Annotated in this window: 53 protein-coding genes, 1 pseudogene and 1 riboswitch (1 of these 55 cut by a window edge); of the genes and pseudogenes, 38 read left to right on the top strand and 16 right to left on the bottom strand. The window is 63.2% G+C overall.

The genetic code is table 11. The annotated features are described in order from the left end of the window. On the top strand, window positions 1-1,446 hold the 3' portion of the coding sequence (locus tag U0042_RS18530) for a flagellar hook-length control protein FliK (protein WP_114815089.1). 240 nt of this gene lie to the left of the window's left edge; only the last 1,446 of its 1,686 coding nucleotides appear in the window; the start codon falls outside the window, past its left edge; its stop codon occupies window positions 1,444-1,446. Next, window positions 1,446-1,883: an EscU/YscU/HrcU family type III secretion system export apparatus switch protein gene (locus U0042_RS18525; protein WP_114815090.1), complete on the top strand. Its 438-nt coding sequence runs from the start codon at window positions 1,446-1,448 to the stop codon at window positions 1,881-1,883. The genes U0042_RS18530 and U0042_RS18525 overlap by 1 nt, the downstream gene beginning before the upstream one ends. An 89-nt stretch (window positions 1,884-1,972) precedes the next feature. Here U0042_RS18525 and U0042_RS18520 read toward each other — a convergent pair whose 3' ends face one another. Further along, a complete protein-coding gene (locus U0042_RS18520) occupies window positions 1,973-3,391 on the bottom strand; it encodes a coniferyl aldehyde dehydrogenase (protein WP_114815091.1) in 1,419 nt (472 codons plus the stop codon). 140 nt (window positions 3,392-3,531) lie between these two features. Further along, window positions 3,532-5,229 carry an isovaleryl-CoA dehydrogenase gene (locus U0042_RS18515; protein ID WP_114815092.1) on the bottom strand — a complete coding sequence of 566 codons (1,698 nt, stop codon included), beginning with the start codon at window positions 5,227-5,229 and terminating at the stop codon, window positions 3,532-3,534. Window positions 5,230-5,679: 450 nt separating this feature from the next. On the opposite strand from U0042_RS18515, the gene U0042_RS18510 reads away from it, so the two are divergent. Further along, entirely contained in the window at window positions 5,680-7,308 is a 1,629-nt protein-coding gene (locus U0042_RS18510) for a GMC family oxidoreductase (protein ID WP_114815093.1), read from the top strand. 63 nt (window positions 7,309-7,371) lie between these two features. Here U0042_RS18510 and U0042_RS18505 read toward each other — a convergent pair whose 3' ends face one another. Then, a complete protein-coding gene (locus U0042_RS18505; protein ID WP_114815094.1) occupies window positions 7,372-8,316 on the bottom strand; it encodes a LysR family transcriptional regulator in 945 nt (314 codons plus the stop codon). Between the two features lie 113 nt (window positions 8,317-8,429). Here U0042_RS18505 and U0042_RS18500 point away from each other — a divergent pair, with 113 nt between their 5' ends. From U0042_RS18500 to U0042_RS18450, 11 genes are all read left to right on the top strand, one after another. Then, on the top strand, window positions 8,430-8,888 hold the full coding sequence (locus tag U0042_RS18500) for a CidA/LrgA family protein (protein ID WP_114815095.1): 459 nt from the start codon (window positions 8,430-8,432) through the stop codon (window positions 8,886-8,888). Window positions 8,889-8,932: 44 nt separating this feature from the next. Continuing rightward, window positions 8,933-9,667 (top strand): LrgB family protein, encoded by a 735-nt coding sequence (locus U0042_RS18495; RefSeq protein ID WP_114815096.1) that lies wholly within the window; start codon window positions 8,933-8,935, stop codon window positions 9,665-9,667. Between the two features lie 82 nt (window positions 9,668-9,749). Then, window positions 9,750-9,897, top strand: a riboswitch (S-adenosyl-L-homocysteine riboswitch). 32 nt (window positions 9,898-9,929) lie between these two features. Beyond that, on the top strand, window positions 9,930-11,351 hold the full coding sequence (ahcY, locus tag U0042_RS18490; protein WP_114815097.1) for an adenosylhomocysteinase: 1,422 nt from the start codon (window positions 9,930-9,932) through the stop codon (window positions 11,349-11,351). Between the two features lie 145 nt (window positions 11,352-11,496). Continuing rightward, window positions 11,497-11,850 carry a phage holin family protein gene (locus tag U0042_RS18485; RefSeq protein ID WP_017772098.1) on the top strand — a complete coding sequence of 118 codons (354 nt, stop codon included), beginning with the start codon at window positions 11,497-11,499 and terminating at the stop codon, window positions 11,848-11,850. Window positions 11,851-11,865: 15 nt separating this feature from the next. Next, on the top strand, window positions 11,866-12,696 hold the full coding sequence (gene metF / locus U0042_RS18480; protein WP_114815098.1) for a methylenetetrahydrofolate reductase [NAD(P)H]: 831 nt from the start codon (window positions 11,866-11,868) through the stop codon (window positions 12,694-12,696). A 186-nt stretch (window positions 12,697-12,882) separates the two neighbouring features. Next, window positions 12,883-14,514: an ABC transporter substrate-binding protein gene (locus U0042_RS18475; protein ID WP_114815099.1), complete on the top strand. Its 1,632-nt coding sequence runs from the start codon at window positions 12,883-12,885 to the stop codon at window positions 14,512-14,514. A gap of 131 nt (window positions 14,515-14,645) precedes the next feature. Then, the gene (locus tag U0042_RS18470; protein WP_114815100.1) at window positions 14,646-15,656 is read left to right on the top strand and encodes an ABC transporter permease subunit; all 1,011 of its coding nucleotides are present in this window, start codon (window positions 14,646-14,648) and stop codon (window positions 15,654-15,656) included. Window positions 15,657-15,732: 76 nt separating this feature from the next. Continuing rightward, the gene (locus tag U0042_RS18465) at window positions 15,733-16,650 is read left to right on the top strand and encodes an ABC transporter permease subunit (RefSeq protein ID WP_114815101.1); all 918 of its coding nucleotides are present in this window, start codon (window positions 15,733-15,735) and stop codon (window positions 16,648-16,650) included. Window position 16,651: 1 nt separating this feature from the next. Continuing rightward, a complete protein-coding gene (locus tag U0042_RS18460) occupies window positions 16,652-17,689 on the top strand; it encodes an ABC transporter ATP-binding protein (RefSeq protein ID WP_114815102.1) in 1,038 nt (345 codons plus the stop codon). Next, window positions 17,686-18,711 carry a peptide ABC transporter ATP-binding protein gene (locus tag U0042_RS18455; RefSeq protein ID WP_114815103.1) on the top strand — a complete coding sequence of 342 codons (1,026 nt, stop codon included), beginning with the start codon at window positions 17,686-17,688 and terminating at the stop codon, window positions 18,709-18,711. The genes U0042_RS18460 and U0042_RS18455 overlap by 4 nt, the downstream gene beginning before the upstream one ends. Further along, the gene (locus U0042_RS18450) at window positions 18,704-20,068 is read left to right on the top strand and encodes a TraB/GumN family protein (RefSeq protein WP_419150441.1); all 1,365 of its coding nucleotides are present in this window, start codon (window positions 18,704-18,706) and stop codon (window positions 20,066-20,068) included. The genes U0042_RS18455 and U0042_RS18450 overlap by 8 nt, the downstream gene beginning before the upstream one ends. Before the next feature lie 102 nt (window positions 20,069-20,170). Here the strand turns inward: U0042_RS18450 and U0042_RS18445 are convergent, their stop codons facing one another. From U0042_RS18445 to pxpB, 5 genes are all read right to left on the bottom strand, one after another. Then, complete coding sequence (locus U0042_RS18445; protein ID WP_114815104.1) at window positions 20,171-21,124, bottom strand: DUF979 domain-containing protein; 954 nt, start codon at window positions 21,122-21,124, stop codon at window positions 20,171-20,173. Further along, window positions 21,121-21,882: a DUF969 domain-containing protein gene (locus tag U0042_RS18440; RefSeq protein ID WP_114815117.1), complete on the bottom strand. Its 762-nt coding sequence runs from the start codon at window positions 21,880-21,882 to the stop codon at window positions 21,121-21,123. Before U0042_RS18440 ends, U0042_RS18445 begins: the two co-directional genes overlap by 4 nt. A 373-nt stretch (window positions 21,883-22,255) precedes the next feature. Continuing rightward, a complete protein-coding gene (gene pxpA, locus U0042_RS18435; protein ID WP_114815105.1) occupies window positions 22,256-23,008 on the bottom strand; it encodes a 5-oxoprolinase subunit PxpA in 753 nt (250 codons plus the stop codon). 46 nt (window positions 23,009-23,054) lie between these two features. Further along, window positions 23,055-24,104, bottom strand: a complete 1,050-nt coding sequence (locus tag U0042_RS18430) for a biotin-dependent carboxyltransferase family protein (RefSeq protein WP_114815106.1) — start codon at window positions 24,102-24,104, stop codon at window positions 23,055-23,057. Next, a complete protein-coding gene (gene pxpB, locus U0042_RS18425; RefSeq protein WP_114815107.1) occupies window positions 24,101-24,754 on the bottom strand; it encodes a 5-oxoprolinase subunit PxpB in 654 nt (217 codons plus the stop codon). The genes U0042_RS18430 and pxpB overlap by 4 nt, the downstream gene beginning before the upstream one ends. 260 nt (window positions 24,755-25,014) lie before the next feature. On the opposite strand from pxpB, the gene U0042_RS18420 reads away from it, so the two are divergent. Further along, on the top strand, window positions 25,015-25,527 hold the full coding sequence (locus U0042_RS18420; protein ID WP_114815108.1) for a winged helix DNA-binding protein: 513 nt from the start codon (window positions 25,015-25,017) through the stop codon (window positions 25,525-25,527). Window positions 25,528-25,574: 47 nt separating this feature from the next. On the opposite strand, the gene U0042_RS18415 is transcribed toward U0042_RS18420, so the two are convergent. Beyond that, a complete protein-coding gene (locus U0042_RS18415; protein ID WP_198665437.1) occupies window positions 25,575-26,195 on the bottom strand; it encodes a 5-formyltetrahydrofolate cyclo-ligase in 621 nt (206 codons plus the stop codon). A 20-nt stretch (window positions 26,196-26,215) separates the two neighbouring features. Between U0042_RS18415 and U0042_RS18410 the strand changes: the two genes are divergently transcribed. The 4 genes from U0042_RS18410 (at window position 26,216) to U0042_RS18395 (ending at window position 31,228) form a co-directional block, all read left to right on the top strand. Continuing rightward, on the top strand, window positions 26,216-28,183 hold the full coding sequence (locus tag U0042_RS18410) for a lytic transglycosylase domain-containing protein (RefSeq protein ID WP_114815109.1): 1,968 nt from the start codon (window positions 26,216-26,218) through the stop codon (window positions 28,181-28,183). A 134-nt stretch (window positions 28,184-28,317) separates the two neighbouring features. After that, window positions 28,318-29,274 (top strand): complex I NDUFA9 subunit family protein, encoded by a 957-nt coding sequence (locus U0042_RS18405; protein WP_114815110.1) that lies wholly within the window; start codon window positions 28,318-28,320, stop codon window positions 29,272-29,274. 62 nt (window positions 29,275-29,336) lie between these two features. Further along, window positions 29,337-29,978, top strand: a complete 642-nt coding sequence (locus U0042_RS18400) for a glutathione S-transferase family protein (RefSeq protein WP_114815111.1) — start codon at window positions 29,337-29,339, stop codon at window positions 29,976-29,978. Next, on the top strand, window positions 29,975-31,228 hold the full coding sequence (locus tag U0042_RS18395; protein WP_114815112.1) for a multifunctional CCA addition/repair protein: 1,254 nt from the start codon (window positions 29,975-29,977) through the stop codon (window positions 31,226-31,228). The genes U0042_RS18400 and U0042_RS18395 overlap by 4 nt, the downstream gene beginning before the upstream one ends. A gap of 105 nt (window positions 31,229-31,333) precedes the next feature. Here U0042_RS18395 and U0042_RS18390 read toward each other — a convergent pair whose 3' ends face one another. The 3 genes from U0042_RS18390 to U0042_RS18380 all read right to left on the bottom strand — a co-directional run bounded on the left by U0042_RS18390 (window position 31,334) and on the right by U0042_RS18380 (window position 33,319). Further along, a complete protein-coding gene (locus tag U0042_RS18390; RefSeq protein WP_017772079.1) occupies window positions 31,334-31,528 on the bottom strand; it encodes a DUF2905 domain-containing protein in 195 nt (64 codons plus the stop codon). A 29-nt stretch (window positions 31,529-31,557) separates the two neighbouring features. Further along, entirely contained in the window at window positions 31,558-32,844 is a 1,287-nt protein-coding gene (locus U0042_RS18385; RefSeq protein ID WP_114815113.1) for a class I SAM-dependent methyltransferase, read from the bottom strand. Between the two features lie 238 nt (window positions 32,845-33,082). Beyond that, the gene (locus U0042_RS18380) at window positions 33,083-33,319 is read right to left on the bottom strand and encodes a hypothetical protein (RefSeq protein WP_157977917.1); all 237 of its coding nucleotides are present in this window, start codon (window positions 33,317-33,319) and stop codon (window positions 33,083-33,085) included. Between U0042_RS18380 and U0042_RS18375 the strand changes: the two genes are divergently transcribed. Both U0042_RS18375 and U0042_RS18370 read left to right on the top strand, forming a co-directional pair. Further along, a complete protein-coding gene (locus U0042_RS18375; RefSeq protein WP_327204987.1) occupies window positions 33,318-33,827 on the top strand; it encodes a hypothetical protein in 510 nt (169 codons plus the stop codon). The genes U0042_RS18380 and U0042_RS18375 overlap by 2 nt on opposite strands. Window positions 33,828-33,949: 122 nt before the next feature. Beyond that, a complete protein-coding gene (locus U0042_RS18370) occupies window positions 33,950-34,282 on the top strand; it encodes a hypothetical protein (RefSeq protein WP_114815493.1) in 333 nt (110 codons plus the stop codon). A gap of 493 nt (window positions 34,283-34,775) precedes the next feature. Here the strand turns inward: U0042_RS18370 and U0042_RS18365 are convergent, their stop codons facing one another. Next, complete coding sequence (locus U0042_RS18365; RefSeq protein WP_114815492.1) at window positions 34,776-35,054, bottom strand: helix-turn-helix domain-containing protein; 279 nt, start codon at window positions 35,052-35,054, stop codon at window positions 34,776-34,778. Window positions 35,055-35,170: 116 nt separating this feature from the next. Here U0042_RS18365 and U0042_RS18360 point away from each other — a divergent pair, with 116 nt between their 5' ends. From U0042_RS18360 to U0042_RS18325, 8 genes are all read left to right on the top strand, one after another. Further along, complete coding sequence (locus U0042_RS18360; protein WP_157977956.1) at window positions 35,171-35,611, top strand: hypothetical protein; 441 nt, start codon at window positions 35,171-35,173, stop codon at window positions 35,609-35,611. Window positions 35,612-35,621: 10 nt separating this feature from the next. Next, window positions 35,622-36,107 carry a hypothetical protein gene (locus U0042_RS18355; RefSeq protein ID WP_114815490.1) on the top strand — a complete coding sequence of 162 codons (486 nt, stop codon included), beginning with the start codon at window positions 35,622-35,624 and terminating at the stop codon, window positions 36,105-36,107. 328 nt (window positions 36,108-36,435) lie between these two features. Continuing rightward, window positions 36,436-36,813 (top strand): DUF2628 domain-containing protein, encoded by a 378-nt coding sequence (locus U0042_RS18350; RefSeq protein WP_157977955.1) that lies wholly within the window; start codon window positions 36,436-36,438, stop codon window positions 36,811-36,813. Window positions 36,814-37,106: 293 nt separating this feature from the next. After that, window positions 37,107-37,475 (top strand): VOC family protein, encoded by a 369-nt coding sequence (locus U0042_RS18345; RefSeq protein WP_114815488.1) that lies wholly within the window; start codon window positions 37,107-37,109, stop codon window positions 37,473-37,475. A gap of 345 nt (window positions 37,476-37,820) precedes the next feature. Beyond that, window positions 37,821-38,219, top strand: a complete 399-nt coding sequence (locus U0042_RS18340) for a hypothetical protein (protein ID WP_157977954.1) — start codon at window positions 37,821-37,823, stop codon at window positions 38,217-38,219. After that, a complete protein-coding gene (locus tag U0042_RS18335) occupies window positions 38,216-38,791 on the top strand; it encodes a recombinase family protein (RefSeq protein ID WP_114815486.1) in 576 nt (191 codons plus the stop codon). The genes U0042_RS18340 and U0042_RS18335 overlap by 4 nt, the downstream gene beginning before the upstream one ends. 174 nt (window positions 38,792-38,965) lie before the next feature. Then, complete coding sequence (locus U0042_RS18330) at window positions 38,966-39,424, top strand: very short patch repair endonuclease (protein WP_114815485.1); 459 nt, start codon at window positions 38,966-38,968, stop codon at window positions 39,422-39,424. A 100-nt stretch (window positions 39,425-39,524) separates the two neighbouring features. Continuing rightward, complete coding sequence (locus U0042_RS18325) at window positions 39,525-40,895, top strand: DNA cytosine methyltransferase (protein ID WP_114815484.1); 1,371 nt, start codon at window positions 39,525-39,527, stop codon at window positions 40,893-40,895. Here U0042_RS18325 and U0042_RS18320 read toward each other — a convergent pair. Beyond that, a complete protein-coding gene (locus U0042_RS18320) occupies window positions 40,833-41,633 on the bottom strand; it encodes a hypothetical protein (protein ID WP_157977953.1) in 801 nt (266 codons plus the stop codon). The two genes, U0042_RS18325 and U0042_RS18320, sit on opposite strands and share 63 nt — an antisense overlap. 474 nt (window positions 41,634-42,107) lie before the next feature. Between U0042_RS18320 and U0042_RS18315 the strand changes: the two genes are divergently transcribed. From U0042_RS18315 to U0042_RS18305, 3 genes are all read left to right on the top strand, one after another. Then, entirely contained in the window at window positions 42,108-42,878 is a 771-nt protein-coding gene (locus U0042_RS18315; protein WP_327204986.1) for a hypothetical protein, read from the top strand. Beyond that, window positions 42,814-43,976, top strand: a protein-coding gene (locus U0042_RS18310; protein ID WP_327204982.1) for an IS3 family transposase whose coding sequence is annotated in 2 segments (ribosomal slippage) — window positions 42,814-43,069 and window positions 43,069-43,976 — 1,164 coding nt in all. Because the reading frame shifts where the segments join, the coding sequence is not laid out codon by codon here. The genes U0042_RS18315 and U0042_RS18310 overlap by 65 nt, the downstream gene beginning before the upstream one ends. After that, on the top strand, window positions 43,973-46,303 hold the full coding sequence (locus U0042_RS18305; RefSeq protein ID WP_114815476.1) for an NACHT domain-containing protein: 2,331 nt from the start codon (window positions 43,973-43,975) through the stop codon (window positions 46,301-46,303). Before U0042_RS18310 ends, U0042_RS18305 begins: the two co-directional genes overlap by 4 nt. A gap of 37 nt (window positions 46,304-46,340) precedes the next feature. Here the strand turns inward: U0042_RS18305 and U0042_RS18300 are convergent. Continuing rightward, window positions 46,341-46,921: pseudogene (locus tag U0042_RS18300) on the bottom strand (transposase). 318 nt (window positions 46,922-47,239) lie between these two features. Between U0042_RS18300 and U0042_RS18295 the strand changes: the two are divergent. The 3 genes from U0042_RS18295 to U0042_RS18285 all read left to right on the top strand — a co-directional run bounded on the left by U0042_RS18295 (window position 47,240) and on the right by U0042_RS18285 (window position 50,465). Then, window positions 47,240-48,307: a hypothetical protein gene (locus U0042_RS18295; protein WP_157977952.1), complete on the top strand. Its 1,068-nt coding sequence runs from the start codon at window positions 47,240-47,242 to the stop codon at window positions 48,305-48,307. Window positions 48,308-48,370: 63 nt separating this feature from the next. Then, on the top strand, window positions 48,371-49,105 hold the full coding sequence (locus U0042_RS18290) for a hypothetical protein (RefSeq protein WP_157977951.1): 735 nt from the start codon (window positions 48,371-48,373) through the stop codon (window positions 49,103-49,105). Between the two features lie 103 nt (window positions 49,106-49,208). Next, the gene (locus tag U0042_RS18285) at window positions 49,209-50,465 is read left to right on the top strand and encodes a hypothetical protein (RefSeq protein WP_157977950.1); all 1,257 of its coding nucleotides are present in this window, start codon (window positions 49,209-49,211) and stop codon (window positions 50,463-50,465) included. Between the two features lie 242 nt (window positions 50,466-50,707). Here U0042_RS18285 and U0042_RS18280 read toward each other — a convergent pair whose 3' ends face one another. Then, complete coding sequence (locus U0042_RS18280) at window positions 50,708-52,771, bottom strand: hypothetical protein (protein ID WP_157977949.1); 2,064 nt, start codon at window positions 52,769-52,771, stop codon at window positions 50,708-50,710. Between the two features lie 950 nt (window positions 52,772-53,721). Between U0042_RS18280 and U0042_RS18275 the strand changes: the two genes are divergently transcribed. The 3 genes from U0042_RS18275 to istB all read left to right on the top strand — a co-directional run bounded on the left by U0042_RS18275 (window position 53,722) and on the right by istB (window position 56,305). Continuing rightward, window positions 53,722-53,916 carry a hypothetical protein gene (locus U0042_RS18275; protein WP_114815472.1) on the top strand — a complete coding sequence of 65 codons (195 nt, stop codon included), beginning with the start codon at window positions 53,722-53,724 and terminating at the stop codon, window positions 53,914-53,916. A gap of 96 nt (window positions 53,917-54,012) precedes the next feature. Next, the gene (istA, locus tag U0042_RS18270) at window positions 54,013-55,539 is read left to right on the top strand and encodes an IS21 family transposase (protein ID WP_327204975.1); all 1,527 of its coding nucleotides are present in this window, start codon (window positions 54,013-54,015) and stop codon (window positions 55,537-55,539) included. After that, window positions 55,529-56,305, top strand: a complete 777-nt coding sequence (istB, locus tag U0042_RS18265) for an IS21-like element helper ATPase IstB (protein ID WP_327204976.1) — start codon at window positions 55,529-55,531, stop codon at window positions 56,303-56,305. Before istA ends, istB begins: the two co-directional genes overlap by 11 nt. Window positions 56,306-56,611: the final 306 nt, after the last annotated feature.

Below are 56,611 nucleotides of genomic sequence, written 5' to 3'. Positions count from 1 at the left end.
GCCACGCCCGCCGTGATCGGCACGGCGCCCATCTGGCCCGCGGCGCCTGCACTCGACGTCCATACCGTTCTGACCGCCCAAACTGCCGATAGCGCCAGTAGCGCTAATAGCGCGGCCTGGGCGGCCGCCGTGGCGGGGGCCGAGCTTGCGGATTTGCTCGAAGGGGCGGGTGTGGGGTCGGCAGTGGCTACCGCGGCGCAGGCCGGGGCGCAGACGGCGGGTACTGCCGGCGCCGCCGCGAGCACGGAAGGAAGCACGGCGGGGAACACCGCGGCAGGCGCCGGTGCACAGGCGGCCGGAGCCGCCAGCGCCGTGGTCGCGCCGGTTCAGGTGCCCGTTACCGCGCTCGCGGCCGCGCTCCAGCAGACCGTCTCCGAAAGCGGACTCTTCTACGAAGCTCACCTCGCCCAATGGCTGGCCGGCATGCGCACGCCTGCCCAGCTCGCGGGCGAGCCGCAGAACCAGCTCGTGGCCGCCGCGGCCACCATGCCGCCCGACTGGAACGGCGCCCCCGACGACCTCGACGCCCCCTGGACCGGACCCGGCTCCGCAGTCGCATTCGGGCAGCGCTTTGCCGCCTCTGGTGACGCGAACGCCTCCGCGGGCACGGGCCGGCCGTTCGGCGCGCCGCCTCAGACGGCGGGCGCGGTCGGGCCATTTCACGGTGAGCCCGGCGCCTACGCGGCGGCGTTCACGCCGCCTTCGGCGCAGACCTTGCGCGCCCTGCTGCACGGCGGCAGCGCGGCGCAAACGCAAACGTCCGGCTCCTCCGATGCCGCGCAGGCGAATGCGGCCGCCGTGCATCCGGCGACGATTCCCGTGGTGCGTCAGCAGCTCGATCTGCTCGCGACCGGGCAGTTTCGCTGGACCGGCGAGGCGTGGCCGGGCGTGCGGCTCGACTGGACCATCGAAGAAGAAGGCGGCGAGCGCTCGCGCAACGCGGGCATGGAGGCGGGCGAACTGCCGTGGCGCACGCGTGTCACGCTTTCGCTGCCCACGCTCGGCACCGTGGATGCCGAACTCACGCTGACGGGCGACGGGCTGGTTGCGCGCGTGCAGGCGAGCCCGGGCGGCGCGTCGCGGCTCGCGGCGCAAAGCGAGACGTTCCGGCGCGCGCTGGCGGCGGCGGGCATTGCGCTGCAGGGTCTGTCGATTCGGGAGATTGGTGGCAGCACGCTGGCGGGGGACGCCGAACCGCTGGGCGCGGGCTTCGCCGGCCAGCCGTTCCAGCCCGCGCAGGCGGCCCAGCCCAGACCGGCAGCCGAAGCCGCGAGCGCCTACGCGCGAACCGCCGCCGATACGCACATCCAGATTCCCGGCGCTGCATCCGCAGATGCCGCCGATGCAGCGGACGAAGCCGGCACGCAACCCGCGTCGGCCGCAACGGAAGGCCCGCTTCCCGTGGCCTCCCGCACGACCCATCTCGACTTCGACTGGGACATCTGATGAGCCGCACGCAACGCAAGAGCGCGGCTGCGCTGCTCTACGACGCCCAGAACGACACCGTCGCGCCGCGCGTGGTGGCGAAGGGCTACGGCCTCGTCGCCGAAATGATCGTGCAGCGCGCGAAGGAAGCCGGGCTCTACGTGCACGAAGCGCCGGAGATGGTTTCGCTGCTGATGCAGGTGGACCTCGACGCGCGCATTCCGCCCAAGCTCTATCAAGCGGTGGCCGAACTGCTGGCGTGGCTGCATCGGCTTGAAAGCGGGGTGGACGATCGGGCAGCCGACGAGGCGAGCGGCACGGGCGCAGCGGCGGCGGGCGGCGGCCCGGGTGGTGCCGCTGGTCCGGGCCCCGGCGTGGGGCCGTCGACACCGTTGCTGGGTGGTCCGTCACCCGGCGGTCCACCGCCCGGCGGCCTTCCACGTTTGCCCGGCAGTTAGGGCGGCAGACGCGTCGCTCGCTCCCCTTCCATCGCGGGCGCTATGCCGTGTCCCGCCCGGTCTCTATCGCTCCGGCCCGCCCTGCGCGGCTAAAACCGCAGCATCGTCCTGATCAACCGGTCGAACACCTTGCCGTAAGGCGGCGCCACCAGGTTGCGCGTGTTGAGGCGCGCCTGCGTGAAGACGGGCTTCATCTTCGAGAACGTCACGAAGCCGTCGTAGCCGTGGTACGCGCCCATGCCGCTTGCGCCCACGCCGCCGAAGGGCAGGCTCTCGCAGGCCAGATGCATCAGCGTCTCGTTGACGGCCATGCCGCCCGCAATCGTTTCGCGCGTCACGCGTTCGACGGTGGCCGCGTCGTCGTCGTAAAGGTAGAGCGCAAGCGGCCGCGGCCGCGCGTTGATGTAACGGATGGCGTCGTCGAGGGTGTCGTAGGGCACGACGGGAAGCAGCGGCCCGAAGATTTCCTCCTGCATCAGCGCGACATGGTCCGGTGCGCCGGTGATGGCGGTGGGCGCGAAGCGCCGGCTCGCGGCGTCCGACGGTGTATCGGCCAGCGCGTGCAGTTGCGCGCCGGCTGCCTGCGCTTCGTCGGCGAGGCGTTGCAGCCGCGCGTAATGGCGCTCAGAGATGATCGTCGTGTAGTCGCGATTGCGCGCCAGGTCCGGGTACAGCTTCGCGATGCGCGCGCGGGCACGCGCGACGAACGCGTCTTCGCGGCCGCGCGGCACGAGCACGTAGTCGGGCGCGACGCACGTTTGCCCGGCGTTCAGCGTCTTGCCGAGCAGCAGGCTATCCACGGCGTAGTCGAAGCGCGCGTGCGGCCCGATGATGGCGGGCGACTTGCCGCCCAGTTCCAGCGTGACGGGCGTGAGGTTCGCCGCGGCGGCGCGCATCACTTCGTGGCCCACGCGCGTGGAGCCCGTGAAGAGCAGATGATCGAACGGCATGCCCGTGAAGGCGGCGCCGATGTTGGCATCGCCATTCACCACGGCCACGTGGTCGCGCGCGAAGGTCTTCGTGACGAGCGTTTCGAACAGCGCCGACGTGCGCGGCGTGAACTCGGACATCTTGATCATGGCGCGATTGCCGGCAGCGAGCGCGCAGATGAGCGGCCCTGCGGCCAGCAGCACCGGATAGTTCCACGGCACCACGATGCCCACCACGCCGAGCGGCTGCGGCACGACCTTCACGCGCGCGGGACGCAGCCAGCGATTGGTGCTGCGCCGCTGCGGCTTCATCCACTGCTTGCCGTGCTTCAGCGCTTCGTCGATTTCGCTTTTCGCGAGCAGGAATTCGGCGAGCAGTACTTCCTGTTTGGCGCGATTACCGAAGTCGGCGCTCATGGCTTCTGCCAGCGCATCGCGGTTGTCGAGCAGCATGGCGCGCAGTGCCTTCAGATGGCGCGCGCGCTGCTCCCACGACGGGTACGGCGCCCGCAGATACGCTTCGCGCTGCTCGCGCAGCAGGGCGTCGAGTGCGGCAAGGTCCGGCAAGTCGTTCTTCATGCTGTGCTCTCCCTGGTGGTGCTGATGATGCCGCGCTTTCCGGCAGCGGCGATGCGCGGTCTGTGGTTTGGGGACGCCGCGTTGTGTTCGAATGTTTTCGATTCTTCGTTGCGTCTGTCGAAGCGCTTAGGCCTCACGCCTCATGCCGGAAACGCGCGAGCGACGAGCGCCGCGTGATCGAACGTGGCCGGCAGCGTGCCGTAGACGCGACCGCTGCTTGCTGCGCCGTGGCCTGCACCGTCCGCTGCGCCGGCAAGGCGCGTCGCGATGAAGGCATCGGCCACGTGTGCCGGCGCGTGGCGCACGAGCAGCACGGCCTGCGCGATCAGCACGAGCTGCTGGGCGATGCGTCGCGCGCTGGCCTCGCGCGTGGCAGGGTCGCCCTGATGCGTGGCGAGCAGGTTGACGAGCGCCGCGCCCAGCGCCGGGTGCCCCTGCGCGTCGTCGCGCCATGCGGCGAAGAGCGCCTGGGCCGCGTCGGCTTCGCGTTCCATGGCGCGCAGCACGTCGAGGCACATCACGTTGCCCGAGCCTTCCCAGATGGAGTTCACCGGCGCCTCGCGATAGAAGCGCGCCATCGGGCCTTCTTCGACGTAGCCGTTGCCGCCCCACACCTCCATCGCTTCGCCCGTGAATTCGAGCGTGCGCTTGCAGACCCAGAACTTCGCGGCGGGCGTCACGATGCGGCGCCACGCGCGCGCTTCGGGCGTACTCGCGGCGTCTTCGAACGCGCGCGCGAGGCGCATGAAGAGCACGGTGGCCGCTTCGGATTCGAGCGCGAGGTCGGCCAGCACGTTCTGCATGAGCGGCTGGTCGGCCAGATGCCGGCCGAACGCCGTGCGGTGCCGCGCGTGGTGAATGGCCTGCACGAGCGCCGCGCGCATGAGCGCGGCGCTGCCGATCACGCAATCGAGCCGCGTGTAGTTCGCCATTTCGATGATGGTGGGCACGCCGCGTCCTTCGTCGCCCACCATCACGCCCCACGCGTTCAGGAATTCCACTTCGCTGCTCGCATTCGACCGGTTGCCGAGCTTGTTCTTGAGCCGCTGCACCTGCACGGCGTTCTTCGTGCCATCCGGTGCGAAGCGCGGCACGAAGAAACACGAGAGCCCTTCGTGATCGCCGGTGCGCGCGAGCACCAGATGCGCGTCGCACTGCGGCGCCGAAAAGAACCACTTGTGACCGACGAGCCGGTACTCGCCGCCGCGTCCGCCGCTGCCGCCCAGTGCGTGCGCTTCGGTGCGGTTCGTGCGCACGTCCGAGCCGCCCTGTTTTTCGGTCATGCCCATGCCGATCATCATCGAGCGCTTTTGTGTGTAGGGCAGGTCGCGTGTGTCGTGGTCGCGCGAATAGAGCGGCGCACGCAGGGTCTCGAAAAGCGCGGGCTCGCGTTGCAGGACGGGGATGCTCGCGAAGGTCATGGTGAGCGGACACAGCGAGCCCGACTCCAGCTGCGCGTGCAGGAAGTAGCCCGCGCAGCGTGCGGCCATGGCGCCGCGTTGAGGGTCCGAAAACGGCAGCGCGTGCAGCCCCTCGCGACGCAGCAGCGCGAGCAGCGTGTGCCAGGACGGATGGAATTCGAGCGCGTCGATGCGTTCGCCGCGCGGGCTGTGCGTGGAGAGTTCCGGCGTGTGGCGGTTGGCCAGATCGGCGAGGGCGAGCACGTCGGGTGTGGTTAACGCGGCGCCGTCGCGCGTGAGCGCCTCGGTGTGCCAGCCGGCACCTTCGCGCTCCACGGCGGCAACCAGCGCTGCGTCGCTCGTGAACAGGTTGTAGTCCGCAAGCGGCGGCACCTGGTTGGTCACGTCGTGCGTCTTGCCGAAGGCCTGCGCGTCCATGTTGCTGTCTCCGTTTATCCGTCGGCTGGGGTGCTCGAATTCGGCAGCCGGCGTGGCCGTGGTTTAGACGGCGGTTGTCTGGTGTTTCGTTGTTTGCGTGGGGCGCCGGCGGGGCCGTTCCTTGCACCGCCGGATCGTCTCTGTTTGATTGTCTTGTGCGATGGCGCGCGGCGCGTTGCCCGTGCGATTCGCCTGCGTTTGAACGCGTCGTTCAGCATCCGCTGAAGCCAGCATCCATGCACCGGGGCGCCTGCGCGAGGTGCTTCATCATAGGTGCGCCGGCCGTCCCACGTTTAGAGGGATCGCTCTGGCACGAACGCGCCGTGCCGGGAGCAACGGTCCCTACAATGCGCAAAAAACAAACGTAGACAAGTGTGCACCCGGCACAGCCACGCGGCAAAACGCGGGCACGCAGAGGTGCAACCCAGCGGTGCAAATCAGGAGGAGCACATGGAGTTCGACTACATCATCGCCGGGGCGGGTTCCGGCGGCTGCGCGCTGGCGAGCCGCCTCGCCGATCTCTGTCCCGATGCGACCATCGCACTCGTGGAGGCCGGTCCGCACACGGAGCACAACCTCTTCGTCAACATGCCGGTGGGCGTGGCGGCCGCGGTGCCGTTCCGCATGAAGACCAACTACGGTTACGAGACGACGCCGCAGCCCGGACTCGCCGGGCGTCGCGGCTATCAGCCGCGCGGCCGGGGCTTCGGCGGGTCGAGCGCGATCAACGCGATGATCTACACGCGCGGGCATCCGCTGGACTACGACGAGTGGGCCCAACTGGGGTGCGAAGGCTGGTCGTGGCAGGACGTGCTGCCGTACTTTCGCCGCGCCGAAGGCAACGAGCGCGGCGCGAACGCGTGGCATGGCGCCGATGGGCCGCTCACCGTGTCGGACCTGCGCTTTCGCAATCCGTTTTCGCACCGCTTTTTGAAGGCCGCCATCGAGGCGGGCTTCACGCCGAACGACGACTTCAACGGCCCCGTGCAGGAAGGCGTGGGCTTCTATCAGGTGACGCAGCGCGACGGCCGGCGTTGCAGCGTGGCGCGTGCCTACGTCTACGACCGCGCGCAGCCCAACCTCACCACCATCGCGGACGCCGCCGTGCTGCGCGTCACCTTCGACGGGCGCCGTGCAACCGGCATCGAAGTGGCGCGCGACGGCCGTATCGAGCGGCTCACGGCGCGCGCCGAAGTGGTGCTCGCGGCGGGCGCATTCAACTCGCCGCAACTGCTGATGTGCTCGGGCATCGGGCCGGGCGCGCATCTTCAGTCGCTCGGGGTGCCGGTGCTCTACGACGCGCCGGAGGTGGGCCGCAATCTGATCGACCACATCGACTTCACGCTCAACAAGCGCGTGTGGTCCAGCGAGACGACGGGCTTCTCGCTGCGCGGCTTCGCGAAGATGGTGCCCGCGTTCTTCACCTTCATGCGCGAAGGGCGGGGCATGCTGACGAGCAACGTGGCCGAGGCGGGCGGCTTCATCAAGAGTCGGCCTGGGCTGGATCGGCCGGACCTGCAACTGCATTTCTGCACGGCTATCGTGGACGACCACAACCGCCACATGCACTGGGGGCACGGCTACTCGCTGCACGTCTGCGTGCTGCGTCCCGCGAGCCGCGGCACCGTGACGCTGGCGAGTCCGGATGCGCGCGTGGCGCCCGTGATCGATCCGCAATTCCTGTCGGACCCGCGCGATCTCGATCTGCTCGTGGAAGGCGCGAAGCTGGCGCGGCGCATCGTGGAGGCGCCGTCGCTGGCGAGTGCAGGTGGCAAGGAGCTGTACACGAAGCCGGGCCAGACCGACGCCGAGTTGCGCGAGGTCATCGCGCGCCGGGCGGACACCATCTATCACCCCGTGGCCACGTGCCGGATGGGCGGCGATGCGCGCTCCGTCGTGGACCCGCAGTTGCGTGTACGCGGCGTGGAGGGGCTGCGTGTGGTGGATGCCTCCGTGATGCCGACGCTCATTGGCGGCAATACGAATGCGCCGACGGTCATGGTGGGCGAGCGCGCTGCCGAATTCATCGCGGCGGCGCGTCGCGCACAGCCCGCGGCGGTGCTGGGCGTGGCGGCTTGATGTGCGCGCCTGGCTCCGGCGCCTGGGTCGGGAAGCCGGCCGGCCCGCGCGCCAGCGGCCCGATCAACTTCCGGCGATGCTGCCCGTCGGGTCCAATCCGTGAATCTGCATGAAGTCGCTGCCCGCCACGCCGGGCAGCGTTTCGCGCGCCACGTCGAGCCAGGCGCGCGCCGCATTCGATAGATAGCCGTTGCGCCGCCAGCCTACGGCCATGTCCCAGGGAATCTGCGGGTCGGTGACGGGCAGGCACGTGAAGCGCGTGACGTCCAGCCGCCGGCAGTAGGGCGCCGGCAGCAGCGCGACGCCCACGCCCGCCAGCACGAGCGCGGCCATGAAGTCCCAATGCCCGCTGCGTCCGACGATGGCCGGCGTGAAACCTGCCTTGGCGCACGCGTTCAGCACGACGTCGTTGAGCGCGAGGCTCTCGCCGTAGAACACGAACGACTCGCCCGCCAGATCGGCGAGCGACACCGCCTGCGCGCTGTCCCAGCGCGAGCCGCGGCGCGCCACGAGCCAGAGCAGTTCGTGCGTGAGGGGCAGCACGTCGAAGATTTCAGGGTTCACGGGTTGCAGCACGCCGCCCAGTTCCAGTTCACCCGCGATCAGCGCGGCCTCGATGGCGCGCGAGCCCTGTTCGAACAGTTTCAGTTCCACCTTCGGGTAGCGCTGCCGGAATGCGGCGATGGCGGGCGTGAAGAGCGAGCCGCCCATCGGCGGAATGCCGATGGTGAGCTGGCCGCGCCCCAGCGTGCCCAGGTCCTTCAATTCGGCCTGCAACTGCGCGTGCGCGGCGAGCACGTCCTGACCGCGCTGGTAGACGATGCGGCCGGCGTCGGTGAGCACCATCTGGCGGCCGTCGCGCAGGAGCAGCGGCGAGCCGATCTCGTCCTCCAGCGACTTCACCATTTTGCTGATGGTGGGCTGCGTCACGAACATGAGTTCCGCGGCGGCGGTGAAGCTTTGCTGGCGGACAACCTCGACGAAATAGCGAAGGGCGCGCAGTTCCACGATGAGAGGCTCCAGAATTCCAGTTTGGAATGATTTTGATGATTCTAAGTCATTATATTTATGCTGCGTCGCAACCTATACTTGTTCGCGTACGAAGTCACTAAGGGTTTGCCATGACTGCTCACCGTTCATCCGCTGTTACCTCCGAAGCTCGCTCTGCCGGCTTGATGCGCGTCGCGCGCATCGCCGTGCAATCGGCCGGCCTGGCAGGCATGTGGTTCGCGGCAGATTTCACGGTGCGTGCGCTCGGCCTGCCGGTGCCGGGCGGCGTGGTGGGCCTCGTCGTGCTGCTCGTGCTGCTGTTCTCCGGCGGCATTGCGCCGCGCTGGGTGAAGGCGGGCGCGGACTGGCTGCTCGGCGACATGCTGCTGTTCTTCATTCCGGCCGCGGTGGCCGCCGTGCAGTACGGCGGGCTCTTTCGCGAAGACGGCTGGCGCCTCGCGCTCGTCGTGATGGCGGGCACGCTGATGGTGATGGTGGCCGTGGCCGTTGCCGTGGATCTGGCGGCGCGCTTCGAACGCCGCCTCGCGCTGCGGCGCGCGCTGACGGCGCGCGCATTGGCCCGCGTCTGAGCGCCGGGGCTGAACAGAGACGGCGCTGAAAACAGGACTGAATCATGAGCACCTTCTCGGGCACGTTCTACGCCTCCCTCTTCGCGGACGACGCCTCGCGGCTCATCGCGGCGGGCTGCTTCGTGCTGACGGTGGTGCTCTATTTCGCGTCGAAGTGGCTCTACGCGCGCTTTCCGAAGCCGTGGCTCACGCCGCTCCTCACCGTGCCGGCGGTGCTCGCGGCCATCGTGCTGGTGCTGCACATTCCTTACCCCGTGTACTTTCAGGACACGCGCTGGCTGATGTGGCTGCTGGGCCCCGCCACGGTGGCCTTCGCGGTGCCGATCTACGAGTACCGTGACCTGCTGAAGCGCCACTGGATTTCGCTCGCGGTGGGCGTGACGGTGGGCATCGTCGTGGCCGTGGGCGGGTCGCTCACGCTGGCCAAGCTGCTGCATCTGTCGCCGGAATTGCAGCGCAGTCTGATGACGCGTTCCGTTTCCACGCCGTTTGCGCTGGCCGTTTCCGACAAGATTCACGCGCCGAAGGACCTCACGGCGCTCTTCGTAATCGCCACGGGCGTTTGCGGCATGCTGTTCGGCGAACTCGTGCTGGCGCTCGTGCCGCTCAGAACGCGCCTGGCGCGCGGCGCGCTGTTCGGCGCGGCGGCCCATGGCGTGGGTACGGCGAAGGCGCGCGAGCTGGGCAGCGAAGAAGGCGTGGTGGCGAGCCTCACCATGATGATCGCGGGCGTGACGATGGTGCTGCTCGTGCCGCTGCTCGAACTGCTGCCCATCTGACTTCCTGATACGTCTTTTTGACGCCTTTCGCTCCGTCTTTTCGCGCGTTTGCGCCGTCAAACATTTGCTACAATCGCGCCTTGTCTCCGAGGAGCGCTGCGACGGGCCTGCCATCTGCTGATGGTCATCACGGCCCGCCAGGCTCGGGGGCTTTCAATCCGGTCTTCCTTTCCATGTGCAGCGCGTTTCGCGCGCGGGCAGGAAGCCGCATCGAACGGCGCTCACGTCATTAATTTCTAGTCTTTTTAGAAAGGAGGGCGTGATGAACGCCGCAGTCTTCGAATCGAACCCGTCCCAGGATTACCTCGTTGCCGACCTCTCGCTTGCCGCGTGGGGCCGCAAGGAACTCAACATCGCCGAGACCGAAATGCCCGGCCTCGTGCAGATTCGCGACGAATACAAGGCGCAGCAGCCGCTGAAGGGCGCGCGCATTGCGGGCTCGCTGCACATGACCATCCAGACCGGCGTGCTGATCGAGACGCTCAAGGCGCTCGGCGCCGACGTACGCTGGGCCTCGTGCAACATCTTCTCGACCCAGGACCACGCTGCCGCGGCCATCGCCGAGGGCGGCACGCCGGTGTTCGCGTTCAAGGGCGAATCGCTCGACGAATACTGGGAATTCACGCACCGCATCTTCGAATGGCCGAACGGCGAGTTCGCCAACATGATCCTGGACGACGGCGGCGATGCCACGCTGCTGCTGATCCTGGGCTCGAAGGCGGAGAAGGACCGTTCGGTCATCGCCAAGCCCACCAACGAGGAAGAAGTCGCGCTGTACAACGCGATCGCGCGCCACCTCGACGCCGACCCGACGTGGTACTCCACGCGCCTCGCGCACATCAAGGGCGTGACCGAAGAGACCACGACCGGCGTGCACCGCCTGTACCAGATGGAGAAGGAAGGCCGTTTGCCGTTCCCGGCCATCAACGTCAACGACTCGGTCACGAAGTCGAAGTTCGACAACCTGTACGGCTGCCGCGAGTCGCTCGTGGACGGCATCAAGCGCGCCACCGACGTGATGATCGCCGGCAAGATCGCCGTGGTGGCGGGCTACGGCGACGTGGGCAAGGGCTGCGCGCAATCGCTGCGCGGTCTGGGCGCCACGGTGTGGGTCACGGAAATCGATCCGATCTGCGCGCTGCAGGCGGCGATGGAAGGCTACCGCGTCGTGACGATGGAATACGCCGCCGACAAGGCCGACATCTTCGTCACCGCCACCGGCAACTACCACGTCATCAACCACGATCACATGAAGGCGATGCGCCACAACGCGATCGTCTGCAACATCGGTCACTTCGACTCGGAAATCGACGTTGCGTCCACGCGCCAGTACCAGTGGGAAAACATCAAGCCGCAGGTGGACCACATCATCTTCCCGGACGGCAAGCGCGTGATCCTGCTGGCTGAAGGCCGCCTTGTGAACCTGGGCTGCGCGACGGGCCACCCGTCGTTCGTGATGTCGAACTCGTTCACGAACCAGACGCTCGCGCAGATCGAACTGTTCACGCGCGGCGCGCAGTACGAGAACAAGGTGTACGTGCTGCCGAAGCATCTGGACGAGAAGGTGGCGCGCCTGCATCTGGCGCGCATCGGCGCGAACCTCACCGAGCTTTCAGACGACCAGGCGAAGTACATCGGCGTCGAGAAGACGGGTCCGTTCAAGCCGAACCACTACCGCTACTAAGCTCATGCGGTGTGTTCCGTGCGGCCCTGTCTGAATGGTCCGTACGGAACGCACGCTCGAGCCTTGGCCTTCATCGCGCGCCCATCGCATCTCCAGCGCGATCACGATAACGACGCAACAAGGCAACAAGCATAAGGAGCCTTCCATGACCGTGCTGCTGACCTGGCTGATCAACGCGCTCGCACTGCTGATCATCACGTGGCTCGTGCCGTCGATTCATATTCGCAGCTTCGGCACGGCGCTGATCGTCGCGATCGTGCTGGGCCTCATCAATGCGCTGCTGCGTCCGGTGCTGATCCTGCTCACGCTGCCCGTCACCATCCTGACGCTCGGCCTCTTCATCCTCGTCGTGAATGCGCTTTGCTTCTGGCTCGCGGCGTCGCTGTTGAAGGGTTTCGAGGTTTCGGGGTTCTGGTCGGCATTCTTCGGCTCGATTCTCTACAGCATCATTTCGTGGTTGCTCTCGGCGCTCGTTTTCGGCAACCGCAGCCTCGGCTGATGTCTGTTTCTCTCCATGAATCCGATCGAACTTTCATTTGAATTCTTCCCGCCGAAGACGCAGGAAGGCGTGGAAAAGCTGCGCGCCACGCGTGCGCAGCTTGTGCCGCTCAAGCCGAAATTCGTCTCCGTGACGTTCGGCGCGGGCGGCTCCACGCAGCAGGGCACGCTCGACACGGTGCTCGATATCGCGAAGGACGGCATCGAAGCCGCCCCGCACCTGTCTTGCATCGGCTCCTCGAAAGAGAGCCTGCGCGCCATTCTCAACCGCTACCGCGAGAGCGGCATCCGCCACATCGTGGCGCTGCGCGGCGACCTGCCTTCGGGCATGGGCGAAGTGGGCGAGCTGCGCTACGCCTCTGAGCTGGTGAGCTTCATCCGCAACGAAACCGGCGACTGGTTCCGCATCGAAGTAGCCGCGTATCCCGAATACCATCCGCAGTCGCGCTCGCCGCGCCAGGACATGGAAAACTTCGCGCGCAAGGTGAAGGCCGGCGCGAATTCGGCGATCACGCAGTACTTCTTCAACGCGGACGCCTATTTCCGTTTCGTGGACGACGTGCGCAAGCTCGGCGTGGACGTGCCCATCGTGCCCGGCATCATGCCGATCACGAACTTCTCGCAGCTCACGCGTTTTTCGGAAATGTGCGGCGCCGAGATTCCGCGCTGGGTGGCGCGCCGTCTGGAAAGCTTCGGCGACGACCGCGAGGCGATCCGCGCGTTCGGTCTCGACGTGGTGACGGACCTGTGCCGCCGCCTCGTGGATGCGGGCGTGCCCGGCCTGCATTTCTATACCCTCAACGCCGCCACCGCCAGCAAGGCGATCTGCGAGCGGCTCGGGCTGTAATGGCTTCATCGGGCACTCGCCGTGCGGCGGGTGCCCGTTCCTCTCATCGTCTCCCTTCGGCCTCGCGCCCGCGCAAACTCCTTGTTGCAGCCCCGCCATGCGGATTTTCGTCTGCTTGTGACGGGCGGCGAACGTCAGTAATATCGCGCTACGCTGGCTCCGGCCGGCTCCGATCCTGGAGGAAACATGAAGCAAAACAACCTGTTGCGCACGGCGCGGCTCACCATGCTGGCAGCCGTCGCAGCGGCATCGATGGCGGGCGCCCAACTGGCGAACGCCGCCGATATTCCCAACAAGACCCTCGTCTACTGCTCAGAAGGCAGTCCCGCGGGCTTCGATCCGGCGCAGTACACCACGGGCGTCGACTTCACGGCGAACACCTTCACCGTCTATAACCGTCTCGTGGAATTCGAGCGCGGCGGCACGAAGGTCGAGCCGGGCCTCGCCGAAAAATGGGACGTCTCGCCGGACGGCAAGACCTACACGTTCCACCTGCGCAAAGGCGTGAAGTTCCAGACCACGTCGTTCTTCAAGCCGACGCGCGAATTCAACGCCGACGACGTCGTCTTCACCTTCGAGCGCATGCTCGATCCGAACCAGCCGTTCCACAAGGCGTACCCGGTGCAGTTCCCGTACTTCACCGACATGGGCCTCGACAAGCTCATCGCGAAGATCGAGAAGGTGGACCCGTACACGGTGCGCTTCACGCTCAACGAAGTGAACGCGCCGTTCATCCAGAACATGGCGATGGAATTCGCCTCGATCCTTTCGGCCGAATACGCTGACCAGCTGCTGAAGGCCGGCAAGGCCGCAGACATCAACCAGTATCCGGTGGGCACGGGTCCGTTTATCTTCCGCAGCTACACGAAGGACGCGACCATCCGCTTCGACGGCAACCCCGACTACTGGAAGCCGGGCGCGGTGAAGATCTCGAAGCTGATCTTCTCGATTACGCCGGACGCGAGCGTGCGCGTGCAGAAGCTCAAGCGCAACGAATGCCAGGTGATGAGCTATCCGCGCCCCGCCGACATCGCGCCGCTGAAGGCCGAGTCGGGCATCGCGATGCCGTCGCAGCCGGGCTTCAACCTGGGCTACCTCGCCTACAACGTCGAGCACAAGCCGCTCGACAAGGTGGAAGTGCGCGAGGCGCTGGACATGGCGATCAACAAGAAGGCGATCATCGATTCGGTCTACCAGGGCGCCGGCCAGGCGGCCACGAACCCGATGCCGCCGACGCAGTGGTCCTACGACAAGAACCTGAAGGCCGCGAGCTACGATCCCGAAAAGGCGAAGGCGCTGCTCGCGAAGGCCGGCTACCCGAACGGCTTCGAGATCACGCTGTGGGCCATGCCGGTGCAACGTCCGTACAACCCCAACGGCAAGCTGATGGGCGAAATGATCCAGGCCGACTGGGCCAAGATCGGCGTGAAGGCGAAGATCGTCACGTATGAATGGGGCGAATACATCAAGCGCGCACACGCGGGCGAACAGGACAGCATGCTGATCGGCTGGACGGGCGACAACGGCGACCCCGACAACTGGCTCGGCACCCTGCTGGGCTGTTCCGCGATCAACGGCAACAACTTCTCGCGGTGGTGCTACAAGCCGTTCGACGAACTCGTGCAGAAGGGCCGCGAAACGACGAGCCAGGCCGAGCGCACGAAGCTCTACACGCAGGCGCAGCAGATCTTCGCGCAGCAACTGCCGTTCTCGCCCATTGCCCACTCCACGGTCTACCAGCCGGTGAGCAAGAAGGTGACCGACATGCGCATCGATCCGCTCGGCTACGCCCGCTTCGACGGTGTCGGCGTGCAGTAAGGCGCGAGCGCTACGCTTTTCGCACCGTTTGCATAGCAACTAGAAAACAGGTCGAAAAAGGTCCGGCGACGGGGGCATGAGCCCCTTGTCGCCGGTTGCGTTTTCATCTCCCCCAATCAAGGGAACGAACCATGTTCCGATTCGTCTTGCGCCGCATCGGCATGGTGATACCGACCTTCATCGGCATCACCATTCTGGCGTTTGCGCTCATCCACCTGATTCCGGGCGACCCGATCGAGGTGATGATGGGCGAGCGCGGCGTCGACCCGCAGATGCACGCCGAAGCGATGCATCGCCTGGGGCTCGACGAGCCGCTGCCCATGCAGTACATCCATTACGTCCAGCACGCGTTGCAGGGCAACCTGGGCACGTCTGTCGTCACCAACACGAGCGTCATGAGCGAGTTCCTCGCGCGCTTTCCCGCCACTGTCGAACTGTCGATCTGCGCGATGCTGTTCGCGCTCGTGGTCGGCTTGCCTGCCGGCGTGTTCGCGGCGCTCCGGCGCGGCACCGTGGTGGACCACGGCGTGATGGGCACCGCGTTGACCGGCTATTCGATGCCGATCTTCTGGTGGGGGCTCATCCTCATCATGGTGTTCTCGTCGAACCTGGGCTGGACGCCGGTGTCCGGCCGAATTGCCGTGGAGTACGACATTCCGCACGTCACGGGCTTCATGCTGATCGACGCGCTGCTTTCCACCGACGAAGGCGCGTTCCGCTCCGCGGTGAGCCATCTGATCCTGCCGTCCATCGTGCTCGGCACCATTCCGCTCGCGGTGGTGGCGCGCATGACGCGCTCGTCCATGCTCGAAGTGCTGCGCGAGGACTATATCCGCACGGCGCGCGCCAAGGGTCTTTCGCCCGTGCGCGTGGTCGTGGTGCATGCGCTGCGCAATGCGCTCATTCCTGTCGTCACGGTGATCGGTCTGCAGGTGGGCACGCTGCTCGCGGGCGCGGTGCTGACCGAAACGCTTTTTTCGTGGCCCGGCGTGGGCAAGTGGCTCATCGACGCGATTTCGCGCCGCGACTATCCCGTCGTGCAGGGCGGCATTCTGCTCATCGCGACACTCGTGATCGTGGTGAACCTCGTCGTCGATCTGTTGTACGGCGTGCTCAATCCGCGCATTCGCCATACGAGGTAACGCCGTGCAAGAACCCAACCGTATCCGGCGGGCGCCTGTGCAGGCGGCCCGCATCGTTCCGAGGGAGGCCTGACGCATGGCCGACATTCAAAACACTGTGCCCCAGGCGGTGACGCCGCCCAGCGGCCGCGCGCTCGCCGCGCGCGAGTTCTGGGCCAACTTCTCGCGCAACCGCGGGGCCGTGGGCGCCGGCGCGATCGTGCTGCTGCTCGTGTTCGTCGCGATCTTCGCGCCGCTCATCGCGCCGCACAGTCCCATCGAGCAATACCGCGACTTCGTGAAGATTCCGCCCGCGTGGCTCGAAGGCGGCAACTGGAAGTTCGTGCTGGGCACCGACGAAGCGGGCCGCGACATCCTCTCGCGTCTCATGTACGGCGCGCGGCTGTCGTTCTGGATTGGCTGCGTGTCGGTCGTGCTCGCGCTCATTCCGGGCGTCGTGCTCGGGCTCGTGGCCGCGTTCTTCGACAAGTGGGCCGACACGCCCATCATGCGGCTCATGGACATCCTGCTCGCGCTGCCTTCGCTGCTGCTCGCGGTGGCGGTGGTCGCGATCATCGGCCCGGGGCTCACGAACACGATGCTCGCCATCGCGATCGTCGCGTTGCCGGGGTATGTGCGGCTGACGCGCGCATCGGCGCTCGGCGAATTGCAGAAGGAGTACGTCACCGCGTCGCGCGTGGCCGGTGCGGGCACGCTGCGGCTGATGTTCTCGCAGGTGCTGCCCAACTGCACGGCGCCGCTCATCGTGCAGGCCACGCTCGGGTTTTCGTCGGCGATTCTGGATGCCGCCGCGCTTGGCTTTCTTGGCCTCGGCGTGCAGCCGCCCGCCGCGGAGTGGGGCGCGATGCTCGCCTCGGCGCGCGACTACATCGACAGCGCCTGGTGGATCGTGACGATGCCGGGTCTTTCCATTCTGATTTCGGTGCTCGCCATCAACCTGCTCGGCGACGGGCTGCGCGACGCACTGGACCCCAAACTCAAACGGATGGCCTGACATGGCAGACCTATTGACCATCCGCAATCTCGCGGTGAACTTCAGCGGCCTGCCGGCGGTGGACCGCATCAACCTCTCGGTCGCGCCCGGCGAAGTGGTGGGCGTGGTGGGCGAATCGGGCTCGGGCAAGAGCGTGACGATGATGGCGCTGATGGGCCTGATCGACGCGCCGGGCAAAGTCACTGCCGACGAGATCACCTTCGACGGCAAAGACCTGCTCAACGCGTCGCCGAAAGCGCGCCGCAAGATCATCGGCAAAGACGTGGCGATGGTGTTCCAGGACGCGCTCACGAGCCTGAACCCGAGCTACACCGTCGGCTACCAGATCAAGGAAGTGCTGAAGCTGCACGAAGGGCTGCGCGGCGACGCGCTGGAGCGGCGCGCGCTCGAACTGCTCGACCAGGTGGGCATTCCCGATGCGAAGAACCGCATCACGGCGTTTCCGCACCAGATGTCGGGCGGCATGAACCAGCGCGTGATGATCGCGATGGCCGTGGCCTGCAACCCCAAGCTGCTGATTGCCGACGAGCCCACCACGGCGCTCGACGTGACCATCCAGGCGCAGATCATGGAACTGCTCGTGCGTCTGCAGAAGGAACGCGGCATGGCGCTCGTGCTCATTTCGCACGACCTCGCGGTGGTGTCCGAAGTCGCGCAGCGCGTGGCCGTGATGTACGCAGGCGAGATCATCGAAACGAACCGCGTGCCCGATATCTTCGAAGCGCCGCATCATCCGTACACCGAAGCGCTGCTCGCCGCGATTCCGGAGCACAACGTGGGCGCGGTGCGCCTCGCGGCACTGCCGGGCATGGTGCCGGGCCGCGACGACCGTCCGCGCGGTTGCCTCTTCGCGCCGCGCTGCAAGTACGTGGTGGACGACTGCACGAAGGCGCGGCCGTCGCTGGACCCGGTGCCCGGTTCCGGCGAGTTCGCGCGCGTGCGCTGCATCAAGCCGCTGAACGTGGCGGGCAGCGGTGCTTCGCAACCCGCGCATGCGCCGTCTTCCACCCAATCGACTCAACCGGGAGGCGCACGATGAACGCAGTCCCTCAGGTGCCTCCGCGCGACACCCACGCGTCCGTCACTGACCACGTGCTCGTGGCGGACCACCTCGCGAAGCACTACACGGTGCGGCGCGGCATGTTCGGGCATGGCACGGTGAAGGCGCTCAATGGCGTGTCGTTCGCGCTGGAGCGCGGCAAGACGCTCGCGGTGGTGGGCGAATCGGGTTGCGGCAAGTCCACGCTCGCGCGCCAGCTCACCATGATCGAGCCGCCTACCTCGGGGCGCCTCGTGATCGACGGTGTGGATGTGGCGGGTGCCGACCACGCCACCATCGTGCAACTGCGCCGCCGCGTGCAGATGGTGTTCCAGAATCCGTTCGCCTCGCTCAATCCGCGCAAGACGGTGGAGCAGACGCTGGCCGAGCCGCTCGTCATCAACACGCAGACGAGCGCCGCGGAACGCGCGGAGCGCATTGCCCACATGATGCGCATCGTCGGGCTGCGGCCCGAGCACGCGAAGCGCTATCCGCACATGTTTTCGGGCGGGCAGCGTCAGCGCGTGGCGATTGCGCGCGCCATGATTCTCGACCCGCAGATCGTGGTGGCCGACGAGCCGGTGTCCGCACTCGACGTCTCCATCCAGGCGCAGATCCTCAACCTCTTCATGGACCTGCAGGACGAGTTCAAGACGAGCTACGTGTTCATCTCGCACAACCTCTCGGTGGTGGAGCACATCGCCGACGACGTGATGGTGATGTACTTTGGCGGCGTGGCCGAGCTGGGCGACAAGAAGACGGTGTTCGAGCGCCCGCGGCATCCGTACACGCGCTCGCTGATGTCGGCTACGCCTTCCATCTTCGAGGCGGACCGCCGCATCAAGATCAAGCTGCAGGGCGAGCTGCCGTCGCCGCTCAATCCGCCCTCGGGCTGCACGTTCCACCAGCGTTGCCCGTATGCCGTCGAGCGGTGCCGCACGGAGGAGCCGAAGCTTCGCGAAGTGGATGGCCGTCAGGTATCCTGCCATCGTGCAGAGGAGGTGGGGGAATCGGATGCCTGAAGCGACGGCGGCGCGTCGTTTTACGCGCCGCTTGTGTGAAAGCGGCGCGCATGCTGCTTCACGCCTGGTCTCTTTGCGTTCTGTTTTCCCGAGCCGTGTTTCGACCCGGCCGACGCGGCGCTCGCGTGGGCGCCGGCAGGTGGGCGCAGTGCTCGTCGTGGCGCTGATGCTTGCCGGGTCGGGGCGATCTGGTGACGTTGCAGAGTCGGGCGGCGCGCCGGGCTTCTGGCGAGGCGCGTCGTCTTTCGTTTCCGTGATTTCTGTCGCACAGGCCGCGGGTGCCGCTGCGAATACGCCCGGAAGTGCCTCGGGGTCTCCGGGTTCTGCGGGCGCGCCGTCGGGGGCAACCGGTGCGGCCGGCGCGGTGAGTGCGGGCGGTACGGGCGTGGCGAGGCCGCCGGTTTCGCCGCCGCCACGCGGCACGAACGCGCCGCGCGCCACCTTGCCGGGCTTCAATCCGCCGCCGGGCGCATTCAGTTCAGCCTCGGGCACCGTGGCGGGCGGCCCCGTGCGAACGCAGCCGGCGCGCATGCCGTTCTACGTCGCTACGCGCGGCACGACCACCATCTACCTGCTCGGCACGCTCCATGTGGGCGACCCCGCCGACTATCCACCGGGCCAGCCGTTTCGGCCCAGCATCCTCGCCGCGCTCACGGCCTCGCCCACGCTCGCACTCGAACTTTCGCCTGACGACCTGCTCGTCTCGCAGGACGACGTGACGAAGTACGGCGTCTGTTCGCGGCCGTGCCTGCCGCGGCTGTTGCCGGAGCCGCTGTGGCACCGGCTCGAGACGCGTCTGCGCGGCAACCCTGCCGCACTCGACGAGATCCGCACGATGCGGCCCTGGCTCGCCTCGCTGCTGGTGGAGACCTACGACTCGCTCTCGGCAGGCCTGCAAACCGAATACGGCACCGAGGCGCAGTTGCAGAACGTGTTCCTGAAGCTGAAGGGGCGCAAGATCGTGGGCCTCGAAACGCTCGCGGAGCAGATGCGCGCGTTCACGGGCCTCACGCTCGCGCAGCAGCGCGAGATGCTCGCGCAAGACCTCGTGCAGACGCCCGCGCAGAATGCGGCGGACGTGCAGACGCTGTTGCGCCTGTGGCGCGTGGGCGACGCGGATGCGATCGCCGCCTGGCAGGCCGCGAAATCGGAACGGCTGGCGCGCGACCGGCGCGTGTCCGACGCCGTGGACAACAAGATCGTCTACGAACGCAATCGCCGGTTCGTTACCCGCATGCTGGCGATCGCGGCGCCGAACCGGCCGCTCTTCGTGGCGATCGGCGCGCTGCACCTGGGCGGACAACGCGGCGTGCTGGCGCTGCTGCGCCAGCACGGCTTCGTCGTCGATCCGGGTTGAGGCGGGTTGAAGCGGGATGAAGCCGCGCTGAGTCTGGGTTGAATCAGGCTGACGCCCTGCTGAAACGCGGCCGAAGCCCGCCGAAGCCGCGGGCCCTTCGAATCAGAACCCGAAGACGTTCAGCAACACGATGTTGGCCGCCAGAATGCCGAGCGCCGTGGGCACCTGCACGCGGATCACCGCGTTCTTGTCCGGCAACTCCAGCAGCGCGGCGGGCACGATGTTGAAGTTCGCGGCCATCGGCGTCATGAGCGTGCCGCAGTAGCCCGAGAACATGCCGATGGCAGCCATCACGGCCGGGTTCGCGTGGAACATGCCCACCAGCACCGGCACCCCGACGCCGCCCGTCATCACGGGAAACGCCGCGAAGCCGTTGCCCATGATCACCGTGAAGAGCGCCATGCCCACGCAGTAGACGATCACGGCGACCACGCGCAGGTCCATGTCGATGTACGACGTCGTGACGTGCGCCACGGCCTTGCCCACGCCGGCATCCGAGAACACGAGGCCCAGCATGCCGAGCATCTGCGGCAGCACGGCGGCCCAGGAGAGTGCGTCCACGAGGCGGCGCGCTTCCTTCACCGACTGGCCCACCGTGTCGCGCGTCAGCATGCACGCAATGCCGAGCGCGATCACGCAGCCCACGCCGAAGCCGATCAGCGTCACGTTCTTCGGCTCGATGAGCGGCGTGCCGCCGAACACGAGGTGGCTGGCCGACAGCGTCAGCACGACGGTGACGAGCGGAATGGTGAGCGCGGGCACGAAGAGCTTGTTGCCGAGGCGCACGGCGCTGGCGCGGCGCGCTTCATCGGAGAGCACTTTCGGTTTTGCCGCAGTCACGCCGCCGAAGCCGGCAATGAGCGCCATCGCGATCACGAGCACGCCCACCACTTCGGGCGGCAGGCGGTCGCCCACGAGAAAGATCACGGCGTAGACGATCCAGAAGCCGCCCGCGGTGAAGCGGCGCGGATGCTCGCGGTCCGTCACGATCATGCCGCCGATCACGAGCAGCACGATGCCGAGCAGCCAGAACAGATAGTTGATGGTGAGCGTCATGCTTCGTCTCCCGTGGCGGCGTTCGTGTGAGCGGCGGGTGAGGTGGGCGTATCTCCGTGACCCTTGCGCTGGCCGCCCAGTTCGCGTTCCAGCTTGCGGTCGAGCAGATACAGCCGGAAGCCGTGGATCAGGAACGCGCAGATGGCCGTGGGAATGCCCCAGACCGCAACGTGCATCGGTTCGACGGAGACGCCCGCTTCCTTGAGGAAGGTGGTCATCAGCACGATGGCGCCGAACGCGACGAAGATGTCTTCGCCGAAGAAGAGGCCCACGTTGTCCGTTGCGGCGGAGAACGCACGCAGACGCTGACGCACGGCGTCGGTCAGTTTGCCGAAGCGGTTTTCGGTGGCGCCTTCGGCCATCGGCGCAATCAGCGGGCGCACCATCTGCGGATGCCCGCCCAGCCCCGTCAGGCCGACCGCGGCAGTGAGCTCGCGCACGAGCAGATAGACGATCAGCAGACGCCCGGCCGTGGCCGCCTTGATGCCGGCAATCCACATCTGCGCGCGTTCGCGCAGGCCGTGGCGTTCCAGCAGACCGATCACGGCGAGCGGCAGCAGGATGATGAGCGGGATGTTGCGCGTCTTGATGAAGCCGGTGCCGATGGCGGCGAGAATCTTCTCGGGCGGGAAGTGTGCCGCGGCGCCGGTGGCGATGGCGGCCACGGCGACGATCAGCATCGGATTGAACCGCAATACGAAGCCTACGATGATGACGGCCACTCCAATGAGCGGCCATAAGCTGACGGTTGTCTGCATCAGGATCTCCAAACGGGGTGTGGATTGGGCCGCCTTGCCTCGTTGGCCGCTGGTGGCGGTTGGGGATGGCGCATGACGGCTCTTGAGGTGCTGCGCGGCTCTGCGCGGCCGCTTCGACATCGGGTACTGCTTGATGCGGGTGACGCTTTTTTAGTGCTGCTGCGTGCTGCTTTTCGAATGCTGTCGGTTGCTGCTTGCTGCTGTTTCTTGCCACTGCCGGTCGCCGTTGGTGCTCTTGCCGTTCGATGCCGTTGCATGACGCATGCGGCCCGACCGATTCGTCATGCCTCCGACGGCCAGCGCATTGCTTCACGCGTCGCCGCGGTTCACCGCATCTCGCCTCGGCCCATCTCACCGAACCGCATCGGCCTTTTCAAACCCGCGCTGCGCTCGCTGCATGCACTTCGATGCCGGCCGCGTCGAGCGCCGCACGAATGCGCTGTGCGAACGCGAGCGCGTGCGGACCATCGCCGTGCAGGCAGATGGTCTGCGCGTGGAGCGGCACCCATTCGCCCTCGACGGACTGCACGCGCTGCTCGCGGATCATGCCGAGCGTGCGTTCCAGCACGGCGTCTTCGTCGTCGAGCACGGCGCCCGGCTGCGAGCGCGGCACGAGCGAGCCGTCGGCGCGGTAGCCGCGGTCGGCGAACACTTCCTCGATGGCGACGAGACCCGCGGCGCGCGCGGCCGTGACGAGCCCGCTGTTCGCGAGCGCGAACACGGCCACCGACGGATCGAAGTCGTGCACGGCGGAGACGATGGCATCCGCGATCTTCGGGTCGCGCGCGGCCTGGTTGTAGAGCGCGCCGTGCGGCTTCACGTGCGCGATGCGTGCGCCTTCGGCCTGCGCGATGGCCGAGAGTGCGCCGAGCTGGTACAGCACGCCCGCGTAGATTTCGCTCGCGGGCAGGTCCATTTCCTTGCGGCCGAAGTTCTCCGGGTCGTTGAAGCTGGGATGCGCGCCGATGGATACACCCTTCTTCACGGCCCAGCGCACGCACTCGCGCATGGCGTTGGCGCCGCCCGCGTGCCAGCCGCACGCGATGTTGGCGGAGCTGACGAGATCGAGCAGCGCTTCGTCGGAGCCGCAGCCTTCGCCGAGATCGGCATTCAAATCGATTTCCATGGCCTGTCCTGTTGGTGCTGGACGCCGTCGGCGTCCGTCATGTTGCTTACGCTGCGCGCGCGGTGTTGTCCGCGGTGCAGCGTTCTTCGTGCATGGCGATTGCGGCATCGATCTGCCGCAGGTACGCGTGTTCTTCGGCGAGCGCGGCGCGCGCTTCGTCCGGTGTGGTTTCGATGAAGCGCACGCCGCCGTTCAGACGCACCTGCGCGAGCTTCCAGAGGTCCGCGCGAATCACCGAGCCGATCTTCGGGTAGCCGCCCGTGGTCTGCGCGTCGCCCATCAGCACGATGGGCTGGCCGCTTGGCGGCACCTGGATCGTGCCGGGCAGCACGGCATGCGAGAGCAACTCGGTCTTGCGGCTGCGCGCGAGCTGCGTGCCTGCGAGGCGGTAGCCCATGCGGTTGCTGTTGGGCGTGACGAGCCATTCGTCCGACCAGAACGCCTGCTGCGCCTCGCGCGTGAAGCCGTCGTATTCGGGGCCGGGCAGCACGCGGACCGGCACGGCCCATGGCAGCCCAGACGCATGCCGGCCGCGCCGGTGCGGTTCGTCCACCTGCGCGAATTTGCACCAGGCGGGCGCGGCCACGCCGAACTCGCGCGTCGTGGGGCTGAAGCCGGGCGTGGTGCGCGTGGGCACGCCGAGCGGCAGGCGGTCGCCGTCCTTCAGCGCGCGGCCGCCCAGGCCGCCGAATTGCGCGCCGAGGTCGGTACTGCGCGAGCCGAGCATGGGCAGCACGTCGATGCCGCCCGCCACGCAGACGTAGCCACGCATGCCGCGCTTCGCTGCCTGCAGCGCGAGTTCCTGGCCCGCCTGCACCGGCAGGCTCCACCACGACCACACGGGCTTGCCGTCGAGTGTCGCGCCGAAGTCCGTGCCCGTGATGGCGACGCGCGTGGCGCGCGGAAAGCGCAGCACGAGCGGGCCGAAGGTCACTTCGAGCGCTGCGGCGTGAGGCCGGTTGCCCACCAGCCGGTTGCCCACTTCGAGCGCGAGGCGGTCGAGCGCGCCGGCCGTCGCCACGCCGAGGTGACGGTAGCCGTGGCGGCCCTGGTCTTGCACGGTGGTCAGAAGACCCGCGCGGATCACTTCGATCATAGGCTGACCCCCGCGATGGTGAAGCGCACCCGGTCGCCCGGCTGGAGCAGCGTGGGCGGGTTGCGCGAGGGGTCGAAGAGCCGCAGCGGCGTGCGTCCGATGAGTTGCCAGCCGCCGGGGGAGGCGGCCGGATAGATGCCGGTCTGCTCGCCGCCAATGCCGATGGAACCCGCCGGCACTTCCAGCCGCGGCTCGGCGCGGCGTGGGGTGTGCAGCGCGGACTCGAGGCCGCCCATGTAGGCAAAGCCTGGCTGGAAGCCGAGGAAGAACACGACGTAGTCGCCGGCCGCGTGGCGACGGGCCACGTCTTCGGGCGAAAGGCCGGTGTGCTCGGCGACCGTGCGCAGGTCGGGGCCGGCTTCGCCGCCGTACTCCACGGGAATTTCCACCTCGCGCCCTTCGGCATGCGCGCGCGGCGCGGCGTGCCAGGCGGCCGCCAGCTGTTCGCCGAGCTGGGCGGCGGTCGCCTCGAGCGGATCGAACACGACGGTGAGATTGTTCATGCCCGGCACGACTTCGAGCACGTGCGGCCACGTATGCGCCGCTTCGGCGGCCGCCCAGACGCGGCGCTGCACGTCGAGCGTGGCGGGCGGCGGCGCTTCGCAGACGATGGCGCTGTCGCCAAGCGGATAGATGCGGGGTGAGCTCATAAGTCCATGGGTTCGGTGTGGACGACGGCGATCGGCCTTCGGTGCGCTCGAACGTTCAAACGGTAGGACGGCGCATGGGCGGGCGCAACCGCGAGGCGTTTACCGAAGTTCGTCGACTGCCGTCGTTCGCTTCGTCGTGTAGCGTACATTCTCAATAATTTATCTACAAATTATCAATAAGCGTTTTTGCCAGGGCCGCCGCCTGCTGCGGCGTCGTACACTCTCGCCACGACTCCAAACCGCCACTCCGGGCACCCGCCATGTCGCGCAATCCCACGAAAATCGTTTCCTCCGAGCACCTCGTTTCTGAAGCAAGCGCTGAACTTTCGGAGTTCGAGTACGCGCTGATCATGGCAGGCAACGCTTTCAATCGCTGGATGGTGCGCTGCATGTCGGCGGCGGGCGTGAAGGACATGACCGCGATCGAGGTGTCGCTGCTGCATCACGTGAGCCATCGCGAGCGCCGCAAGAAGCTCGCCGACATCTGCTTCGTGCTCAACATCGAGGACACGCACGTGGCCACCTACGCGCTCAAGAAGCTGATGGCACGCGGCTACGTGGCAAGCGAGAAATCGGGCAAGGAGGTGTTCTTTTCGGCGACGCCGGAAGGACGCGAGCTGTGCCTCAAGTATCGCGAGGTGCGCGAGAGCTGCCTCATCGCCGCGCTCAAGGAAAGCGGGCTCACCAACGAGCAGATCGGCGACGCAGCACAACTGATGCGCAACATCTCGGGGCTCTACGACACGGCGGCGCGGGCGGCTGCCTCGCTCTAAGAAAGCGGTGCGATGAAGCGGCGAGGCGCACAGGCGTCGATCGATGCTCAGCTATTGGCGGCCGTCTTCTGCCCTGTTGAGGCAGGATAAGAAGCCGCGTCGGTGACGATCGCATCGAGCGGAATGTCGTGCGCCTCGCGCGCGAACGCGGAGGTGCGGCAGGTTTCGTAAGCGACGCCCACCGTGACGGGCCGCGATTCGCCGGGCCATGCCGCCAGCGTGCGATCGTAGTAGCCGCCGCCGTAGCCGAGACGATAGCCGTCGTCGTCGAAGCCGACGCACGGCACGAGAAGCAGGTCGGGAATCACCACGCGGTTCGACGCGGGCTCGGGAATCTTGTGAGGGCCTTCGCGCATCGGCGTATCTGCTGCCCACGCGTGGAATTCGAGCGGTGCGTGGCGATGGCGGATCACCGGCAACGCTGCCGTGCGATGACCTTCGATCGCGAGCCAGGTGGCGATGACATCACGTACGTCGACTTCGCCTCGCACGGGCCAGTAGAAGCCCACGCAAGCGGGCTCGTAGTGCTCCAGCATGTCGAGCACGCGACGCTTCAACGCCTTCTCTCGCGCGGGCTCGCGAGCGGCCAAAAGACGCGCTTCCAGCAGCCTTGCACGCAGGTCGTTTTTCGATTCCGCGCCGGGGTTGCGTGCTATGCTTGGGTTCACTTCGCGCTCCAGAAACAACGATGTCAACACGCCTTCTTCGAGTATATCGCGCGGCCGGTCTCATGCTTGCCGCTGCGGCACTCGTCGCATGCAGCACGGCGTCGGCCGTGCGTCCTGTTCCGGTTTCCCAGCTCAATAACGACGACCAGATTTTCGTGCAGCTGCGCGAAGCGGCGCGCAACAACGATGCGGCGCGCGCGGCGCAGCTTGCGTCGATGATCCCCGACTATCCGGCGCCGTCGTACCTCGAGTATTTTCAGCTCAAGCCGCAACTGTTCGACTCGCAGGGCCACGCGCGCGTGGACGCGCCCGACCAGCCGGTGCTCGCGTTCCTTCAGAAGTACGATGGGCAGGCCATCGCGGACCGGTTGCGCAACGACTACCTCGTTGTACTCGGCGCGCGTCACGACTGGCGCAATTTCGACGACCAGTACGCACGCTTCGTTCTCAACGACGATACGCAGGTGAAGTGCTATGCGCTCGAATCGCGTGCATCGCGCGGAGAGAACGTGGCCGACGCGGCGCGTGCACTGCTTGTGGAGCCGCGCTGGTACGGCGACGGCTGCGTGGATCTCGTCACGGCACTCGCCGCGAAAGGCCAGTTCAGCACCAACGACGTGTGGCAGCAGATTCGCCTTGCCTACGAGCAGAATCAGCAGACCGTCGGCGGCCGTCTTGTGGACGCGCTCGGCTCGCAGGCGCCGGATCCCGCCACGTTCAGCCGCGCCGTGAGCACGCCGCCGCTGCTGCTCGCGCGCGGCGTGGGCCCCGACAACACGTCTCACCAACTCGCGCTGCTCGCGGTCACGACGATGGCGCGCAACGACCCGGCGATGGCCGCCGCTACCTACGCGGCCGTGGCGCCGCAATTGAGTTCGCCGGAGCGCGCCATCGGCTGGGGCACGATCGGCTATCAGGGCGCGCTCAAGCAGATGCCCGCGGCCGTGGACTGGTACCGGCTCTCGGCCAACGCGCCGTTGTCGAATCCGGCCTACGAATGGCGCACACGCGAAGCGCTGCTCAACGGCGACTGGACCATGGTGCGTTGGTCGGTCGAGCAGATGCCCGCCGCGCTGCGTGCGCAGCCTGCCTGGGTGTACTGGCACGCGCGCGCGCTCAAGCAGGCCGGCGACACGGCTCAGGCCAATGCCGAGCTCGAGCAGATCGCGCCGGGCTTCAACTTCTACGGTCAGCTCGCCACCGAAGAACTGGGTCGCAAGATCACGATTCCGCCGAAGACCCAGGTGACCGACGCCGAGATCGACAAGGCCGGCAACACGCCGGGCTTTGCGCTCGCGCGGCGCTTCTACGCGCTGAATCTGCGGCTGGAAGGCAACCGCGAATGGAACTGGCCGCTGCGGGGCATGACGGACCGTCAGTTGCTCGCCGTAGCCGAGTACGCGCGCCGTATCGAGCTTTACGATCGCACCGTGAACACGGCGGACCGTACCAAAACCGACCACGACTTTTCGCTGCGCTATCTCGCGCCGTTTCGCGACGTCGTTGAGCGCGACGCGCAGTCCACGGGGCTCGACGTCGAATGGGCCTACGGGCTTATCCGCCAGGAGTCGCGCTTCATTCTCAACGCGCGGTCCGACGTGGGCGCAAGCGGCCTGATGCAGCTGATGCCGGGCACAGCGCAACTGGTGGCGAAGAAGATCGGGCTTGGGCCGCTTTCGCGCGAGCAGATGAACGACATCAACACGAACATCCTGCTCGGCACGAACTATCTTTCGATGATCTACAATCAGTTCGATGGTCTGGCTGTGCTGGCCACAGCCGGCTACAACGCCGGGCCGGGCCGTCCGCGCGCGTGGCGCCAGGCACTGCCGCACGGCGTGGAAGGCGCGATTTTCGCCGAGACCATTCCGTTCACGGAAACGCGCGACTACGTCAAGAATGTGTTGTCCAACACGGTCTACTACGCGGCGCTGTTCGAAGGGCGCCCGCAATCGCTGAAAGAGCGGCTCAGCTACATCGCTCCGTAAGCGGCAGCATCCCCGCCGCGCTTAAGGCCGTACAGATGGCCCAGGCGCGGCGGTCCGCCAGCAGCGTTCATCGCCTGCACCGCGCGGAGGCAGTCGCCGCGACCGCCGCCCGCGCACGAACGAGGGAGTCGAACATGCGACATCAGGTCATCGCAGTCATCGGCGGCTCCGGATTCATCGGCAGCCATCTCGTCAATGCGCTCGTGGAAGCCGGCAAGAACGTGCGCATCGCCACCCGACGCCGCTACAACGCGCGCCATCTCACCCTGCTGCCCATCGACGTGATCGAAACCGACGTGTTCGATCCGGTGAAGCTCGCGAGCTTCGTCGAGAACGCCGACGCGGTCATCAATCTGGTGGGCACGTTGCACGGCGGCCGCGGCGATCCCTATGGTCCCGAGTTTGCGAAGGCGCACGTGGAATTGCCCACGAAGATCGTGGCGGCGTGCGAAGGCAAGGGCGTGCGTCGGCTCGTGCACGTGAGCGCGATAGGCGCCGACCCGGCTGGCCCGAGCATGTACCTGCGCTCGAAGGGCGATGGCGAGCGCGCCGTGCATTCGGCCGCGGAACTGGCCACCACGATCTTCCGGCCGTCCGTCGTGTTCGGTCCGGAAGACACCTTCCTGAACCGCTTCGCGTTCCTGCAGAAGCTCTTTCCCGTCATTCCGCTCGCCATGCCGGACGCGAAGTTCCAGCCGGTCTTCGTGGGCGACGTGGCGAAGGCCATCGTGAACGTGCTCGATCTGGATGCTTCCATTGGGCGTACTTACGAACTGGGCGGGCCCACTGTCTATACGCTCGAGCAACTGGTGCGCTATTGCGGCGAGGTGATCGGCCGGCACGCGCGCATCGTGCGTCTGCCGGATGCGCTCGCGCGGCTGCAGGCGCTTTCGTTCGAGTTCGGCCCCGGCGAGCCGCTTATCTCGCGCGACAATCTGGACTCCATGAAGGTGGACAGCGTGATGAGCGGGCCGCTCGCGCCTGAACTCGGCATCGAGCCCGCGAGCATCGAAAACATCGCGCCGCTGTATCTGACCGGCGCCTCGGCGCGCTCGCGCTTCGACACGTTTCGCGCCAGTGCCGGGCGCTGAGCGGGCGGCGTCCGCTTTGTGCAGTCCATCCGGTTCATTCGTTCCTTGCCCCATCACACAACATGAAACTCGTTATCGGTGACAAGAACTATTCGTCGTGGTCCATGCGTCCCTGGGTGTTGCTCAAGCACTTCGGCATTCCGTTCGAAGAGGTCATGATCGAACTGCTTCAGCCCGACACGAAAGCCTCGATCCTGCAGTACTCGGCGTCGGGCAAGGTGCCGTGCCTGATCGGCGGCGACGGCGTGCCCGTGTGGGACTCGCTCGCCATTGCCGAGACGCTCGCCGAGCGCTTCCCGCAGCACGCGATGTGGCCGCGCGATGCCACGGCTCGCGCGCGGGCTCGCTGCGTGAGCGCCGAGATGCATTCGAGCTTCGGCGACCTGCGCTCGCAGATGTCGATGAACATTCGTGCGTCGTGGCCGGGCCGCGGCGCGACGCCGGGCGCGCTCGCGGACGTCGCGCGCATCGATACGCTCTGGCGCGACTGTCTTGCCGCGAGCGGCGGCCCGTTCCTGTTCGGCGAGTTCGGCATTGCGGACGCGATGTACGCGCCCGTGGTCATGCGCTTCAACACGTATCAGCCCGAGATTTCCGCTGTGGCGCAAGTCTACGTGGCACGCGTCAACGCGCATCCCGCGGTGGCGCAGTGGGTGGAAGAGGCGCATCGCGAGACCCACCGCATTCCCAGCTACGACGTATGAATATCTACGCAGTAGGCGGTGCCATTCGCGACGAACTGCTCGGCGTGCCGGTGCAGGACCGCGACTACGTGGTAGTGGGAGCGACGCCCGAGCAGATGATCGCGCAAGGGTTTCGTCCCGTCGGCAAAGACTTCCCGGTGTTTCTCCATCCCGACACGAAGGAGGAATACGCGCTCGCGCGCACCGAACGCAAGACGGCGGCCGGCTATCACGGCTTCCAGTTCTACTACGCGGCCGACGTCACGCTCGAAGAAGACCTCGCGCGCCGCGACCTCACCATCAACGCGATGGCCCGCGAGGTGCGGCCCGACGGCGAGCTGACCGGTCCGGTGATCGACCCGTTTCACGGCGAGGCCGACCTGCGCGCGCGCGTGTTCCGGCACGTGAGCGACGCGTTCCTGGAAGACCCGGTGCGCATTCTGCGCGTGGCGCGTTTTGCCGCGCGCTTCACGGACTTCACCGTGGCGCCGGAAACGGTGGCGCTCATGAAGAAGATGGTGGCGGCGGGCGAAGTGGACGCGCTGGTGCCCGAACGCGTGTGGCAGGAGGTGTCGCGCGGGCTCATGGAGCAGAAGCCTTCACGCATGTTCGCGGTGCTGCGCGAATGCGGGGCGCTTGCCCGCGTGCTGCCCGAAGTCGATGCGCTGTTCGGTGTGGCGCAACGTGCCGACTACCATCCCGAGGTCGACACAGGCGTGCACGTGATGATGGTGGTCGATCACGCCGCGCAGCAGCGCTACGCGCTGCCGGTGCGCTTTGCGGCGCTCACGCACGATCTCGGCAAGGCGACCACGCCCGAACACGTGCTGCCGCGTCACATCGGCCACGAAGGCCGCAGCGTCGATTTGTTGAAGCCGCTTTGCGAGCGCCTGCGCGTGCCGAACGACTGCCGCGACCTCGCCGTTCTGGTGGCGCGCGAGCATGGCAACATCCATCGCGTGATGGAGATGGGCGCGGCGGCGCTGGTGCGCCTGTTCGAGCGTTGCGACGCGCTGCGCAAGCCGGCGCGCTTCGCCGAGGCGCTGCAGGCCTGCGAGGCCGACGCACGCGGCCGCCTTGGCTTCGAGTCGCGCGAGTATCCGCAGGCGGAGCGCCTACGCGAGGCGCTGGTGGCAGCGCGATCCGTGGATGCCGGCGCGATTGCGAAGGAGCACGCGGAGCGCCCGGAGCAGATCAAGGACGCCGTGCACCGCGCGCGGGTGAAGGCGGTGGCGCGGGCGATTGGCGGTGGGGAAGAAGCGGCGGAGTAGGCGATGCAGGTGCGGCGGAGTCACTGCGTCGGGCGTCGCGCATCCCGAGCCGAATGCCGCTGCCGCGCCGCTGTGCCGCGCTAACGCGGCAGCGAGCCACCGCGCTCAAAGCATCCGCACGATGAGCGACAACACCATCGAAATCACGAGCGTCGACATGAACGGGAACGGATACTCGCGCCCGAACAGCCGCAGCGTGAAGTCGCCGGGCAGCCGGCCGATGCCGATCTTGCGCAGCCACGGCAGCGACCCCGAGAGAATCGCCACCGCGATGAACGTGGTGAGCAGCCAGCGCAGCATGTCGTGTCGGTCCCGGGCCTGAGGTGGGCTTAAAGCGTATGCGAGCGGTCGCCGCGCGAGAACGCGGTGAGGGTCTCGCCGATGCCGCGCGAAAACGCGATCACCTTGAAGAGCTCGCCCATCTCCGCTTCGGAGAGCAGCTTCTGGACCGCGTTGGCCGCGGGCAGGAAGTGCTCGATGTCCTGCGGGTCGATCGCGGCCAGCGCATCCGTGATGCCGGCGTTCATCAGGAAGCGCGCCTGCGACGTGTAGCCGAGCAGGTCCGCGCCGGCTTCCACGCCGGCCTCGGCGATGCCCGTGAATTCGACGTGTGCGGTGATGTCGGTGAGACCCGGGTAAAGGAACGGATCGCCGTGCGCGCGGTGCCGGTAGTGGCACATCAGCGTGCCTTCGGCGCGCTGCGCGTGGTAGTACTCGTGGCGCGGAAAGCCGTAATCGATGAAGAACGCCGCGCCGCGCGTGAGCATCGAGCACACCGTGCGCGTGAACGCGAGAGCCGCTTCGTGCGTTTCGGCGACGTAGCCGCTGTCGGCGTCGATGCCGGCCAGCAGTGCCGCATCGGCCGGCGAGGCGAGCGGGCGGTCCGCGAAGGTGAGGCGGCCATCCGCGCTCACCGTGACGCCGCGCTCGTACCAGACGGCGCCGGCACCGTTTGCGCCGTGGCCATTGATCGTGTGGCCGTTGAGCGCCGGCGCCGATTCGCGGCGGGAGTCATGAGCGACAGCGCCGGCGCCGTGGTCCATGCGCACGAAGAGCCGCACCGGCATTGCGTCCAGCACCTCGTTGCCCACTACGACGCCTTCGAAGTGCTCAGGCAACGCGTCGAGCCAGCGCACGCGGTTCGCGAGCGCGGGTGCTTCCGCTTCGATCGTTTCGCGCTGGCGCTCGCGCAGCTCGCCGGAGAGCTCGACGATGGAATAGGTCTCGAACGTCGCGTCCAGCGCGGCGAGCGCGTTCAGCAGCCCGGCCGCCAGCTTGCCGGTGCCCGCGCCGAATTCCATGACATGCTGCGTGCCGCTCGCAGCAAGCGCCTCGGCGATGGGGCGCGCGAGCGTGGCCGCGAAAAGCGGGGACAACTCGGGCGCCGTGACGAAGTCGCTACCGTCTTCGGCGCGTCGGCCGAATTTGATCGCGCCGCCGCTGTAATAGCCGAGGCCCGGCGCGTACAACGCGCGCTCCATGTAGCGATTGAACGGCAGCCAGCCGCCGGCCGCCGCGATCTCGCCGCGCACGAGGTCGGCCAGCGCATCGGACTGCGCCAGCGCGGTAGGGCCGGGAGCAGGTAAACTATCGGGTTCGAGAGCTTTCGGATTCATTCCCGCATTGTAAATGGCTCCTTTATGCTTTGCCGGGATAGTAGAGGATTGCTGACGACAACAAATTCAACGGGTTACATCAGCCACACGTGATTTTTTTATCGCGGAGTTTTTTGAATTTTCGATGCCGCTGTGCCGCCAGTGTGCCAGGGCGCTTGCCGCCGAGCAAGAACTCTGTAGTGGCACATGTCAGGCCTCTTTGCGAGAAACGCGCGATCTTTCGTGCGCATGCGCAAAGTTATTTAGCCGTTGAGAGCATGATTTGACCCTGATAAAATGGCGATACGGCTGAAAAACCGCTCACACACCGGTTTTCGGCTCGCCGCTCGCGCCGCAGCGCCTGTCTGAGCGAATCCGCAGGAAATTTGCCGGATTCCCGCCTCACTTTTCTCCTTCCGATCTGCCCGAACTGTCCGATGCCGCCAGGCAGGCGTAGCTGCGCGCTTCTTTTTCGCGTTTTCAGGAGCTGATCCATGCCTGTCCTTCCAACCGGAGTCGAGAGCACCCCGACGACCTTCACGCCCGCATTTCCGTTCGTGGCGCAGACCAGCGATTTCGACGATGTGTTCGCATGCGCCGCGATGCTCTCGGGCAAGAAGATCGAGGAGGTGAAGGATATCGCCATCGCCAAGACGAAACATCCGGCGCGAGGGCCGTACTACCTCGGGGAGAGTCATATCGCGGCACTCCTGGCGCAGCTGGGCTTTGTCGCGACCGTCTACAAGGAGGTTTCCCGCGTATCCGATATTCCCGACGTCGCGCTGATTCTCGTGGACTACAACGACGATATGGAGATGGGGCGACACATCCTTTTTCATCGCGGCAAGGCCTCGCATGCCCCGGGGACATCAATCGAGTACGCGCTGGATCCGGCGCCGTGGTGCAAACCCGCCGACCGCGTCCGCACCAACTTCAAGTCCATCGCCGGTCACTGGGTGATCGGCATCCATCCCATGGGCGGCAAGGGAGCGGCGGGCAAGTAATCCTGCCACCGGAGCCGAAGTTTTTCGACGTGCCAGCGTCAGGGGCCAGTGCCAGCAGCACTGGCCCTTTCGCGTTTACGGGCCGCCGGCCGTTCCGGTGACCCGTACTCAAGGAGATTTTGATGAGTATCGAAGATGCGACCGCAGGACCCGAACCCGTTCCATGCCGTTCGCTGCAACCGCCGGCGCCGCTCTTCGCGGTGGGCCGGATCGTCGCGACGCGAGGCGTACTGAAACACCTCGAACGCCACGGCATTCAGGCCGATCCCTATCTGCGACGCCATGTGCGCGGCGACTGGGGCGACGTGCCGCCCGAAGACGCGCTCGCCAACGAGCAGGCCGTGAAGTGTGGTGCGCGCGTCCTGTCGTCGTACGAAGTTGCGGGCAGGCGCGTGTGGATCATCTCCGAAGCGGACCGTTCGGTGACGACCCTGCTGTTCCCGTCGGAGTATTGATCCATGCCGGCCATTCCCACTACCGTCACCATGATCGGTGCCGGTTTCGCGCCGGCGTTCAGTCGGGTGGAGCAAAGCGGCGACTTCGACTGTTCTTTCGCGGTGATTGCCATGATCTGCGGCACCACGCTCGATGCTGTGCGCAACGTCGCCATCGGGCGGTTTCATCACCCTGCGCATGGCCCGTACTGGATTACCGGCGAACTGATTGCGAAGCTGCTCGGGCACTTCGGGTACGAAACAGGCATGTATGAAGAGCCGACGACGCTTGCTGACATACCCGATCTGGCCATTGCGCTTGTCGACTACGATGAGCGCACCAACCTCGGCCGGCATGTCCTTTTCCATCGCGCCCGCGCCGGCCACGACCCGAAGGTCACCGTGACGTACGTAATCGATCCGGCGTACTGGATCGAGCCGCACGACTACGTGCGAACCTGTCTGCCCGCGATCCAGTGGTACCTCGGCATTCGTGTCCTGGGCGAAGCGCGGCCTAAGGTGCCTTCACCGACGTATCGCCGGATTCTGCCCCGGTGTCGGGCGCCGGTTCGGCGACAAGCTCGGCCATCGTCACTCCCAGTGCCCTCGCGATGCGGTCGATGTTGCAGATGGAAATGTTGCGTTCACCGCGCTCGACGGAACTGATGTAGTTCGGATGCAGTTCGGCCGCCTCGGCCACCTTCTCCTGGGTCAGTTCTTTCGCCTTGCGGATGCGGCGCATGTTGGCGGCGAACAGGACTCGAACATCCAGCTTTTGAGTTTGGTTGGGCATGCCGGAAGTGTTCCGGCGCCTACCGCTTAAAACCACACACTTTAAGTTTGGTTTCGGGTAAAGTACGCCCGATAACCAAACTCAAAGTGTTATTTCTATATTTCGGGGGTATTCCAATGAAACGGGCTTTTCTCGCGGCAGTGCTGGCCGCGTCAGCATCTATCGCCAGTGCGCAGAACCTCTCCGATCAGGACATCAACCTGATGGCGGCAGCGCAGAAGGCAGTCAAGACTTACAGGCAGGGCGGGGTAACGGGGATCTATTCGGCGGTTACCCAGTGTTATGGGCGCTTGCGCCAAGGTCAGAAGGCATTCGGCCGGAGCGTCGAGTTCTGCATTGCGCTCGACATCAGCGGCATCTTCATCGACTCGGAAATGGCGGGCGCCGAGGGCTTCCCGCGTGATTCGCGCTTCGTGGACGCGACGGCGGCAAATCGCATGAACGAAGTTCTGCGGCGCTACGGGATCACGGCGAGCGATGACGACACGCGTGCTTACTTTGCCGCACGTGTCGAGCGCATCAGGAAGTACACCAACGACGCCATGCTACTCGGCTGAGGCGCAAAAAATGAAGCTGACAACATCTGCTATTGCCATTGCAGCATCGGTAGTGGTCTTTGCGGTTATGCCTTGCTACGCGGCCGGCAAGATTGAGGTCGCCCGTTATGAAAAGCAGGTCGAGCGTGCCGCCGTGAAGGAGTGTGATGGCGACACGGGCGACGGCGTGGGCACAACAGCGTACCCGGGGAATCTCGCCGGTACCGGGCCGGTAACGATCATATCGGCTGGGGCCAACGGCTGCGCGGGCGGCCAGGCTCCGCGAACCTGGCTGTGGGTGTTCTTCGCCGATGGCGGCGCCAGCCAGGTGATCCCGTCACCGAATTTCATCGAATCGATCGGGTTCGACGGCGACAGGATCCTCGTCAAAAGCCTTGAAGTCGGGCAGGAAGATCCGCCGAACTTCCCGAGCCATCTGACCCAGCTTGTCTACAAGCTCACCGGTCGGAAACCGACCCTCGTCAGCAGCCGGTTGCTGGCGATCAAAAAGGACTAGGCAGGGAGGTACGGCGAGCAGGTTCCGTCTCCCGCTCCGCCAGGCTACGGGAGTGGAAGCCCCGCACGGCATGCTGCCTTGCGCCGTGCCCTGCAGCGGCGAGCTTTCCAGGCTATGACCATTCGATTTACGGTGCGTCGTCGATTGACGGCGCGTCGATACCTATGGAGGCAACGCTATGGCGTTCTGCGAGCAGTGCGGTACACCGTTGTTAGAACGCGCGCTTTTCTGTGCTGGATGCGGTAAAGCGATCACGTTCTGCGCAGCGTCGCGGGCAATAGCGTCCGATACGACGCACTCAACGCTCACGCCTTCGCGAGCGTCCACTGTGAGCGACTTCGCCGAATTGCCGGAAAAGTGGCGGCAACGCTTTGCCGCGATCGAGAAGGCTGGTGGCGAGGGTGTCCGCTGGTGGCGCTGGCCGAACGCCAAAGAACTGACACACAGGGAGAAGCGGCTGATTACGTCGAACCTGTGGGCGTTCGTGTTCGGGCCGTTCTATTACGTGTATCTCGGCATGTGGCGTAAGGCCATCACGCTGTCGCTCCTGGCGCTCGTCATCGATGCAATTCTCGTCGTGGCAGGTGACGTGCTGAACATGCCTGTGGATAACTTCCTGTGGATCGTCTCGGCCGTCATGTTCAGGCAGTGTGCGAACGTCGATTACTACCGGAAGGCTGTGCTCAAACGGCGGCAGTGGTGGTGACGAAGTTTGATGATCTCAGTCGACCGGTTTCGAATTTGCGAAGCGGCCGAATCGCGGCTTCTCACCACGGTTTGCTTTGCCGTTGCCTCATCCGACGCGACGAATCCAGGGGGCCGGACACGCCGCCGTCAACCTTCAGCATGTGCGCGTAGATCATCGTGTTGATCACGTCTGCGTGCCCAGCAGCGTATGCACAGCGCTGATCTCATATGCCAACTGCCACCGGTGGGTGAGGCGACATCGCGTCCAATCCACGTTATTCCTCGCGCACGCCCAACACTTCAGGGAAACTCATGTCCGACCACGTCAAATTCAGAATCAGCGGCTATGCAGCGAGCAGAGCATTCTTCCTGAAGGCACTCGAACCGCTAGGTGTCGCGGTTGTCTCGGACGATCCGGCAACGTATGGTCTCGAGCTTCGCCCGGAGGGTAAGGTTTCATTGCGCCTGTACCAGACCGGGCAGACGCCGGCACGTCTTCACTTGGTGTTCACGGCCGAAAGCCGCCAGCAAGTCGAAGCTTTCTATCGAGCAGCCCTCGCAGCGGGGGGCAAGGACAATGGCGCGCCAGGTTTGCGTCACCACCACGCGAACCACTATGCCGCTTGTATCACTGGCCCCGATGGAAACAACATCGAAGTGGTTTGCCACAACGAGGCCTGAGCCTTGATCGACTGGACTGGCGAGACCGGGCCATGCTCCATGTCAGACGTTCGTGGCACGCAATCCGACTGTGGCGCACTCAACACACGGCTTATCGGTGGCGAAAGCGACACGCTGAACGACATCAACTACTAACCTGGCCACAGGTTGCAAGGCATGTTTACTAAACGGATTCGTTACAAACCAGCACACGACCACAACCTATCTCCATTAACGGGGTTCGGCTACGAGAAACTTTCCACTTGACGTAATCCCGAGGCGCAAAGCGTCGCTTCGCCAACTCAGATCAACGAAACTGAAGCCAAGGCATCTCGCCTTGGCTTTTTACATTTCAAGGAGGCATTCGTGACCACCGGTCGATTTCCTACTTTGCTTGCCGTGACGGGGGCCGGGCAGATGATGCGTGGTCCGCTTTGCGAGTTCTTTTCGGGCATAACGCTACTGCTGCACAAGCCGCCCTGCGAACCCGACTGCGTCGAAGCCGATTCCAACCTACTGTTTAACGCGGCGAAGGTGGCCGAAATGGCGTTGCAGATCCTCCATGACGGATTGGCCTCCATCGGGCCATTGCACTCTCAGTCGACTCAGCAGATCACCGACGGGCATCTTCGTGTCATGCATGCCGTAGCGCTGGGTCGATCACAGGTCGAGCTGTGCGAGGAGCTTTCATATGCCTACGGGCGGGGGATTGATTATCTCCTGCCTGGCGCCGACTACGTTGCGCGGGAGGGCGGGGAGCCGTGAGCGTCATTTCGTATCTGCGTGTATCGACTTTCGGGCAGGCGGTCGAAAATCAGCGGCAGGCCATCATTGCGGCGGGCTGGATGATCGAGAAAGAGTTCCGCGATGAGGCGACGAGCGGCAGCACAGCTGCTGACAGCCGCCCCGGTTGGGCCGAATGCGCCAAATACCTGCGAGATGGCGACACCCTCGTCGTCTACGCGCTCGACCGACTCGGTCGAAGTACGCTTGATGTCCTTTCGACTATCAACTCGATGCACGAGCGCGGAGTGCGACTTGTGATCCTCCAGCAACAGTTCGACACGGGTACGCCAGCGGGTCGCCTAGCGTTGACCATGTTCGCTGCGTTTGCCGAGTTCGAGAACAGTATCAGGAAGGCGCGGCAGCGAGAAGGGATAGCCCGCGCCCGCGCGGAAGGTGGGAAATATCGAGGCCGCAAACCTAAGCTCACTGCAGAGCAACGAACCGAGCTAAAGAATCGTTTCGATGCTGGCGAGAACCGCAGCCAGCTTGCTTGCGATTTCAATATTAATCGTGTGACGGTTCACAGGTATTGCGCTTCTCCCCGCAGCTAATGGGGCGTGCGTTGAACTCCAGCATAGGGGCTCGCTCAATACGACGCGCCGGCCCAGACCAGCCTGTGGCGTGCCGCGTGTACGTACGCGCAATCGCTCTCTGGTGCGGCCCTTATACACCGATCTCCAGCGAACCTGTACATTTGCAAGTTAGCCGCGTCAACACCGACCGATATGGACCGTTTAGCGCCAGAAGCACGCAGTCGTCTGATGTCTCGCGTGCGAAGCAAAGATACCCAACCCGAAATGACCGTGCGTTCGTTTTTGCATGGAGCTGGGCTCAGATATCGGCTCCACGATCACAGTCTGCCGGGAAAGCCAGACTTGGTATTTCCTTCTCGTGGAGTCGTAGTATTTGTACACGGATGCTTTTGGCATGGCCATGCCGGATGCAAAAAGGCCGGTATGCCGAAGAGCAGGCAGGAATACTGGCGTTCCAAGATCCAGGCGAACGCTGAAAGGGACGACCGGGTGATTCGTGAGCTGCAGGAGTCTGGCTGGCGCGTCCTTGTCGTCTGGCAATGCGAGATTTGTCCCGAGTCGCTTGGTCGGTTGAGCCGAGAGATCCAGCTTGTTCCCAAGACGGGACGGCCACGGCGACGCGTTGTATCAGGCGCGGCAAAGGCTCGCTAACGACTTGCCGGCCGGTTCCGGTAACAGTTCGGCACGGGCTTGGAGGAATGATTCAGTTAGAATTGCAGGTTTTATCGAACTTCCAAACTGAGCAAGGAAGATGACTAGACCCATAGGGATTGATCTGTTTTCGGGGGCCGGAGGTCTCAGCCTAGGCTTTGAGCAGGCTGGATTCGATGTTGTTGCAGCGGTTGAGATCGATCCAGTGCACGCTGCCGTCCACAAGTTTAATTTCCCTAATTGCAAGGTTATTGCTCGCTCGGTGAAAGATTTAAGCGGTGAACGCATTCGCTCGCACGCGGGCATTGGTAATCGCCAAGTGGACGTAGTGTTTGGCGGTGCTCCTTGCCAAGGATTTTCCCTTATCGGTCAGCGCATTCTCGACGATCCTCGAAATTCGTTGGTTAAAGATTTTTTGCGCATCGTCCACGAGCTTGATGCAAGTTATTTTGTTTTTGAGAATGTCAAGGGTCTTACTGTTGGCAAGCATCGTAAATTTCTCGATGAACTGATAACGGAGTTTGGCGAAATTGGCTATGACGTAAGAAAAGAATGGCGCGTACTGAACGCATACAACTACGGCGTTCCTCAAGATCGTCAACGTCTCTTTTTGCTAGGTGCAAAGAAAGGCCTGCCGGTTCCGCGGTATCCGGATGCAACAAGCGTGTTTCCAGGCGGAAATGGTACGATCCTCCCGACCGCTCCGACCTGTTTGGATGCACTGGGGGATTTGCCAGATGCTGAAAATTTTAAATCCCTATTCAATAGAGATGAAGTGGTGACGAAGCAATGGGGGGAGCCTAGCTCTTATGCGAGGGATATGCGCTGCGTTGGAGAATCTGGATGGTTCTATGGCTATAAGCGAAAATGGGATCCCTCTATATTGACGTCAAGTCTCAGAACCGATCATTCAGATATCTCTCGGCGCCGATTTGCGGAAACCGATCCGGGCAGCGTGGAACCTGTGTCTCGTTTCTTCAAATTGCACCCGAACGGAGTGTCGAACACTCTTCGCGCGGGAACCGATTCTGCTCGAGGGGCATTTACCAGCCCCCGGCCGATTCATTTTAAATATAATCGCTGTATCACGGTGCGTGAAATGGCACGGCTACACGGTTTTCCCGATTGGTTTCGACTGCAAGAAACCAAGTGGCACGGCGCGCGCCAAATCGGTAACGCAGTTCCGCCGCCATTGGCGAGGGCCGTTGCGGGACAGGTCTTGGCTGCCATGGGAGTAACTCCAAGCAAGCCGAAGAAAGTTCTCGAACTGGGGGATGTCGCGCTCTTGCGAATGGGCATGAGCGAGGCGTCGGCCTACTGGGGTATTGATGCACCCATTGGCCGACGCGACCGTAAAAGTGGAGCGAAGAAGCGGAGACAACACGAGATTGAAGCATCTCGCTCCGAGTTACTGAAACTTGTACCGCCGGACGTTGACGATATGGATTTGGTCGATGTCTACATGAGGTGAAAATTCGACAATCCAAATCGTATTGAGGTTGTCACGCCATAGGCCAATGCTTCGCACGGCCAAGCCGGGCATTGGCGGTTTTTCAAGCGCGTAGGTGTTGAGATTTAGCGCTTGGGACCAGGACAACTTATCTTGACCGCCTTTGCCCGAGATAGGTACAAGCGTGTGCCGATTCCCGTCGATTCCCGCTTGTACTTCATCGATCTCGATCTGCCCGTAGCTAACGGTGGTGCGGTGATGACCTTGGATTGGCCACACCTTAAAGCCGAGTACCGTGCTCAGCAAATCAATATTTCTTACGCGAGTAAACACAGCCTGCTCGTCGTTGCCTAACAAGGCAGAGATGAATGGCGTAGTTTGATCGGCCACAATCTCAAGTGGCGGATTTCCCAGTTGTGTAGGGTCAATGATATTTTTTCGCAAAGTCCGACGTAGTTTATATAGTCCCTTTCCCCGTTGAAGCCACGTCATAGGGCCGCACTGCTCGACTTCTTGGGGTAACTCTCGTCGAGCATCGTATGTATATTTGATGTCCGGAACATTGGCAACTTCGGAATCGATGACCCCATCCGCAACGGCATGCCGCATTGCGAGGCGCACATCCTCTTGGTCAAATTCGATCTCTAGCGGTAATGAGGCTGGCGTCATATTTGCCGTCAGCCGTCTGAATAAGTACACCATAATTCGGTCATACTTAGATAGCCCCAACAGTTGTCCCCGAGGCATTTGCGCCAGCATTTCCTACCCCCTTTGTGAAGTTTGGATGCATCATTTCACGATCCACGTCACGAGTCAACATCTTGATCGTGACGTGTCGCTGCGCGACAGCCCGCAAGAGGCCTTAGTTCTTCGTTTCGCCATGTTCGATGTTGAGACGGGGCCGCGCCGCCTCGGCGCATCGCTTCTTGGTCCCTAGGTTGATGGCGACCATCGCGCGTCGCTACTTTCCGATGCTCCATTTATGACCCCACTGCATATAAAGCAGGGTCGTTCCTTATTTATAAGAGGAGCCGTCGAGCTCTTTCAAGCGCGAGAGGGGTTGTCGACCACTTCCGGGCCACTGATCCTGCGACGAGCAACCCTCCAATTGCGTCGGGGAGGCCGCTGCTTCGCGTCTGTATGGCAAGGGCTCGGATGCTCCAAGGGCGTAAAAGTATGCCAAGATCGCCAACGTAACCGCTGCGAGCCGCAGTGAATGGGACACCGAAGATTATGCAAGGGAAACTCTCAGATCTAATTCGCGGCTATTCAATGCCGTACAGCAAGCGCTTGACTCAATCGCCGTCAGACGCCCGAGAATACGCGGCACTTGTAGATTTCCACATAAAAGTCGCACTGACGCTGCTGGCGGCGTACAGCGTTCGCGCCGCCGCTCCGATCAAGCTTGGCGATACCCCGGGGGTCGGCGCGATGCTAAGCGGAATTAAGCTCGCCAAGAAATGGAGCGCTAGTAAAGATTCGGTCGTCGCCGGATGGGCTGAATTCGCTGAAGGGTTTCTCAGTGAGTTTTCGAAGAACATCTACGACGGCAAAAGCTTCAAGACCATCCGGGATGAGCTTTCACATGGCACTCCAATTCCAGTTGAGGAAGTATCAGCTGCTGCCATCCGCGATGCGCTACGCGAGTTTTCGGAGGCAATCACGCAGCGCCTCGATGCACAGTTAGAAAAGTTCACCTATACCGCGAGCGGGGTCTCCATCAAGGCTTGGTGCGGCGCTGACGTGCAGGAACTCTGTCCTGTCTGGGACGCCAATGTGACGCAAGGCGTGATCGGCATTTATTCAACTTTCGACTCTGACGGTGTGTACTACCTTTGCCCTGCGACCGGAGCCTATCGCAACCACCGCCCGGAATGTAGTGGCCTAATGAACCCGGACACTGATTTAGGCGAGAATGCTCGCCATGGAGAGGTGTCTGATGCCGAAGCAACGTCGTTCGTTTTCCCCCGAGTTCAAACAGCAAGCAGCCAGCCTGGTGCTTGACCAGGGCTATAACTTTTCAGAGGCGAGCCGTTCGGTCGGCGTCGGCGAGACGGTGCTGCGCCGCTGGGTGCAGCAACTTCAGATGGAACGCCAGGGCGTCACGCCGAAGGGCAAGGCAATCACGCCGGATCAACAGCGTATTCAGGAACTCGAGGCGCGTATCGAACGCCTCGAGCGTGAGAAGGCCATTTTAAAAAAGGCTACCGCGCTCTTGATGTCGGAAGGCATCGAACGTACGAAGTAATTGATCAGATTGGCGCAAGCGAATCGGTCGAGCTGATCTGCGCGGTATTCGACGTGTCGCGGTCCTGCCTGTATGCCCACCGAGGGCGAGCCCGACGTGTTGATGCCGAGCGAATGGCACTGCGTAGCCGGGTACACGAGCTGTTCATCGAGAGTCGAAGCTCAGCCGGCAGTCGCAGCATCATGGGCATGATGCGCGAGGAAGGTACGGCGATTGGCCGCTTCAAGGTCAGCCGCTTGATGGAAGAGCTGGGGTTGATTTGCAAGCAACCCGGCAGTCATGCGTACAAACAGGCGACGGTTGAGCGGATCGATATTCCGAACCATCTCAACCGTCAGTTTGAGGTTGGTGCGCCGAATCAGGTCTGGTGCGGCGACATCACGTATGTCTGGGCACAAGGCCGTTGGCATTATCTGGCGGTCGTGCTCGACCTGTTCACGCGGCGAGTTGTCGGTTGGGCTTTCTCGACACGCCCGGACGCCGATTTGGTCGTGCGGGCGTTGGAGATGGCCTACGAGCAACGAGGCCGACCGCAAGGGTTGTTGTTTCACTCGGACCAGGGCGGCCAATACGCAAGCCGGAAGTTCCGTCAGCGTCTGTGGCGCTACCGGGTAAAGCAGAGCATGAGCCGTCGTGGAAATTGCTGGGACAATTCCCCGATGGAGCGGCTGTTCCGCAGCTTCAAGACGGAATGGCTGCCGTCAGTGGGTTACATGTCGGCGCAGGAAGCACACCGGGATATCAGTCACTACCTGATGCATCGGTACAACTGGATACGGCCGCATCAGTTCAACGACGGACTGGCGCCGGCTGTCGCGGAAGAAAAACTTAACGCAGTGTCCGGAATCAGTTGACCACTACAGAAAACACCCAAGCGTTCCGCGACGGCTTCCTGAGCAAGGATCCCACGGCCAAGCACTTCGGCCAGTTCCTATATGAGATCACACGAGACATTGCGGGGTTCTGCGAAGACCATTCGCCGCCGTCCTATGACTTCGGGGAAGGGCAGTACGCCGGAGTCATCTTTGTCACTTGGACGCAGCCCAGCAGTCAAGGGAACGTACATAGGACGGACCAGTTTCGGCGCGGACAGAATAACCGCTATGAATGGTTTGACGCCGGCGCCGGAGCTTGGATCGGATATTTGGACTTCCTGCGAACTATGGCGAATTGGGGCGTCCTCGCTCGGCGTGTGCGCATAGAACTAGACGAGCAGGAAAGGCGCAAGCAGGTCGCGGAGACCGGTCGCCCGCAGCCAGCCGCTGGAATGAAGATTCCCGCTGTTTTGGTCGAGGAGTCCGATTCTCGCAGATCAGCTCCGGAGCGCGTCGATCTTAAGCAGCGAGCAGACGCGGCCTGCGAGCCGTCCAAGAGTTTTACGACTGTATTCTTTGTTGTCGGCGACGCTGGCATGGGCAAGACCGAGTTGCTTCTGACCCTCGCTCGTGAACGCGCACGCGCAGTTGAGATCGACCCTGCGAGCGACGCACCCCTGTACCTATTCGTGAGTTCGGCTGGTCGTGCCCTCTCCAACTTAGACGACGCTATCAATACTTCGCTGAGCATCACGCGCATCCTTGATAGCCAGAGCGCCAAGACATTGTGTAGGAATGGCCTGCTCGTGCTTATCGTCGATGGTTTCGATGAGCTCTTAGGTAGTAGTGGCTACGACAATCCGCTTGGCTCGCTCGAAGGATGGTTTCGCGATTTGCGCGGTCATGGCGTAATGATCGCCTCCGCACGCTCGTCATACTACATGACCCGTTATCGTCGCGCTCTTAGCGAGACGACTGACCTTAATGTAGAGCACACGGTGGCGGACATTCAGCCATGGAGTCGCAGCGAAACCAATGCCTTCATTCGAAGCTACGGCGTTCGGGATGATGCCCTGTTCGATCTCAGTGATCGAGACTGGCACCTACTGACCATCCCGTTTTTTGCCAAAGCGTATGCGACATGGTGCGCAAGTCGAAGTGGCTTGCGTGCGGAATCAGTTGGAATCTTTCAGGTCGTCGTCGAGCAGTACCTTGAACGCGAGTCGATGAAGATCCTCGACCAAAACAACGTTCCAATACTCACGGCACCAGAGCTCCAGGTTTTGTTCGGCGAGTTTGCCGAGATGATGCACCTTGAGGGCAAGCGTGAACTGGAGCAGTCGTATCTTGAACTCTGCGCGGGTGCTGCATTAGGGCTTAACGATATAGACAAAGGACGCCCGGGATTGCGACGCAGGCTAACCTCATTGTGCGGTCTGTCTGTAGGAGAACTAATCGCGGGCGACAGCAAATTCGGCTTCTCTCACGAAGTAATCTACGATTGCTTTCTTTCACTAGCACTGCAGCGGAGATTTGAAGCCGGCATAGACAACGCCTACGTTGTCAACTTTTTCGCCAGGGGCGCGATCCATCCTGCGGTCATCGAATGGTTTGTGGCGGCCAACCCCGAAGCTGCACGCAGCGCATTGAACGTGCTTCTGCCAAGAGAAAACATCTCGCTCATATGGAAGAAGAACGTCGGCAGCCTTTGGGCCGCATTGCTCGATCATGATGCAGGTATGCCGCCACACCTTTCTGTGCCGGGACTTGTGTTTCAGACTGTCAAGTTAAGCAAAGGACACAACAGTCATCTAGGCATGCAAGATTCGAGCATTGACCAGCTCCTTGTTTCGAAGGGGGCGGCAACTGTGGATGTCAAGAACACATCCATCAGGTATCTCGAAGTGGACGCCATCTCGACGCTGAAGCTGCTGCGTAATATCGCACCTGAAATGATTCAGGAGATGCAGACGCCGGAGATTTACTGTGACACCACCCCTAAAATCCGGAGCGTCCTCGAAAATGCCGGGATTATTGGCCGAGAGGCCAGTGCCGCGACCCAAGAGTGGCTGGACACCGCGAATTTCTTCATCGAAGCGCTCATAAGCCGGCCGGACGCGCCCATCGTCGTCTTTTCGGATGACTTTGAGACGGAAGACAAAAAGCTGGGATGGACACGCAGGCTCGGATCCGCACAGTGGACCAACTTCGTCAATCGACTCACGCAGTGCCACTTGGCATCTTGGGAGCCGATTGTGAACAAGGGGCGACCGAAAAGCCGGCTGGTGTTTCACGTCCCACCCGCCGAGATTGCACGCCGTAACGTTGGCATTGCGGACGTAGCTGACTTCTGGAGCGCGCACTGAGCAACTGCGACAGGAAGATCGAAGTGACTTGGAGTCGCTAACACAAGTCGTCAACGAAGCGTGAACAGATAACGGCAGCAGCAAGGGAGAGCAACGCAACGTAAATATCGAGACGACGCGCAAAGCGAATGCGCAGTTTGCCGAAGCCGGCAAACCGGGCATGCGTGCGCTCGACCACCCAGCGATGCCGCGCGAGTCGCTCCTTGCTGTCTACGCCTCGACGGGCGGTACGTGCCGTGATGCCATCTACAACAATGTGCCGTTTCGATCCGAGCTTGCCCCGGTCTGTCGGGCGGGGGCCGGTTTCCTGGCCCCCGCGGGCTGGAAACACTGGCGGCATCAAGACTCGCCCGTTCCCAATCAATCTGGTCATGCTCACGCTGACCTGCGGTCTGCCAATCCCGTAGTGGTCGCCAGCATGTCATCCCGGCTGCCGAAACCAAGTCGTTGCGGCAGATCTTCCCACGGGATGCCCGTTTGCAGGACATACAAGATGCCGTTCAATGCTGCGCGGTCGGCGACCGAACGTCGCCGACCGCCTTTGGGCAACGGTGCGAATACAGGAATCAATGGTTCCTGCGCCGCCCGCAATTCGTTACTGATTTTTCGTCTAGCCATATCCTGGCGACATGGCTAGAAGAGTTTGCGATCCCGCCTATCGTGATCGACGAAGCCCTTCCCCCCAAACGATGATCGGATATCAATAGACGTTGGTTTTGGCCTTACTCCTACTACACGATTGGCAAAGGGAGGACTTTGTGCCTTTGGGAAAGTCGGAACCCGAATTAATCTGAAGTATGTGCCCACTGCGCGAGCTCTGGACTCGAATCGCGATGAATATTTTCCACGATAGCCAAGAATTCTTATTGCAGTAATTTTTTCCTTAAAGTACTCTTCCTCGGTACGTTTTCCTTTGCGTGTGATACCGGGGGGCTTATGAAGCTCGCGCAATGGTTCTTGTGCTTTTGCTTCATTTTGACCTCGGCGGCATGTTCGCATATGCCGCAGAATTTTCAGCTTGCCGCTGCCCCCCTTGCCGAGGCTCCTGATACTCCGGCCTCGGCGGCTTTTGTTTCTGGTGCGTCGGCTTCCGCGGGTGCAGCGCTTCCGGCATCTCATGTGGCGGGTACTGCAGGTGGGCTGACCAAATTCCAGGTTGTAAATTTACTTGTGCAGGACTCGCAACGAAAGTGTTCCGATTTTGTCGACTCACTCTTTGCACAAACGGCTGGTTCCGGATTTTTACTCGATACGTTAAGTACTGTTTCTTCGGCGCTGGCGACGGTTTTTACGCCAACGTCCGTTACGCATGCGTTTTCAGCTGGAAGCACTGTTTTCAGCGCGACGAAAGCAAGCATGAGCGCAGATTATCTGAACGCCTTGTCGATTTCGCATATTGCGCAGTCGATCCAGGCCACGTACCAGACGGACATTCGCACTTATCTGAAATACCTCGATAGTCTTGACACAACTGCACGAGATAATATTGACGTTTTCAATGAGCGAACTAGGATCCTTTCATACCATCAAGAGTGCTCGCTGGCCTGGGCGGAGGGCACTATTTCAAGTTCCCTACAATCGGGGGCATCTCAGGGAGGCGGGCAGGCGTCCGGGCAAATTAGCGTTTCATATACCGTACCCGATGGAGCGTCGGTTGACGATATCGCCAAGGCGATCGCCAACAAAATCAGTCAGGACCCAACAGTCAAGCAAGTGGGCATGTCGGCTGACCCGGACAGCGGTGGAGTTATCAAGTTCACCATGAAGAAAGCGTTTCGATTGAATGCAAGTGTAAATCCAGCCGCTCATCAGGGCGAGGCTACGATGAACAACGACAGCTCACCCGTGACGCTTACGATTAGCGGTCCGCCGGCGCCAGGAGACATCATCACGGTGAGCGGCACACCCCCATCTCAAATAACGCCCAGTGGATCATCGCAGCAGCCGGTGCAGAAGCCCGGTGCAGCGGTATTGCGAGCGGTGCGCAATAGGGTCGTGGAGTAGGACGGGCGACGGCGAGGTGTCTCAGCCAGACCTTTGTATTGATATCTTCTGGTGGGGACAGATATGAATCGATCTCGCAGGAAATTTATGCTCGGCGGTTCGCTTGCAATGGTTTGCACGAGCGCGACGTTTGAACTGCTCGGTTCGTCAGTGCGGGCCGATGCTAAAGAGATTGCATCGCTTCCTCTCTACCAGGTGTATGGCAGAGTCCAAGCCTTGCGCGAGGACGTGGACACAGCTAGGAAGATACTGGACGGCGCTCCCAACGACTCACCGCTTTCCGTGATGGAATATCTGGCTGCGATCACGCAAGTGTCCACGACAGGAGAGTTTTTCAATGAGCGTTGGGGTCATCGCGCAAACCCGCTGATTCGCCAGATGTTCGCCGACATAGGCTATGCACAGCAGGAAGACGCGGGTGATTGTACGCCTTGGTGTGCGGCGACCATCTCGTGGTGTCTTCAGCGATGTAAACTGAAAATACCGCCGAACGCACCTGTTGCACTGAGCTTTAAAGACTATGGACAGGAAGCGACCCAGACTGCCCGTGGTGACATAGCCGTGTTTGAGAATCGCTTCGAAAAAGGCAGTGGTCACGTGGGTTTCTATCTTAGCGAGGACTCAGCTTCGATCATTGTCCTAGGCGCCAATCAGTCCCAGTTCGTCAAGACTGGTACCGAATGCGGGCGCACTTATCCAAATAGCCGAATTGTTGAGAACAGTTTTATTAAGAATCCGGCACCGAACGATTCGTCGCATAGCTTACGATTGGTCGCGCGCCGTCGATGGTCAATCTGAAGCGGTAGACGACGCAAAGCTGCAGGGCCTTTCTACATTGCATTGGTTGTTCCCGTACGGTTCGATGCGGTTCGACCCGAGCCCACAATTCCGCGAGGCAGGCATGTTAAGTCCAACCATATGGATTGTCGTTTGGTTCATGTTTGCGAGCACGTTAGCCGTCCAATCATTGGCGCAGACTAATACGGAAGAGTCGGTGGTTGTCTTTCGGATCTCGGGTCAGCAGAGTATTCGAGGCGGAAAATTTGGTTCGCTAGCGGAGTTTCAGCATCGGCTTGCGTCGGCTGCGAAGCGGTGCGGCATACCTATCGCAAATGAAGACAGATTCGCGGACGGCACGCTAGGTCCGCAGACGTTCGCCGTGATTTTGAAGGTGGCGGCATGCCCGGATTTCGCTAACTCGCTTGCTACGGATGATCCCGCGCGCAACGGTGCCGTTTCGTCGGGTCTCTGGCGCGTCGTTGCGCCCGATCTAGCAATCCCTGACGGACATGACCGCTCCCACACGATGACGCTATCTTATGAATCCACGGACTACACTGATATCGAATTCAACGTAGGCACAACCGATCCGGGCATTCTCACGTGGGGACCGCTTGGCGCCACGGCGGGCCAGGCGCAGCAGGTCCAAGCCATTCTGCTGCTTGTCGATCAACAGTCTCCTCAGTTAATCGATCAAAGTTTCGCGAGTGAAGCGCACGCGATCCGGCTATTCGCGAATACCCACCGCACGTCCTCGCTGGAGGCCCAGGTGAGCGCAGTCAATGCATCGGCAAGCAGGGCGGCAGCATGGCGTCACGGGTTCGCGGCGCTCGGCGCAGTCAAGGAGGTTCGCGACGACTACGACATCGTGATGGGAGACGCGGGAACTGCCGGCATTTTCGAAGGCGTGGCGGATTTCTACTGTTCGTACTGGGCAAACGGCTGGAGGCCGACGGAAATCGACTACGCATTTTTCTTCGACCGGGCTGTGCAAATGGATGTGCGTCAGGCGAAAACCACCAAGGCTGTGACGGCAGTTCGAAACGTGGAGAATCGTCTCCAACGGTCGCTGAGCACGGCGGAAAGGCGGCGTGCCATCAGCGCGAATTTCACGGCCAGCCCGAGATGGGCGGAGGACCGTCTCGCGAGAGACGTCGCGTACTACATTGACGCTATCCCCGCCGCCTCGCTCACTAACCGTTCACTTAGTTCGCTGCGTGATGATTCATTGGCAATGGGTCCTCCCGTCGACGACGAGGCTGCACGATGGGAAGCTCGCTCTGGAAAGCGTGCTTCCGATTTCGGTTTATCTGACGAGAGGCTGTCGCCGGCTCCGCCTCTGATGGCAAAGGTCCGCGCCAATTGCAATGCACCGTAGCCATACGCAACAGCGGCTTTCGCCCGACACGACCGGCTGAATTCGCCCGCAGACAGGAGGCGATCGGGCTCTGGCTGCTTGGCACGTGGATTGATTCGTGGGCGCGCCGGGCCATGGAATTGCGCCCGCGCCGTTACGACACATCGCTGAGATTTACGCATCAAGCGTGAACTGGTAGACATGAACAACGATGCTCGCATGAATCATGGACATTCTGACGTAACCAAAGCAGATGGAAAGAATCACGGCGACATGACGACGTTGAGATTTGCAGACGAGGCGCGTGCCGCACCCTCCGCGGCGCAAAGTAAGGTACACAGCATATGCGTCTTGAAGTCGACTGGTGATCCATTCATTGACGCATTAAAGTTGCCAGCGCCCTGATGTGGTTGCACCACAACGACGTGGAAGTGATGTCGCTGCCCATTGAAATCCTTTAGCGTCGTGCGCACTTGCGCCGTCTTCGGCAGCTTTGTGCCGCGAGGCAAGAGTACTTGAAACCGGCTGGCCGTCCATTCCCAAAGCATCGCCACGCCGCGGCCGAGCCGGCCCATCAGATACTCGAGCGTTTCTGGGAAATGGACTCGGCCCAGGTTTTTGGTGGCTTGACCAAGTACCTCTTCGTACTGCTTTGGCGCCATGCTTCGCCCCGGATCGCTGGACGATGAAGCTTTCAGATGTACCATTACGAAAGCTAGGTGTGACGGATTGGTGGGCGTCGCAAAGCACCTATGTTTTGCCAAGACTATGAAGTCCGCTAGTTCGTTGGTGCCGTCGTCACAGATGCAGAAAGCGTACGAGTTAGGATCTGTGGCGCTGTTAAAGTGGGGGAAACATTGGGCCATGCCATCTCGGATCCACCAAGAAAACAAAGATGAGTCGGCACCGATCTGTGCCCAGACAACAGCCCTCCCCCCGCCACGCGGAAGTGGTTTTTCGCTTTCGATGTTCCAATTACCCGCGGAGAAATTGACCGGGGTGATCGTCCCTTCGTAGCTTGACGCTCGCGCATCAAGTATGGTCCACTCGCCCCCCCCTAGGCTGTGCCCCGACTCGTACCAGACTGACCAGATCGATCTGTTGCGCAGCAGCTGTTTGAATACATTCCACCGAGGCCATCCTTGCGAGTCGGTCGCTAAAACGGCTGTGACCGCTGTGTTGGCGAGCGTCACCGTGACATCGACTTGCCAATCTTGTTGGGCGCGATTCGCATTGGCATGGTCGCGGTCACGGATGTAAAGCGCGAAGTCCTGGTTTGCAGGATGGCCCGTTGTCGCAAGCTCGACCCGCGCCTCGAACTCTTCTAGGGACGACTTCGTAGTGTTATCGAGATCTGCCGCCGTGTCAGTGGAAATAAAAGAAAAATCGAACGCCTTTACCACAGAGCCGGCGGTTGGTGCTTGGGCCAGCGCCTGCGAGAGGATTGGAAGCGGCGAAAGGGTCTTGGTGCGCCGGTTAGCGATGTGTCCCACGAGCGCCTGAAAGCGAGAAGCGAAGTCCGCGACATCGGTTGTCGGGCCAATCCAGGCATAGGACCGTTTGGGACTCACCCCAACTCTGGAGACACCGCTGGCGACGGGGAGCCCCGTGTCGGCGCGGCCAGCGGAAGGCCTGAATGTTCTATCATCCAACGGGTTGAGCGCGGTCTCCAGTTGAGGTCCCGTGAGCACCTTGGAGTCGGCCTTGAAGGGCGACTTCCTATGGATGCCAGATAACCACAGCGTGCGCAACTTGGATGACCTCAGCAGGGCGTTTTCCAGAACGTCTGCTGCCATCGCCGTTAAGCCGGGCTGAGCGTCCAGATAGTCGTTGACACGCTTGCGAACTTCCGTGGCGGACGTCGACATGCCAAGAACTCGCCCGTTACTAATCAGGAGTAGGACGTGCTGCTCAACATCCACGACCGTTGGATCGTCTGTCCAGGCCGACTGGCTAGTTTTCTTGAAGTGTATGGCCCAGCCGCTGGTGCCGACTCTGTGCGGCAGCGCGGACTGGGCCACGATCACGATGTGGCCGCTGTTCGGCCCGCTTGCAGCCAACTCCTGAGCAATTCCGCCCGCGAGCGCCCTCAGATTCAGCAAAGGTGCTGTAGCGCATTCGTAAAGCTGGAACGCGGCATAGGGATGAAGCTGGTTAGTATTCAACGATACGGCTTGGGGATTTGTAGCCATAACCTTATTTGTCTTGATGGTTCTTCTATGCGACAGCCTGCCTTTCATCGGCCGCAGCGCGGGACGCTGCATGTACTTTGAGCTTAATCCACCAAACCAGTGGACCTTGAGTTTAATAGCCTTACCGCAGCGCATTTTCCCACGTGGCGACCGGAATCGGCGCACTCTCGGTTACTGAATCGACTCCGTCGGTGCCCGCTTTGGATCTATTGTGTTGAAAAACTCGTTGATGATCGACCTAGCGAGGTTTTCAGGGGTCGTCTTACCCTTGACCGATGCTCGCGAGCGGTTTGTAGACCGATCTGAGAGGTAGATTTTTCACGAGTGGTTCGTAAGCGGCGCGCGGCGAGTTTTCCAACGCAATAGATCGAATACGGGTTTTCGTCGACCCAGTGATGATGGCTTATCGTTGGGGTTTGCTAAATCGCTGGTCTGCATCGACGAACAGGCAGACGAACTCCAATCCGACACCGTTCGCCTCGGCTGATATCCGTCCATTGCAGATGAGGCAGGTTTCGGAGCGAAGCAGTCGTTCGAGTGACTGCTGCAAGGGTCAGACGAATGGCAGAGTTGGCCGAGGCTGTGTAAAAACTCGAAGCTATCCGCTTTTCGGGTGTCGCTTTACCCCTCCCGAACCGCTTCGAAACCCGTACGCGGTGATCTGGCGAGCCGAGTTTGTCAGGCGGTGCATTCGGCGGGAGTTTTCACACAGCTTCGGCCACCTCCCGATCATGTCGGGCGAAAGCCGCCGTTGCATATGGCTAAACGCCAACGCCACGACTGAAGCCCAGACGGACCCTGTGTCGAAAGCTGTAGCGTAATTCGGCAAAGCCGTAACGAAACGATGGCTTAGCCAAATGCAACAGCTGCTTCCGCCCGACGCGGTCGGCGGTAGGCGAGCCGGTACGATCAATAAGCATTAGCAACATCGCACCTGAAAGCAAACACTCAACCCGTGATATCGGCTTCCTAGCGAGCCTAGGCGATCCGATGGTTTCAAAACTTACCAGATCGACACCCAGGCCCTGCGTTATGTGCTTGTGCGCGAAACGCAGGACTCAACTACCTCTGTCACGCGCTACGATATGCTCATTGAGAAGCTCCGGCCGGTTGCTCCTATGCTCGCCGAAGAGAGCCACCGTTCGCACGCTGTGCACGTCAAGAAAGACATCGAGCCATTTGTCAAGGCTAGGGTGAACGCACTGTCAGTGACCCAAAAGAACGAACTCGTGGCTGAACTCGATAAGGTCCTCATTGCTCTGGCGCGCTTTGATTGTTGATTTGCACGGAAACCTGACCCGGCCAGGGCAGTAATTTGCATCGAATATTGACCCACGTAGAACACTGACCTGCTCGGCAACGGGCAGGGGAACGGAGTGATCGACGTGGCTATATTGAGCATCATCCGACGCTGGCACTTTCGCGATCAGGTCTCGTTGCGCGAGATTTCCAGACGGCTGGGCGTGTCCAGAAACACGGTCAGGCGTTACATCCGGGCCGGCACGGTTCTGCCGGCCTATCCCGAGCGCCACAGCCCCAGCAAACTCGACGGGTTTGCCGCGAAGCTCGCAGGCTGGCTCAAGACCGAGGCGAACCGGCCGCGCAAGCAGCGCAGGACGCTCAGGCAGATACACGCGGATCTGTGCGCGCTTGGCTTCACGGGCTCCTATGACCGCGTGGCGGCGTTTGCCCGGCGGTGGCGGCAGGAACAGCACGAGCAGGCGAAGACCACGGGACGCGGAACGTTTGTGCCGCTGCGCTTTGCCCCTGGCGAGGCATTCCAGTTCGACTGGAGCGAGGACTGGGCGGTGATCAACGGCGAGCGTGTCAAGCTGCAGGTCGCGCAGCTCAAGCTCAGCCACAGCCGGGCCTTCTTCCTGCGCGCCTACCTGCTGCAGACCCACGAGATGCTGTTCGATGCGCATCATCATGCGTTCGTCGCCTGGGGCGGCATTCCACGCCGCGGCATCTACGACAACATGAAGACTGCCGTTGACCGGGTGCGTCCCGGCAAGGTGCGCGAGGTCAACGCGCGCTTCAGCGCGATGGTGAGCCACTACCTGTTTGATGCCGAGTTCTGTAACGTGGCCTCGGGCTGGGAGAAAGGGCAGATCGAGAAGAATGTCCAGGACAGCCGCCACCGCCTCTGGCAGAAGGTGCCGGCGTTCGGTTCACTGGATGCGCTGAACGACTGGCTGGCCGACCAGTGCGTACTGCTGTGGCAGCAGACGCGGCACCCGGAGCAGGACATGACGGTCTGGGATGCGTGGTCGGCCGAGCGGCCCCACCTGATGCCGGTGGGCCAGCCGTTCGATGGCTTCGTCGAACATGTCAAACGCGTTTCGCCCACCTGCCTGGTGAACTTCGAACGCAACCGCTACAGCGTGCCGGCGTCGTTCGCCAACCGGCCCATCAGCCTGCGTGTGTATGCCGCAAGGCTGGTGTTCGTTGCCGAGGGGCAGGTGATCGCCGAGCACGGGCGGCGTATCAACCGCAGCCATGACCGCGGCGAGACGGTCTACGACTGGCGTCACTACCTGGCCGTCCTGCAGCGCAAACCGGGCGCACTGCGCAATGGCGCACCGTTCGCCGAGTTTCCGGAGGCCTTGCGCAGGCTGCAGGGCGTGCTGCTCAGGCACCCGGGCGGCGACCGCGAGATGGTCGAGATCCTGGCGCTGGTGCTGCTGCACGACGAACAGATGGTGCTCACCGCAGTTGAGCGGGCGCTTGAGGCGGGTGTGCCGAACAAGCAGACGGTACTGAACATCCTCAGCCGCCTGCTCGACAGCCCGCCTGTGCCGCCGCTGCAGACGCCGCAGGCCTTCGCACTGAAGGTCGAGCCACAGGCCAACGTCGGCCGCTACGACCGCCTGCGTGGCCGGGAGGACAGCCATGCAGCCTGAGGCCATGATGCAGATGCTCAAGTCACTGAAGCTGCACGGCATGGCCCAGGCGCTGGGCGAACTCGCAGCGCAGGACTCGCCGGCGTACAAGGCGGCTTCGCTGGTGCTGGCCGGGCTGCTCAAGGCGGAGATTGCCGAGCGCGAAGTGCGTTCCCTCGCGTACCAGATGAAGGTGGCACGCTTCCCGGCGTACCGCGACATGGGCGGGTTCGACTTCAGCTGCAGCGATGCCGACGAGGCGCTGGTGCGCCAGCTGTACCAGTGCGACTTCATCGACTCGGCGCACAACATCGTGCTGGTGGGTGGGCCCGGTACGGGCAAGACCCATCTGGCAACGGCCATCGGTGTGCAGGCGCTCGAACATCATCGCCGCCGCGTGCGCTTCTTCTCCACCATCGAACTGGTCAACGCCCTCGAGCAGGAGAAGCTGGGCGGCAAGCCCGGGCAACTGGCCACACGGCTCATGTATGCCGACCTCGTGGTGCTGGACGAACTCGGCTACCTGCCGTTCAGCCAGACCGGCGGGGCGCTGCTGTTCCATCTGCTCAGCAAGCTCTACGAGCGCACCAGCATCATCATCACCACCAACCTGAGCTTCGCCGAATGGGCCAGTGTGTTTGGCGATGCAAAGATGACCACCGCGCTGCTCGACCGGCTCACACACCACTGCCACATTGTAGAAACAGGCAACGATAGCTATCGTTTCAGAAACAGCACAACACAGCCAAAGAAGGAGCGAAAGAAGACCCAGATACCCACCGCATAACCCGCAAGGCTGGTCCAAGGGGTGGGTCAGAATTCAATGCAAATCGTGGGTCAGGCTTCCGTGCAAATCAACACGCTTTGATATTACTGTGCAGGCAGAAACTGCCTCGGTTCCTGTTAGCGAGAGCATCGAACGCGCGAAGCGAGCGATTTGGCTGAACTGACTGTGAAGTACCTTGGATGATAGGTTCGTGCTCAAGAGGCAGATTCACGTCGATGGCACCACCTGATTTCAGACGTCAGCGAATGCCCTCTTCATACCGGCTACCGCCAGCCGCGTCCGGCGGTAGCATTGCAACGTCCGAGG

It is taken from the genome of Paraburkholderia kururiensis (assembly GCF_034424375.1).
GTDB classification, from domain to species: Bacteria; Pseudomonadota; Gammaproteobacteria; order Burkholderiales; family Burkholderiaceae; genus Paraburkholderia; species Paraburkholderia kururiensis_A.
The sequence above is the reverse complement of the archived record's forward strand: the minus strand, read 5'-3'. Positions and strand labels throughout refer to the sequence as shown.

Bases quoted from the DNA above. Each gene is read 5' to 3' on its own strand.
- U0042_RS18525 (WP_114815090.1), top strand. From the start codon at position 1,446: ATGAGCCGCACGCAACGCAAGAGCGCGGCTGCGCTGCTCTACGACGCC.
- U0042_RS18520 (WP_114815091.1), bottom strand. From the start codon at position 3,391: ATGAAGAACGACTTGCCGGACCTTGCCGCACTCGACGCCCTGCTGCGC.
- U0042_RS18515 (WP_114815092.1), bottom strand. From the start codon at position 5,229: ATGGACGCGCAGGCCTTCGGCAAGACGCACGACGTGACCAACCAGGTG.
- U0042_RS18510 (WP_114815093.1), top strand. From the start codon at position 5,680: ATGGAGTTCGACTACATCATCGCCGGGGCGGGTTCCGGCGGCTGCGCG.
- U0042_RS18500 (WP_114815095.1), top strand. From the start codon at position 8,430: ATGACTGCTCACCGTTCATCCGCTGTTACCTCCGAAGCTCGCTCTGCC.
- U0042_RS18495 (WP_114815096.1), top strand. From the start codon at position 8,933: ATGAGCACCTTCTCGGGCACGTTCTACGCCTCCCTCTTCGCGGACGAC.
- ahcY (WP_114815097.1), top strand. From the start codon at position 9,930: ATGAACGCCGCAGTCTTCGAATCGAACCCGTCCCAGGATTACCTCGTT.
- U0042_RS18485 (WP_017772098.1), top strand. From the start codon at position 11,497: ATGACCGTGCTGCTGACCTGGCTGATCAACGCGCTCGCACTGCTGATC.
- metF (WP_114815098.1), top strand. From the start codon at position 11,866: ATGAATCCGATCGAACTTTCATTTGAATTCTTCCCGCCGAAGACGCAG.
- U0042_RS18475 (WP_114815099.1), top strand. From the start codon at position 12,883: ATGAAGCAAAACAACCTGTTGCGCACGGCGCGGCTCACCATGCTGGCA.
- U0042_RS18470 (WP_114815100.1), top strand. From the start codon at position 14,646: ATGTTCCGATTCGTCTTGCGCCGCATCGGCATGGTGATACCGACCTTC.
- U0042_RS18465 (WP_114815101.1), top strand. From the start codon at position 15,733: ATGGCCGACATTCAAAACACTGTGCCCCAGGCGGTGACGCCGCCCAGC.
- U0042_RS18460 (WP_114815102.1), top strand. From the start codon at position 16,652: ATGGCAGACCTATTGACCATCCGCAATCTCGCGGTGAACTTCAGCGGC.
- U0042_RS18455 (WP_114815103.1), top strand. From the start codon at position 17,686: ATGAACGCAGTCCCTCAGGTGCCTCCGCGCGACACCCACGCGTCCGTC.
- U0042_RS18450 (WP_419150441.1), top strand. From the start codon at position 18,704: ATGCCTGAAGCGACGGCGGCGCGTCGTTTTACGCGCCGCTTGTGTGAA.
- U0042_RS18445 (WP_114815104.1), bottom strand. From the start codon at position 21,124: ATGACGCTCACCATCAACTATCTGTTCTGGCTGCTCGGCATCGTGCTG.
- U0042_RS18440 (WP_114815117.1), bottom strand. From the start codon at position 21,882: ATGCAGACAACCGTCAGCTTATGGCCGCTCATTGGAGTGGCCGTCATC.
- pxpA (WP_114815105.1), bottom strand. From the start codon at position 23,008: ATGGAAATCGATTTGAATGCCGATCTCGGCGAAGGCTGCGGCTCCGAC.
- U0042_RS18430 (WP_114815106.1), bottom strand. From the start codon at position 24,104: ATGATCGAAGTGATCCGCGCGGGTCTTCTGACCACCGTGCAAGACCAG.
- pxpB (WP_114815107.1), bottom strand. From the start codon at position 24,754: ATGAGCTCACCCCGCATCTATCCGCTTGGCGACAGCGCCATCGTCTGC.
- U0042_RS18420 (WP_114815108.1), top strand. From the start codon at position 25,015: ATGTCGCGCAATCCCACGAAAATCGTTTCCTCCGAGCACCTCGTTTCT.
- U0042_RS18410 (WP_114815109.1), top strand. From the start codon at position 26,216: ATGTCAACACGCCTTCTTCGAGTATATCGCGCGGCCGGTCTCATGCTT.
- U0042_RS18405 (WP_114815110.1), top strand. From the start codon at position 28,318: ATGCGACATCAGGTCATCGCAGTCATCGGCGGCTCCGGATTCATCGGC.
- U0042_RS18400 (WP_114815111.1), top strand. From the start codon at position 29,337: ATGAAACTCGTTATCGGTGACAAGAACTATTCGTCGTGGTCCATGCGT.
- U0042_RS18395 (WP_114815112.1), top strand. From the start codon at position 29,975: ATGAATATCTACGCAGTAGGCGGTGCCATTCGCGACGAACTGCTCGGC.
- U0042_RS18390 (WP_017772079.1), bottom strand. From the start codon at position 31,528: ATGCTGCGCTGGCTGCTCACCACGTTCATCGCGGTGGCGATTCTCTCG.
- U0042_RS18385 (WP_114815113.1), bottom strand. From the start codon at position 32,844: ATGAATCCGAAAGCTCTCGAACCCGATAGTTTACCTGCTCCCGGCCCT.
- U0042_RS18375 (WP_327204987.1), top strand. From the start codon at position 33,318: ATGCCTGTCCTTCCAACCGGAGTCGAGAGCACCCCGACGACCTTCACG.
- U0042_RS18380 (WP_157977917.1), bottom strand. From the start codon at position 33,319: ATGGATCAGCTCCTGAAAACGCGAAAAAGAAGCGCGCAGCTACGCCTG.
- U0042_RS18370 (WP_114815493.1), top strand. From the start codon at position 33,950: ATGAGTATCGAAGATGCGACCGCAGGACCCGAACCCGTTCCATGCCGT.
- U0042_RS18365 (WP_114815492.1), bottom strand. From the start codon at position 35,054: ATGCCCAACCAAACTCAAAAGCTGGATGTTCGAGTCCTGTTCGCCGCC.
- U0042_RS18360 (WP_157977956.1), top strand. From the start codon at position 35,171: ATGAAACGGGCTTTTCTCGCGGCAGTGCTGGCCGCGTCAGCATCTATC.
- U0042_RS18355 (WP_114815490.1), top strand. From the start codon at position 35,622: ATGAAGCTGACAACATCTGCTATTGCCATTGCAGCATCGGTAGTGGTC.
- U0042_RS18345 (WP_114815488.1), top strand. From the start codon at position 37,107: ATGTCCGACCACGTCAAATTCAGAATCAGCGGCTATGCAGCGAGCAGA.
- U0042_RS18330 (WP_114815485.1), top strand. From the start codon at position 38,966: ATGGACCGTTTAGCGCCAGAAGCACGCAGTCGTCTGATGTCTCGCGTG.
- U0042_RS18325 (WP_114815484.1), top strand. From the start codon at position 39,525: ATGACTAGACCCATAGGGATTGATCTGTTTTCGGGGGCCGGAGGTCTC.
- U0042_RS18320 (WP_157977953.1), bottom strand. From the start codon at position 41,633: ATGCTGGCGCAAATGCCTCGGGGACAACTGTTGGGGCTATCTAAGTAT.
- U0042_RS18315 (WP_327204986.1), top strand. From the start codon at position 42,108: ATGCAAGGGAAACTCTCAGATCTAATTCGCGGCTATTCAATGCCGTAC.
- U0042_RS18295 (WP_157977952.1), top strand. From the start codon at position 47,240: ATGAAGCTCGCGCAATGGTTCTTGTGCTTTTGCTTCATTTTGACCTCG.
- U0042_RS18290 (WP_157977951.1), top strand. From the start codon at position 48,371: ATGAATCGATCTCGCAGGAAATTTATGCTCGGCGGTTCGCTTGCAATG.
- U0042_RS18285 (WP_157977950.1), top strand. From the start codon at position 49,209: ATGTTAAGTCCAACCATATGGATTGTCGTTTGGTTCATGTTTGCGAGC.
- U0042_RS18280 (WP_157977949.1), bottom strand. From the start codon at position 52,771: ATGCGCTGCGGTAAGGCTATTAAACTCAAGGTCCACTGGTTTGGTGGA.
- U0042_RS18275 (WP_114815472.1), top strand. From the start codon at position 53,722: ATGCTCATTGAGAAGCTCCGGCCGGTTGCTCCTATGCTCGCCGAAGAG.
- istB (WP_327204976.1), top strand. From the start codon at position 55,529: ATGCAGCCTGAGGCCATGATGCAGATGCTCAAGTCACTGAAGCTGCAC.